The organism is Acinetobacter sp. AS23 (assembly GCF_023612055.1).
In the GTDB taxonomy this organism is placed as follows: domain Bacteria; phylum Pseudomonadota; class Gammaproteobacteria; order Pseudomonadales; family Moraxellaceae; genus Acinetobacter; species Acinetobacter oleivorans.
Map to the genome: position 1 here is coordinate 3,862,060 of NZ_CP082274.1, position 57,671 is coordinate 3,919,730.

Genomic DNA, 57,671 nt, shown 5'->3' on the forward strand with positions numbered 1-57,671 from the left:
ATACCGCCGCTGTTCCTTGAATATCATCGTTAAAACAGCAAATTTTATCGCGATATTTTTCTAAAAGTGGCATCGCATTTTTTTGTGCGAAATCTTCAAACTGAATTAATGCTTTTGGCCAACGACGCTTCACAGCATCAATCACCATATCTACAAATGCGTAATATTCATCGCCGCTAATACGCGGCTGACGCCAACCCATATAGATCGGATCATTTAAAAGTTGTGGATTGTTCGTCCCTACATCAATTGTGATTGGTAATGTATAAGCTGGACTAATCCCACCACAAGCTGTGTAAAGCGAAAGTTTTCCAATAGGAATCCCCATTCCGCCAATACCTTGGTCACCAAGACCTAAGATACGTTCACCATCAGTAATCACGATGACTTTTACATTATTTTTATTTACGTTCTGCAAAATATCATCAATCACATCACGATCTGGATATGAAATAAAAACACCACGATGACGACGATAGATATCAGAGAAACGCTGACATGCCTCACCTACTGTTGGGGTGTAAATAATCGGCATCATTTCTTCAAGATGATTTTCGATTAGATGATAGAACAAAGTTTCATTGGTATCTTGGATATTACGCAGATAGATATGTCGATTGATATCATCAGTGAAAGCGCAATATTGTTGATAAGAGCGCTGGCTCTGCTCTTCAATAGTTTCAATAATATGGGGGAGTAAACCGTGTAAGTTAAAGTTACTTCTTTCTTCTTCAGTGAAAGCAGAACCTTTATTTAAAAGTGGTAACTCTAAAAGTGTAAAACCTGCATATGGGATATAAAGGGGGTGTTTACTTGGGTGTCCTGATATCATTGCCTATCTCATTTTCCAGCTTAGAGTAGAGAAAAACACGTTTTTGTATGGTCTCTAAAACTCTTTGTGCGTATAAGCTTAAGCCTAATTCGTTCAAAATAGATATTTTAAACCGTGATGGTAAAATTAAAGACTATTTAGTTAAAACATGTATAAAATTAAACAATAAATATCAATATCTTAATAATTTTATGCTTTTAAAAAAACTTTTATTATTTTAATTTTAGCGGCCTAAACCATATATTTTAATACTACCATATATTTCCCCAAGAAATAATGGTGGTTTTTTAGTGTCATTTACTGATTAAAAAACCACAGAAGGCTTGTATTTATTTGTTTTTAAAATAATGAGACAGTCCACCCTGCAATATTCATTTAAAAAATAATACTCGGTAAGTGGCACAAAAAGAATTACTCGAATATTAAATCCACTCCCCTAACTCCTAGGAAATTTGCTATATTTGACGTTTTTCTGCGACATCTATTTTCGATTGATATGAATACGGCAATACAAGCAGCTCTCGACCATGCAGTGCAAACTCTTCAACAAGAAGGGGTGCTTCCTTCCGACTGGAAAAACACAAGCAACTTAACACGCACCAAAGACCGAAGCCATGGCGACTTTGCTTCTAATATTGCCATGATCGGCTCAAAAGCTGCTGGTATGAAACCACGTGATTTAGCTGAGAAAGTTCTAGCTGCATTACCAGAAGTTGCAGATATCAGCAAAGCTGAAATCGCAGGACCTGGTTTTATTAACTTCTTTTTAAATGCAGACCAGCGCTTTGCTATTCTTGACCAGATTCAAGCACAAAAAGAAATCTTTGGTCGCAGCCAAGCGAATGCGGCGAAAAAGATCCAAGTTGAATTTGTTTCTGCAAACCCAACGTCTAGTCTACATGTAGGACATGGCCGTGGTGCTGCATATGGTATGACTGTTGCCACGTTACTTGAAGCAACAGGTGCTAAAGTTGACCGTGAATACTATGTAAATGATGCTGGCCGTCAAATGGATATTTTGGCGACTTCTACTTATTTACGTTATTTAGAATTACTTGGTCAAAACCTTGTATTTCCAAAAAATGCTTATCAAGGCGATTACGTTAAAGAAATCGCACAGACTATTATTGATAAAGATGGCGATGCCTACCTTCGCGAAGTGGCTGATGTCTACAAAGATGTGCCAGAAGACGTACAATATGCGGAAGAACTAGATAGCGACGGCAATAAAGTCGTTTTATCTGGCGACAAGGAAAAACATATTGATGGCCTTATTGCCAACTCACAACAATTGTTAGGTGAAGGCTACCGTGTATTCCACCAAGCTGCTCTTCATGCCATTTTAGATGACATTAAAGATGACCTTGCTGACTTCGGTGTAACTTTCAATCAATGGTTTAGCGAAGCGTCTCTTAGTGCAAAAATTGATGAAGCGTTAGAAACACTTGATCAACGTGGCTTCCTTTATGAAAAAGATGGCAACATCTGGTTTAAATCAACTGAATTTGGTGATGAAAAAGACCGTGTTGTTAAACGTCGTAATGGCCAAACTACATACTTTGCATCAGACATTGCATATCACTTGAATAAATTACAACGCGGTTATACGGACCTAATCGACATTTGGGGTTCTGACCACCACGGTTATATTTCTCGCGTAAAAGCGGCAATTGATGCGATGGGTTACGACTCTAAAAAATTAACTGTACTTTTGGTTCAGTTCGTAAGCCTATGGCGTGGTGGCGAGATGGTTCAAATGTCATCTCGTTCTGGTCAGTTCGTGACTTTACGTGACTTGCGTAAAGAAGTGGGCAATGACGCGGCTCGTTTCTACTACGTAATGCGTAAGAGTGAACAACACATCGATTTCGACCTTGACCTTGCTGTGTCACAAAGTAAAGACAATGCTGTGTACTATATTCAATATGCACATGCACGTATTTGCCGTATGTTAGAAAAAGCAGCAAGCACAAACTTACAATTCGATGTAAACATTGCTCGCCCGCATGCGACACGCTTGTCTCTTGATGCTGAAACTGAAATTCTTTCTAAATTAGCAGCTTATCCAGATGCTGTGTTGCGAGCTGCAAATGCGTATGAACCACATCAGTTGGGTAACTATTTGAAAGAGTTAGCTGCCTTGTTCCACGGTTGGTACAATGAACATAAAGTATTAAGCGATGATGCAGAGCTTACACAAGCACGTTTATTACTTTCAATCAATGTACAACAAGTGTTGCGCAATGGTTTAGAATTGCTTGGTGTATCTGCACCAGAATCTATGTAAAAATTATATTGCATGGCACTAAAATAAAGGTCATGCAATATATAGTAAGCAGTGGTTTGTAGAGTTAAAATAGCTGATACGAACCACTGTTTCAGCATCGTAATACGAGACTCAAACTCGAATTAAAACAATCAAAATACAGAGGAATAATCCACGTGTTTGGCAAAACGCAACGCGGTGTATCTGAAAGACCTAACAAGCCTAAAAAGCCCCTAATTCCTAAATGGTTAGGGACACTTGTCGCTATTTTGGCGGTCTTATGTATCGCTGTAGTGCTTATGCTTTGGAAACCTTGGCAACCTGTTCCCGCAAAAAATCAGATTACCTCTGAGCACTATCAAGAAGAAGATACCAATAAAGACTATCGTTTCTATGATCTATTACCTCAACAACAAGTAACACCTATTCCGGAGCAAGCAATTCCTGAAAGCAAAAATCAAGGTACAGCCATGATTGTTGAGGCACCAAGTGCAGCTCAACCAGCAGCTTCAGAAAGTGCAGGAATTGATGCTAATCCATCAGCCACTGCTCCTCAGCAGCCTACCTATATTTTACAGGTTCGCAGCTATAACGACCCCGATCAGGCTGACGCTCGTCGTGCAGAAATCATTTTGAATGGCTTATCTGCAGATGTAGTCAAAAGTAGTGAAAATGGACAAATATGGTACCGTGTTATTTCAGGTCCTTATGACTCCCAAGATGCTGCTTTGGCCGCTCAACAAACCTTACAACACAGCGGCATTGATTCTATCGTGATCAAACGCAAGTAAACGGCAAATAAAAAAGGAACAAATAATTGTTCCTTTTCTTTTAAATATCAGCACAATTCCTTTCATTAGTACCCATTCCCTTTTGTTTCGCTTTCTGAAATGCGGGTCTTTGCTGAATACGATGTAAAAAAGCCTGAATATTAGGGTATTTCCCTTGCAAACGTGATTGCAAAGCTTCCAGTGGGAAACTCATTTGAATATCAACAAATGAAAAATCGCCTGCGAAATATTCATGCTCTGCCAAATAGTTTTCTAAAAAACTAATATGATCTTTCATACGTGGGCGAACAAAATTTGCCTTCACGCCTTCCGTGATTCTTTTTGCTACTGGTTGAATTAACCATGGCACATGCTTGTTTACACTATTCATGACTAAAGTCATGACTAATAGTGGCATAAGTGAACCTTCAGCATAGTGCATCCAATAAATATACTGCTGTAAATCTTGGGGCTGTGTAGGTTTAAATTGCTGCTTCTGATCATAACGCTGCTGTAAATATTCCAAGATCACAGCAGATTCTGCGATGACTTGCTCATCATCAGTCAAAATCGGAGCTTTACCTAAAGGATGAATACATTTCAATGTTTCTGGAGCGGAATAGTTAGGTAAGCGTTGATAATAATGAATATCATAATCTAAGCCTAATTCTTCTAAAGCCCATAAAATTCGAAACGATCGCGAACATTCCAGGTGGTGTACACTAATCATGTTATTGCCTGCTTTTATTTTTCTTTTTACATAAAAAACAGCATGTGAACATGCTGTTTTATTCCATTTGTGGAATGGATATAAAATCATCCACCTCCACAAAATAGCATTTTTACACTGTAACAAGCACAGTATGAATGTCTAAACTACGTAACAAAGTTTTAGTCACTGGTGTTTTACTACATACCGTTAAGATTTTTTGCTGAAGCTCTTCATCTGGTAAGTCTTTAAAAACAATACGACGTTCAATATGTTCTTCATGCTCTCTATTGGTATGAAAATCAATTTCAACCGAGAGCTCACCCAAATCATACCCCTTATGCTTCGCATACATTCTTAAAGTAATGAGCGTACACGCGGCTAAACTTCCGGTGAGCAAATCATAAGGTGCTGGGCCTTGATCCTGCCCTTCAAGTTTTTCAGGCTCATCACAAAAATATTGATGACGTCCACTGGTGATTTCGCCCTTCCATTGTTCAGCAAGGGGCTTTGCTTTACTACTTGCGATTACTGCTGTCATTTTGATGCTCTCATTTGATCTGGAAGAACAGGGGCTTCTAAACGTGCACCAACATAATCTGGAATTTCACCAAAACGCGCATCATGGTTAATCCATTGCTCGCGCGCTTCTTTTAAATCATCCATTGTACGTGCAACAAAATTCCACCAGAGTAAAATTGGCGTTTCAAACGGTTCACCACCAATCAACAAAATCCGATTGCCTTTTTTTACTTCAATCTCAATTTCACTCAGTCCAGTATCCAAAACAACCATGTTGTCAGCAGTTAACTCATGACTATTTACATGTGCAACACCTTCTAATGCCATAAAGCCATATTCATAATTAGGATTTAATGGAATACGGGTTTTAGTATCTTCGGTAGCAATTAAGTCGACACCCACTAACGGCGTATGAACCACTACTGGAGAAGTCGTTGCCAAATATTCGCCTACAAGAACAGTAAATTCTAGACCGTCTTTTTCAACAACAGGTAGCTCTGGGTAATGTTCAAATTTCGGATCCATATTGCGCTTTTGATCTGGCAAAGCAATCCAAAGCTGCGCAGCGTGCATTTGAGTTTCTGTATCAGGCGCAACTTCTGTATGCGAAATGCCGTGACCTGCTGTCATTAAGTTCACTTGCTTAGGTCGAATAAGTTGTTTTGAACCCAAGCTATCGGTATGCATCATGGTCCCTTCAATCATCCAAGTGAAAGTTTGCAAACCAATATGAGGATGAGGACCAACATCTAAACCATCACCCGCAGGAAAAGTTACTGGGCCTGCATGATCTAAGAAACACCATGCTCCAATCATTCGTTTTTGTCGGCTAGGTAAAGCCCGCTTAATGACTGTCCCCTGTCCAATTTCAGCAGAGCGAATTGGAAATTCCTGAATAAACTGATTGGCAAATTTCTCGCAATCCTTTGAATCAGAAATATCGTAATCATTATTATTGCTCATGATATTACTCTCTTTTACCTATGCTTTTGCAATGAGTTGTTCTAATAATCTTAACAATACACTCATTATTCAATATAGTCTTTTAGTAATACACAGGGTGTTATGAATGAGACAATCAATTTTTTTAATTATAGAAAATAATAAAGCTGCATTGAGCAGCTTAAGATGATTGAGTTTTAACGAGCTGTTTTAAGTTTTTCATAAATTGCCCAAATTGAGGAAAAAACTCTTGAAATAGCGGATGGTCTCGATTTTCCAACATGACTTCGCTAAAAAGTTTTAGTCCAACTCCAAAGGATTTTGTAGTTTCATCATCAAAAAAATCTGCTTTTTTTAAGCGTTCGACAATTTCAAAGATATCATCATGATTTCCCGCATAGAACTCAAGACGTTCAGTATAGGTAGAGGCTTCTCCTTTCGCATTTTTTAGATGTTGTACAGTGACATGATATTGATGTTGTTTCATTTATAAATTCTCTATTTAAAATTAATGACTTTGAATAATTTCAACCTGTTTAAGGTCGACTTATAGGCGCCCAATTGCAACCGCAGCTTGATCAATTTTTTCGGCAATTTGATAAATATGCTCTTGCTGTAAACCTGCCGAGTTCAACTTCAAACGTAAGGCAGTCTTTAAGTTTTCCATTGCACGATGAATTTCGATTAATTCATCATTACTGTGAATTTCACGTCTAAGGCGTAATTTTTCTAATAGCTCATTCAATTTATCTTGTTGTTCAGTTAAGTAAGCTTCTCCGACTTCTGTGATTTGATATTGCTTACGCTCTACGTCTAGCAAATTAATTAAATTCATTTCTTCAAGACTGGTTAATGTTGGATAAATGGTTCCTGCACTTGGCGTATAACCATCACCCACCAAATCACTTATTTCTTTAATAATTTCATAGCCATGCTTTGGGCTTTGCTGAATGAGATGAAGTACTAAAAGTTTCATGCGTCCAACTTCAAAAAGTCTTCCACGGCGCCCCGAACGGTGATGCCCATTGTGTTCAGCATGATGATGTTCTGATTGTTGTTTCATCTTTTAAAACCTAAAAATGATCAATTTATAATTATTAAGATATATCTTAATATATCTTTTTTCAAGCATAAGTAATAAAAATAGATTTATCATTTTGATAATTATTAAAATTAATTTTAGGCTTAAAAGTTAAGTAATAAAAAAGAGTGCTCAAGCACTCTTAAAAACTATTTTCGTCAAACCAGTTTTGGTTTATTTATCTTATTTAAAATTCATTTGCCAAAAGCTAAATTTGGCATCCAGCTTTAAACCAGTTCATTAAGGAATCACTAATTTTACTCATGTCATTAGGATCCATACTGCCTTGATCTACGGCAAAAACACCTGTCCCTAGAAATGGTATAAGAATTGATATTCCACCACTATCATCACCTATAGCTAAATAATCTCCAGCATACTTTTGCACTTCAAAAGTTTGATTTCTTTCAAAAACCTCATCAGGAGAATAAATAACTACGCCACTTTCAAATAAAAAACCATTTGAAAATTTTAATAATTCAAAATATATATCTGGTAGTTGTCTATGGAAATTTCTTTCAATTTTGGCTCTTATTTCATTTAATTGTGGCATAACCTTCAGACCTTAAAATTAGGTAAAACCAATCCAGCATATAAAATTATAAAATATTATATTCAACCCTCTATATACAGTTCCTTGAGCTAATAAATTTACTCTTATTAAAATCGTTAAGTAATAAAAAAGGACGCTAATGCGTCCTTTTCTTTACCAACTAACAGGGGAAAATTATTCCCACTCAATCGTTGCCGGTGGTTTAGATGACACATCATATACAACACGTGATACATCTTTAATTTCATTCATAATACGCGTTGAGATTTTATCAACCAATTCGTATGGTAAATGTGCAAAACGAGCTGTCATAAAGTCAACCGTTTCAACTGCACGAAGTGCGATTACCCATGCATAACGACGACCATCACCTACTACACCAACTGACTTAACAGGTTGGAATACGGCAAATGCTTGAGCTGTTTTGTCATACCAACCGCTGTCGCGAAGCTCTTGCATAAAGATATCATCAGCAAGACGAAGAATATCCGCATATTCTTTTTTCACTTCACCCAAAATACGAACACCTAAACCAGGGCCCGGGAATGGATGACGGTAAATCATGCTGTGTGGTAAACCAAGTGTCGTACCTAATTTACGAACTTCATCTTTAAACAAGTCACGTAAAGGTTCAACCAACTCAAACTCTAAATCGTCTGGTAAGCCACCCACGTTGTGGTGAGATTTAATAACGTGTGCTTTACCTTGTTTACTTGCAGCAGATTCGATTACGTCTGGGTAAATCGTACCTTGTGCTAAGAATTTCACGCCATCAAGTTTACGTGCTTCTTCCGCAAAAACTTCAATAAACTCACGACCAATGATTTTACGTTTTTTCTCTGGATCAACTTCACCAGCCAATGCAGTTAAGAAACGTTGTTCAGCATCTGCACGAATAACACGGATACCCATGTTTTCAGCAAACATTTGCATTACTTGGTCACCTTCGTTTAAACGAAGTAAACCGTTATCAACGAATACGCATGTTAACTGGTCGCCAATTGCTTTGTGTAAAAGCGCAGCAACTACAGATGAATCAACACCACCAGAAAGACCTAAAAGAACTTTTTCATCACCGATCTGTTCACGTAACTGTTGTACACGTAAGTCGATGATGTGCTCAGGTGTCCAAAGACCACCACATCCACAAATTTTATGAACAAAATTTGCAAGTAATTCTTCACCTTTTGCCGTGTGCGTTACTTCTGGGTGGAATTGCACACCATAGAAACGGCGTGTTTCGTCACTTACAGCAGCAACAGGACAACTTGGTGTGCTTGCAGTAATGCTAAAACCTTCTGGAATCTGGCTCACTTTGTCGCCATGGCTCATCCAAACATGAAGTTGGTCTTCACGATCTTGTAAGTTGCCAATCAGTTGGTCACGTTTAACGATATCAACTTCGGCATAACCAAACTCATGTACAGTACCCGGCTCAACTTTACCGCCTAACTGTTCAGACATGGTTTGCAAGCCATAGCAGATACCCAATACTGGAACACCCAACTCAAACACTACTTGTGGTGCACGTGGGCTGCCTTCTTCATGCACACTCTCAGGTCCACCTGACAAAATAATGCCATTTGGCTTAAAAGCGCGAATGTCTTCTTCAGACATATCAAAAGCATACATTTCAGAGTAAACGCCGGCTTCACGTACACGACGTGCAATGAGCTGGCTATATTGAGAGCCGAAATCCAGAATCAGGATACGATCTTCAGTAATTTGAGTATTGGTAGTCATGACAAACCACTAAATGGCAAAAGAATTAAGCGCGCCATTTTAACATTTTTCACGCTTCGGCGCACCGCAAATCATCATATATCTTATTTTTTTCATTTCTGAATCATTTCTATCGTTGAATTCTTTGACATAAATTAATATTTACTTATATTTATCAAACATCTGGATTAGTCTTAAAAACTTCATACGTATTGATAAATTCATCACATTCTATGCAACATCACCATGAATTTGATGTTAAGATGACCCGATAAAACAGGCATTACCATGGAAAGGTAAATACCATAAGCGATATTTGTCTGTGCTTAAACAATTATCCATTTTTATGGCTTGTTGCCCCCTATCAAAATCAATAGAAATCTAAGGAACAACAATGCTTCAAACTATGATTGCAGATTTCCAGCAACATTTTTGGTTGTATATCTCTATTCCTTTTATGAGTGGTTTAATTGGCTACATCACCAAGGTGATCGCCATTCAGATGATGTTTTCGCCACTTGAGTTTAAAGGCATTAAACCATTTCTAGGTTGGCAAGGCATCGTGCCACGCAAAGCCGAGAAAATGGCAACAATTGCTGTTGAACTCATGACAGCCAAACTCATTAAACCTGAAGAAATTTTTGCACGCCTAGATCCTAAACGTATTGCCAAAGAAATAGAAAAACCACTGCTTGCCGCAGCTGAAGATATTACCCGTGATGTTGCGCAAGAGTATCAGCCGGGATTATGGGAAGGCATGCCAGAGTTTGCGCGTCAAAGACTCATTCGTCGTGTGCAATCAAAAGCACCCGAGATTGTTGAACACATCATGAGTGAAGTGCAACGTGATGTGAACCGATATTTTGATATTAAACATCTTGTTATTAGCAACTTGCTTAAAGACAAACGGCTACTCAACAATATTTTTAAACGAGTGGGCAAACAAGAATTTAAATTTTTCAGTAATGTCGGATTTGTATTTGGCTTCGGTATTGGTGTGATTCAGATGCTTTGCTGGATTATCACGCAAGGTAAATACCCTTGGATGCTGCCAATGTTTGGTGGCTTTGTGGGTTTTTTCAGTGACTGGATTGCATTACAAATGATGTTTAGACCCCTTTATCCTAAGAAAATATTGGGTTATACGTGGCAAGGTTTATTTATTAAACGTCAAAATGAAGTTGCCGCTGACTACGCAGCGTTAATTTCCAAACAGCTTTTAACTTCTCGCCATATGATGGAAGAGTTATTTTCTGGTACACATTCTGCGCGTGTTATTGATCTGGTTAACCGCCATGTTAAACAAGAAATTGATATGCAAGCAGGTGTGATTCGTCCACTTGTTGTTTACGCAATTGGTGGAGAAAAATATCAGGATATGAAATCGCAAGTTGCTGAACGTATTATGCAACGGCTTCCAGAGACGATGAAATACGTAGAATCTTATGCAGAAGATGCTATGAATATTCGCAGTACTTTAATTGAACGTATGCAAAAACTAACACCATCTGAATTTGAAGGTATGTTACGTCCTGCGTTTAAAGAAGATGAGTGGGCACTCATTGCAGTAGGTGCAGTACTTGGTTTTGTGGTTGGGGAATTACAAATCCAGTTCATGCTCTAATTTTACGTTCCTAGAAATAAAAAAACCGGATGAGTTGATCATCCGGTTTTTATTTTGTCTTGAATATTATTTCTCGATTGCATGATCCAAACTAATACGTCCAGCGCCATGAAGCATCAGGAAGAATAAACCACCTGCCATTGCAAGGTTTTTCATGAAATGGATGCCATTGTTATATTGCGCCGCTGCATCAGCACCACCTTGGTGGAATAAAAATGCAGTAAGAATACTAAAGATTCCAAGTCCAAAAGCCGCAAAGCGTGCTTGGAAACCAAATAACAAGGCTAAACCACCACCAAACTCAACCAAGATCACTAAAGGAAGAATTCCTGCTGGAACCCCCATTGCTTCCATATATCCAGCAGTTGCTGCATAACCAGTAATTTTCCCCCAACCTGCAACAAGGAAGATATAGGCGATAAGAAGACGCGCAATAAGGCTAATGAAACTGTCTGCACCTGATTGCGTTACGATATTTTTGACCACTACATTTGGATTAAACATATTGCCACCTTTATTTAAATGCTTATTTATTGATGAGCTCATTCTAGGTTTGGGACATTGATAATTAAATACTCAAAATCCATATATATCGTTGCATAAACGAGATGATCAATTTGTATTTTTTTGATGCTTTATACTGACTTTCTATAGGCTCACTGCTAGGATTTGAGCACGGTTTACCACTTGCTCTTATCATGGAACTTATTGATTTTATTCTACACGTTGATCAACATCTCGCCGAATTTATTATAAATTACGGAACGTGGATTTATGGCATTCTATTTTTAATTATTTTTGTTGAAACCGGTTTAGTGGTTATGCCGTTCTTACCGGGAGATAGTTTGCTATTTGCAGCTGGTGCTTTAGCAGCATCTACAGGTGCGATGGATCCATGGGTACTGGGTACTCTACTCTTCATTGCTGCCGTTTTAGGTGACACAGTAAACTACCATATTGGACGTTTTATCGGTCCACGTGTGTTTGAAATGAATTCCCGATTCATTAATAAACAGCACTTAGTTAAAACTCAAGAATTCTTTGCTCGCCATGGTGGCAAGACGATTATTTTTGCTCGCTTCGTTCCATTTGCCCGCACCTTTGCACCTTTTGTTGCTGGGGCTGGTAGCATGAACTATAAGTTTTTCCTAACTTATAACCTGATCGGAGCATTGTGTTGGGTCGCTTCTTTTGTAACTTTAGGCTATTTATTTGGAAATATGCCAATCGTTAAAGATAACTTTACCCATCTTATTTTCGGCATCATTATTATTAGTGTTTTACCAGGCATCATCGGATTTATACGTGAAAAACTCAAAAACCGAAAAGCCAATGTTCGAGACTAATTAGAAGAAACGGAATACCACCGGAAGCATACATAAAATAAGCAACATGGCCGATCCTTTATATAAATGATCGGCTTTTATTTTTTTGATTGGACCCGCTAACAACGCTCGCCCGAAAAGCATCCAGAAACTTGCTGCCGGAATCAGGATTAATGTAAAAACACCAAATACGATAAGAAAATTTTCAGGCGAATTCCATGCTTCAACAGGAAAGATACCCGCTGCAAACAACAAAGCTTTAGGATTCTTTAAGGTTGATAAGAATAATTGACGTGGCCGAATATTGCGATGACTTTGACTAAACTGTTGTAAATGGGTGTTCTTCCATAAGTGAAAAGCAAGCCAGAATACATAAAGTACACTCGTAATATGCAAAATGAGCAGTAGTGCTGGCCAAATTGGAGCAGCTAAATGAATAAAGACCGCCCAAAAGCTAATACCGTAGGCATAGCCTAACCATTCCATTGGGATAAGCCAGAATGCTTTAGATAAACCTTGAGAATGAGCAGCGGTTGCAAGTAAAGCATTTGTCGGCCCCGGAATGAGCAAAACAGCCAACATTGCCAATACAAAAAACCAACTCTCAATCATAAAATTTCCACAACATCCAAGATGGGGCCACCTTAAACGAAATAGGCAAAATATAGCAAGTTTGTGAGGGCTTTTGATTATAGAAAATACAGAATTTATTAAGCTTTAAAATTTAAAATGCATTGATTTATATTAACTTTATTATGAAACATTTTGCTAAACTTTATTCATCACAATATGCCTTAATTAGCATATTGTGATGCAAAATTGTCTATTAATTCATCTTTTTTCGAACAATAATTGGGCAATTTTTAAACTGAGCAGCCTGAACAATTGCTTCTTGCTGACCTAAAACACGTGAAAGTTCGGTATTTTTCGTTGAAGAAGATTGTCCCATATTTACAGAAATAGATGGACCGAATCCCCAACCGCCTCGTCCCCAGCCACCGCCGAGTCCAAGTCCAACACCCATACCGGTACTTTTCGGAGTTTGTACGCCATTATCGATATATTGTTGGATACGGTTATATTCACTTTGTAGCTGCTGACAGCCCAAAGATTGATATTGAGTCGGAGACACGTAAGTCGGTTTTACCGTCGTAGCACAAGCGCCGAGTAATAAAGTGGCTGCCACCAAAGGCGCAATATATAAGCCTTTCATCATTTTTCTCTTATCGTTTTGGCTCAATTTCACCAAACAATGTCTCATAAGCTTGAGTCAATTTATGTTCTGGTGCCAAATGAGCCAAAGGTAAATTTTTCTGATGCGATTCTTTCATTAAAACCGAAGGCGGTAACATGCTATTAAGTACAGGCAACCCCTCATCTTTCAACTGCTGAACCACTTCCCGAGGTAATTTTGCTTGAGCTTGAAATTGGTTGACGACAATTCCTTCAATTTCCAAGCGATCATTATGATCATCTTGCGTTTCGAGAACATTTTCAATCAATGTTTGTAACGCGCGCTTTGAAAAGACATCACAATCGAAGGGAATTAAGACTTTATCTGCTGCTATGAGTGCCGATAAAGTAAAAAAGTTAAATGCAGGTGGTGTATCTATATAGATACGATCATATCGTCCAATTAAGTTTTGAATTGAATCACGTAATTTATAAATTTTATGTTTACTTTCAAGTGCATGCTCAAGAGCACCAAGTGTGGGGCTAGCAGGAAGCACATCTAATTTTGCAAAGGGAGTTGAGTGTACAAAGCTATCAATATCTTTATTTCGTGGGGCTTTTAAAATCGAACCTAATGCATTACCGATTAAACCCTTTTGCTGATTGTTTCCCAACACATCATCAAAGAAATTTTCAATATTTGGTTCTAAAATTGATTTTTCAGCAGAATAGGTTGCGTCATCTCCTAAAAGGTACTGACTAGAGTTGGCTTGAGGATCAAGATCAATGACCAATGTCCTTAAGCCATGTTTGGCACTAATTGCAGCCAAATTTACCGTAATACTTGATTTCCCTACACCGCCTTTTTGGTTAAAAACCACACGAGTTAACATGTTTCCCTCTGCATATTTTTTTACTGTACGCAGTTTAACCTAGAGCTTAAGCAAAAAGGCAAAGAATGTAGAACAATTAAGCAAAAACAGGTTTCACAATCACTAAAATAATAATAGCAATAAATGCGATCGCACTAATGATTAAACCCGCCCTACGTTGTGCCAATAAAAGAGTGTCATCTTTTTTAAAGGCTTTCATCAGAGAAGATAACAAGACTAAAAATAGAATAATTTTAGCGTAAAACCACGGCTGTACCTGAAAGTCTTTCATGACCAATAAAATTGCACCCGTAATAAAAACTACGGTAAATGATAGATGCTGTAAGGCAACTAATATTTTGCGTCCCGCGGGATTTGGTTGCTCCCCTTGCACACCTACAAACAGAGTTGAAGCGCGTAAGACAAAAACCATAAGTGCAGCAGCCACCGCAGTCATATGAATAATTTTAGTGAGTAAATGTGCATCCATGAAATTAGCCCTTAGCTTTTAGGTGCATGTGCACATTCTGGGCTAGCAGGCGCCTGACCTTGCCACTCACTTGGTAAATAGGCATGAATTGCTAAAGCGTGAATTTGACCTGGATTCATTAAGTCTGAAGCTAAGGCATAAACTTTTTGATGACGTTGAACTAAACGTAATCCGTTAAATTCTTCACTCACTACAATCACTTTAAAATGTGACTCTTTACCTGGGAAATAACCACCATGTCCAGCCGACTCATTAATAACTTCTAAATGGCTAGGTGCAAGGGTTTGTAACCGTTCAATCAATTGTTGTTCAAGGCTCATAGCTTTTCCTTTACGATTATTCGTATATTTGAACCTAGTATACCCTGTCTACACACAAACAAAAGTTGCTCTTGTATGCTTTGACTCTAAACAAAATGTCTATTTATTCGGCAACTTAACGATAAAAATACATCTAATTGCTCATTTCTGTTTTTATTTTATGCAATCAGCATATTTATTTGCATAAAGTTGTTGACCCATGTTTCGCTTAATGTATTATAAGCGGCACGCGGGAATAGCTCAGTTGGTAGAGCATAACCTTGCCAAGGTTGGGGTCGCGAGTTCGAGTCTCGTTTCCCGCTCCAAATTGGTTTTTTTTGAGAAAGTTTTCGTAAAAACTGCTTATATATGCGGGAATAGCTCAGTTGGTAGAGCATAACCTTGCCAAGGTTGGGGTCGCGAGTTCGAGTCTCGTTTCCCGCTCCAAATTTAAAAGGCCCTAGTCGAAAGACTGGGGCTTTTTTCTTTTTATTGATTCATAATTTTTTACGGTCTATCTATTCACAGCGTAATTCATTGAGAATGGCTCAGCTCAAAGCCAAATATTTTATTACTAGATTCACATTTTTAAATCGTCAGTTATAAAGGTTCAATCTAGCTATATGTACAAGGCGTTGGAGTTATTCGATGCGTAGATATAAAGGGTAATAATTGAAAACAGTCCAAGTTAAAGCGCTCTAGGCTACAACTTTGTTGTAAACAGATAGAAAAGATGAAGTTAGAATCATATATATAGCTTTCAAAATAATACTCTTCTGTCTTTTGAGCATCATTGGTTGAGTCGAGAAATTGTATATGCTCAGGCAACACATGAAAGTTGAGCTTCTTTAAATGACGGCTCATTCCTTCGCCAGTACATTTGATATAAGCCTCTTTTAAGGTCCATATTTGAAAAAACCGCTGGTATACACTGGATGAATTAGTGAGTTCATTCTCTTTAATCCATTCAATTTCAATCGGTGCTAATACACTATCAACACGCATCCACTCGAACTCACGATCCACTTGTTCAATATCAACTCCTATTTCCCCTTCTTCAGTTACAGCAAGAATAATAACGTCCGCTGAGTGAGTAAGATTAAAATACACAGCCTTGCTACCTTCTGCAAAAGGCTTGCCGTTGGGATGTAATTGAATATTAACTTGATGAGGTGAGATGCCTAGCTTATCCGCCAAGACAGTCTTCACTAATACTCGAGAGATCAAGAAAAGGCGAGCCGCCTTAGGATGATATTGATCATATCTCAGCTTCTCTGCCGAACTGAGAAAGCCGAGATAATGACTCAATACCATATGGTCTTGTGGTACCCGTGAAACTGGGCAGACATAAACCTGCACTTGGGCACTATCAGACATTAGGAAGCGGTAGTGCTGTTGTATTTCATTAGAACAGGTGCGAGATAGTTAGAAACCACATCTACATGTGTAACGTGTGGATTATGGCCTGCGCCAGCGATAATATGTATAGGGATATCTGCGCTTATTGTGGTAACAATTGGATCTTTATCCCCCACAATGATTTCAACTTTAGAACGAAGTTCATTTAACAAAGCTGTCTGAGTTGCTCGCTGCTGCGGCAAACTAATACGGTGCATATACTCACTAATATGCTTGGCTACCGACACTCGACGTAATGAATCCATCGCATAACCAACAGACGGATTTTGTTGTCCATCTGGATGTAGGTCTTTAGCAATCATATCTTTTGGCACAAAACGGAAAATCAGATTAGATATAGCTTGTATCTGAAACATTTTAGCGGCCTGCGCCTGAACAGAATAAGGTGATATGAGGATAAGACGTGCAACTTTATCTGGATATTTCTTTGCAAGATTCAACGCAAAAAGACATCCTAACGAATGTGCAATAACAACACTATTTGGCGCTAAAAGCTTTGCAGCGGCATCAATAAATTGATGATTGTTGTCTTCCATCATCTCATAACTGCCTGAACGCCCAAGTCCCGGCAGGTCCATCATAGCGACCTGATCGTATGTGATTTTATTAATGATTGGAGACCAGCATGCACTATCAAATGGAATCCCATGTAAAAATAATGCAGATGAGGTGTCAGAACTAATCGGCTGTTTAGTATAAATTTCTGTCCAATATCGATTCTGATAGCTGAAATGACTAGGTGTTGATACTTGCATACGACCAAAGCGTGTAAGCACCAAACGATCAATCCAACGAGAGAAATAAGGAGTGACATTGATCAGGTCTGCGATACCCATTTTCGCTGCCATCGCCTCTGCCCCAGCAACATGATAGTGCTCGGTAGAAATGAAAGAGAGTTGTTCTTTAGAACCATCAAGCAATACCTCAGGTAATTTCTCTAATAGACCTTTGGGTACTTGTAAATGTGGTGTGCTGACTCCCAAATGCTCGGCAGCTAGATGAACGAGACGATGAAATTTCGGCGTCGCAGGATCAAGCAACATATACTCCTGAGCAATAGTCTCAGGATAAGACATCGTTCGGATCAAAAAGCTCACGATATACTGCATATTGCATAGTGGCAGGAATGTGTCACGACCACCTGGCAATGCCAGCAGACGTCCCTGATAGAGCTTATCAATCATGTCAGCAATACCAATATATTGCATATCGCCATAGTTATAAAAACCATCAATGACTGTCGCTGGATTTATTGCAGTCCATGGCACATTTAAACGCTTACAAGCCTCAATAAAAGCTTGATAACCCAAGATTTTTGAAGCTTCATAGCCACCGTGTTTGCAATACAACTCATCAGCCGACTCTTGTGGCGGAGCCGCCACACGATATCCACCAATCCAGATAAATCGCTCAAGCTGCTTCAATGTTGCAGCCCATTCAATTAAGGCAAGTCCTGACTTAATATTGGTACGCTCAGCTTCAGCTTTGCTAATGCCCCAATTAAAGGATGCGGCAAGATGATAAATCACATGGATCTTTGCCTGAGCATCCGCTAGCAGAGAGTCCAGCTTAAAATCGCGGCTTAAATCATATTCGACAAACGAAATAGACGGATCGACCAGCCCTTCTGTTGCAATGAAACCTAACAGCTTATCTTTCTTGGTTGCAGCATTACGCAGCGCAGCAATCACCTGATGACCTTCACGCAGAAGATCAACGATCAGTCTGCTACCAATAAAACCTGCTGCACCTGTTACTAATATGGTCTTCCGTGAAAAATTATCTTTTTTTGCGTTATTTAAATTATCCATAAATCACCTTATTAGGGACTGGGCACTCCCAGCATTGTTTTGGAGCGAATTATCTTAAAAATTATATCGAACCTGGGCATACACCAGACTGTTATCTCTAAATTGTCCTAACACCGTATCATTTCTACCCCAGAAGCGATCCCCACCTACATTCAATTGCCAGTGATCATCAAGGCTGTAATTAATACGTACTCTCAACAATTCATTAGGCTCTGGTGCAAAGTAGAATCCTGTTACTTCTAATTTCAGATTATCATTCAGTAAGTTAAGTGCATAGCGCAGCATAGCTCCATACTGATCCTGCTCATATTGGTCACTGATTGTTTGCTGATAACGGTAAACTTCTCTTAATACTGGATTTGTTAAGCTGTCGGCAGATCTAAAGTCCTCCGTATGTTTGTATACGCCAACCAAACTTAGCGTGGAATTCTTCAATGCTAATTCTGGACCCATGACCACGGTCAGATTATTTTTTTTGTGCGTAAGATCTTCACTACCATTCGAGTCAGTGTGGGTATATGCCGCTTCACCACGCCATACGATATCGTTATGGTTATAACTGAAATCAAACCCATAGACGGACATAGGATTATTTTTCAGCTGCAATGTTGCCTCCCCTGTTGGAGATGCAGAAAGAATTGACAGATCGGGCATGTGGTCCAAACCTGAGAAATACGATGCACCAACATCGAGACCATCTACAGAATAATCCCAGCGCATTGCAAATGCAGGACGGCTCTTCTTATCTATTTCATACTGGACACCAGAAATCTGACGCAATGGAATCACATCTGAACGACTACGCGGATACCACAACGCTGTCCATTTATTGGTTCCTGATTCAGGAATATATGTCAATTTAATTGCATCATTTCCAAGACGTTGATCTGTCTCATCGGGCACTAGGCGCGTATAGTCACGAGGCGATAGATTATCTGTCGGATTAATCCCATCAGCTCTCCCCCAGACTACAATCTGGCGACCAACATCGACATAGACTGTCTGATCCCAGTTATAAGAGGCATACAACTCACGTAAGTTGCGATTTACCTTACTCACCTGATCTGGGTTTACAGTATGGTCCGTTTCGTCTCCAATATTTATGTCGTAATGGATCTTAAACTCTGGATTAAACTTGAGCGTACCATTGGACCAGAAGCTTGCTTGTCCAATGTTTTTTAACGAACTTAAATCACGATCTGATGACCACACATCGAGTCTGGCTGAGTTCTGGCTTACAAAACTAATTTCGCTGTCATCTGCATGAGCATGCTGCAGTAGCATAAAGCTACTGCAGCATGCAAATACCCAATAGGCACCTTGCGTCATTTTTCAAGACTCTGCGGTGAGAAAAGCTTATCGGATAAGGTTTTCTCTGCGACAAAATCATTAACGATCACTTGTGTCATATGCTGAGTTTGCAGATTTTTCGCCATAGATTTCATGGCCTGCCATCTTGGTTTCACTTTGCCGTAAGGACGGATATCGGTGAACTCAATATGCTTTAACGGTTTACCTGCAGTATCCCAAATATCGATAGTTGCTGTAACAAAGTTGTCTTTGAGGATGCACATGCGACGTTTGCTATAACCAAAGTCACTCTTCACAGTATTATTGATTGGCGTTGCTTCAATCGTATAGCAATCTTTGCCATTAAATTTGCCATCTGCCAGTTTAGTGTACTTCCAGTCACTTAGCTTATAGCCAAGTACATCACCATAACTAAAGTCCGTACCAATAAAAGCATCACCCTTATTCGCTGATGCCAAACGACGTACTTTTTTCAATGCAGGTAAATAGACAAACATGCTATCACTGCCTTTTGCATTCTCAATCAACAGCGTCGTGGTTCCCTGTACATCTGCTGGTGAGATGAATTCAGTCAAACGCATATTGTTTTGAGTATTTCCAGCAAGCTTAGTCATATTTTTAGTCAAACGTACGCGTTGCTCGCCGCTTTTAGATGTCAGCACAAATTTAGCACTAGCACTTGAAGACAAGAACTTAGAGGCATCATCACTACGGCTAACAATGTCTTGAACCTCATCTGCATGAGATGTTTTAGGCATCGACATTGTGAGCGCCGTACCCAACAAGAGACTTGTCACAACAGTTTGTGCAACGGTAATGTTCTTCTTATTTGAGGGAAAGATAAAACGAGGTTTCAACATTAGAATCATTGTAGGTACCATAATTAAGGTTGCAAATACACTGAAAAGCATCGCAATCACAATAAACATCGCTAGCCATTGATGCACATGGAAGCCTTGCGATAGGGACAATACGCCATACCCACCAGCAACAGCAGTCGCAACAAAAAGCGAAGCCTTACCAGCAGTACTTAAAGTTTTACGAATAGCATCTTTGATATCACTGCCCTCTTCACTCAAGATTTCTCGCAAGCGATAGAGGAAGTAAATGGCGTAATCTGCACCAATACCAACCGCCATGGCTGAGATCAGAGAGTTCGGAATATTGAGCGGAATATCGAGCCAGCCCATCACACCAAAGATCGCAAGAATCGAGAATAGAAGTGGTGTCAGGACAATGAGTCCAGCAGAGAACGAACGGAAAACTAGCGCAGAGATAAAGAATACGGCAAATGAAATCTGTAGAATATTCATCAGCTTGCCGTGAACCATCGTTTCAGTTAAAGCAATGGTCTGAGTCACATCACCACCGAAACTCACAACAGCTTTATCACCCAATTGACCCGCCATATACGTTTTTAACGACTCAAGAATTTCTTTAATGCGATGATTACTGCCTGTTTTCAGAAGAACAGTGATCTTGGCATAACGCTGAGTGGTATCAATGTATGAATCAAAATCAGTCGGCTCACCAGACATTGAATACAACAGCAGATACTGAGCAACGACATCTTTGGTTGCAGGAACCTGAAATGCTTGAGGCTGATCAGCATTCATTGCCTGATTCATTCGTTTGATATAGTCAACGATAGAGATGGTTTTACCGACCTCTGGAATTGAGTTTGCGAACTTTTCTGTATTATCAATCGCTTTTAGGATTTCAGGGTTTTCAATACCATCACGAACCTTCGTATCAACCATAATATAAAGGCTGTTTGTACCACCAAGAGACTGATTCAAGAATCTGTCGTCTTGCTGCATTGGTAAGTCGCGAGCGAAGAAATTACGGCTATCGTTGTCTACCACAATACGGCTCGTGCCAATAGCAAGAAAGACGCCCATTGCCGCAATCGCAGTCATTAACATCATTCGTGGACGAACTGATAAAATGACATCACCAATACGGTTTGGAATCCAATCCCAGATCGGTAAGCCTTTGCGTTTGACCTTCACAACCGAAGGCGGTGGCAACATTGAGCGAAGTGCCGGAATAAAAGTCATCTCAATCACCAGCGTACTGATGATCCCGATTCCTGTAAAAATACCGAATGAACGAATCGTTGGAATATTGAAAGTCAACAATGAGAAGAAACCAGCCGCTGCAATACCACCAGCCAATACCATAACCGGACCCACACGAACCAAAGACTGCACTACAGCTTCGCTATTGGCAGCTTTAGGTTCCATCCCTTGAGCAATCAGATGATCAAAATCTTCATAGTAGCGCTTGAGCAACTGCACGGCGTGCCCTGCCGCAATAGCTAAAATCAGAATCGGCGTAGGCGAGTTAAAGATATCCATTGGCTGTTTGAACAAGCCCATCATGCCCATACCCCATGCCACAGCCAACAAAGCTGTAACGAGTGGCAGAATCAAACCTTGCTTGCTGCGGAATGCTTCAAAGTGCAATAAACCAATCACCAATACGGCAATCGGGAACAAGATATTGATACGTTTAGAGTAATCTTCAGCTTTATCCAGATACACAGGATTACCACCGACACTGATGGTCATATCTTTAGATTGTTCACTCTCTACGATTTTGTTGATTGGGCCCATCATCTTTTGGAAGCCCTCTGGACTTTCCTCAAGCTCAAGCAAAATCGCAGCAGTTCTTTGATCTTTCGATACCACTGAATTCATATAGGTTGGATTCAGTGCCAGTAGTTTTTTCAGGTGATCGATATCCTCCTGAGTCACTGAACTGCTTGGTAATAGTTTCTTGGCATCGAAGCCTTCTGCATTCGCCTCGATTCCTTTCGCCTGACGTGCAGCCAGACTCATCATAGTTGAGCGAACTACACCAGGTGCATTATCCACTTCTTCGGTAATGCGTTTGACTTTCTCCAACACCTGCGGCTGATAAATATCACCCTGCTTCGGTGTAATACCGATCACGACCATATATTTGGAGCCGAATTTCTTTTCAATCAGCTTGGTCGAGGTAATATAAGGATGCCCCTTAGGCGCAAGTGCATCTGGGTCAATAATAATTTTTACACCAGATGCCAGATACGCTAGAGCAAGTGTTAAGAGCATCACCACAGTCAAAACAATACGGCGATGGCTAAGAATCCAACGCGCGTATTTCTCCATTACTTGTTGAGTCTTACGAGGTGGTTTACTGGTCTCGATAGTTGGTTTATTTTCATTGCCAACCGACTCATAGGCTTCACCCCTTTGAGCCAATGCTTGAAGATTATCAACATCTTTTTTGAACTGAGCGAGTACCATCTTTTTTAGCAGCGCTGGCGGCAATACACCAAAAAAGCTACCCGGTTCTGCCTCAAACACCCATTCAATCCACGTACCTTCCGGATGTGGTTTGAAACGGTAAGTACCTGTGTAGTGAAAGGGTCCTTCCACTACTTTAAACGCATACAATTCATTCGGTACTAGATGTGTAATTTCACCTTTAAAGGACATTTCACGACCAATAAAGCTAAAACCAATCTCGTACTTACTGCCCACACGCGGAGTACTGTCTAGCAGTTCAGAATGCTTACACGACAATTGCCAACCTGCATCATTGGCCGGGTTTGCAAGGTAGTTAAAAACCTTGTCAATCTCGGCCGGTATGAGGAAAGCATGTTCTATGGTCACCATAGTGGTTCTACCTTCTTGTATTTCTTATGCAGGAATTGGATACATCTGATCAATGGTCTGGGCCACAGCCACGACATTCTCAGCGTACATAATTGATGAATGGTCACCAGGCAAATCCACTTGTGTAAATGTTTCTTTGACCAGTTGATCCCAACCTAGACTTTCTCCGAAGTCTTCCTGCTCATCTTTGGCCTTGACCAATAGAATTGGAAAATCTTCAGGATCTGGGAAATAGGTCTGGAGTGCGATGCCATTCGCCAAATAGGTATCAAAGTAAAGTCGGAAATCTGATGGATCAGCATCTAACGGTAGAACATTGATGGCCTTAGCTTCTTTAAGTACATGATCAAACATTTGATCTGGACTCAATTCACGCAAGTATTGCGCTGGGATCGTTAACTTTTTGCCATAAGGTGCAGCTAAATCACGGGCGAACCAAGACAAAAGCATGGCATCGTCGGCATCTTCAGGCACATTTTCTGGAATTGGAGCACGAGTATCGATCATGACAATACCTGTGACCTGTTGCCCCATTTGACGCAACTGACGACTGATCTCATACGCAATCGCCCCACCGAAACACCAGCCACCGAGGAAATAAGGGCCTTGAGGCTGCATCTTTTGCATTTCAGCAATATAGAGCGTCGCCATTTCTTCAATCGCCACTTCCGCAGCATCGGCTTCAATCAGTCCAGGAGACTGAATAGCACGTAAGGTACGATTCGGGTTGAGGTGACGCGAAAGCTCCATATAACAGAAGGTACTGCCACCAATTGGATGGAACAGCCACAGCGGTTGTTCATAAGTTCCACGGCGTAGTTCAATTACGATAGATGGCTTAATTTCTTTATTTTCGCGAATGATTTCACTCAGACTCGCCACAGTGGAATATTGTGCCAACAAAGCAACTGACAGTTCGGTACCGAAAGCCTTTTTGAGATGGTTGACAAGCTTCACAGCTAATAAAGAATGCCCACCTAATTCAAAGAAATCATCGTGTATACCAACTCGCTTGACCGACAAGATCTGTTCAAAGGTAGTACACAATTCGATTTCGATCGGATCACGCGGTGCAACATAATCATTGCTCTGCTCAAAGATCGGCTCAGGAAATGCCTTACGATCCAACTTATTGTTGGCCGTCATTGGAAATTCATCCAATCGGATAAACGCACTTGGCACCATATAAGCTGGAAGATGGATTTGCAGGGTCTTTTTTAAACCAGCAATATCAAGCTCTTGTCCAGTTACATACGCCACCAGTTTCTGGTCGCTGTCAGCTGTGGTCTTAACCAGCACTACCGCATCTGTGATACCGTCGATCTGTTTGAGAACATTCTCGATTTCACCTAGTTCGATACGGAATCCACGAATCTTGACTTGGAAATCTAGACGTCCATGATGAGTCAAGCGTCCATCTGTACGCAGGCAGACTTTATCCCCTGTTCGGTAGAGTCGACCGGCATTTGGTAGAGATGGCAATGTTCTAAATTGTGCATCTGTCAATTCAGGTCGATGCCAATAATCAACCGCTAGGCCATCACCACCAATCCAAAGCTCACCCATAACGCCTGGTGGAACCAAACGCTGCTGCTCATCAAGAACATAAAGCTGGGTATTCGCCAGTGGTTCACCTAAATCAATATACTTTGCATCGGTGATACGAGCTGCACTAGACCACACTGTAGTTTCAGTCGGACCATAGACATTCCATAGACAACCAACTTTATCCAGCAGTTTTTCTGCAAGAATAGTATCTAGCGCTTCGCCTCCACAGAGTGCAGTCAACCCTGCATTGCCGCCCCACTCGCTATCTAAGAGCATTTTCCAAGAAGCCGGTGTAGCCTGTAACACATTGATAGACTTAGCATTTAGATAGTCTACGAGTTGATTACCATCTTGTGATACTTCACGTGGGCATACATGCACCACACCGCCGTACATAAGCGGAATGAGTAATTCAAGAATTGAAATATCAAATGCATACGTGGTGATTGCTAACAACTGAGTGTCAGCAGTCACTTGCAATCTATCATTCATAGATAGCAAGAAATTGATGATTGAAGGATGCCCAATACGAACACCTTTAGGCTTACCTGTCGAGCCTGATGTGTACATCACATAAGCGACATCACCAAAGGCAAGCGCCTCGCGCACTTTCTCAAGTGCCACAACACCAGCTTGATTGATATCTAAGCGAGGTACAGAACTGTTAAGAGCATCCATTAACTCGGTTTGAGTCAAGATGACTTTAGGTTCGGCATCTTCAATGATGTTTTGTAGACGTTCAGTTGGGAAGTTAGGATCCAGTGGCACATAAGCTGCCCCTGCCGCCCAGATCCCAAGGATTGCTGCTGGCAGTAACGCTGTGCGGTCTAACATGAGACCTACACGATCGCCACGTGTAATGCCGTGTTCACGCAAATATTCAGCAATACCAGCAATATGTTGACCTAACTCACGGTAGCTAACCGCATGATCGTTCGAGGTCAAAGCATGATTTTCACCACGATCATCGATCTGCTTTAAAATCATTGCGAATAGATCATGCTGAGCATAATCAGTCGCCTTTCCACGGAGGGCCTCGAACTGAATGCCATCTTTATAATCAGGTGCGATATTTAACTCAACGATCTTACGTTCAGGATGAGCCACCATCTCAGATAGTACAGCTTGCAGCAGCTGTACTATATTTTCGGCAGACTGCGCAGAAAATAGCTCAGTGTTATATTTCAATACACCAACAAGTTCACCCTGATATTCACCGCCCATTTCTAGCGTAATATCCAACTGTCCTTCTTGCTGACGAACTGGAAAACTTCCTAAAGTTAAATCTTGACCAACCAAAGTAGCTGGGGTCTGGATTGGCAGAAGTAGTTCTTTAAACTCATCCATACCGCCTAGACGTTCCCAGAACATTCCTACCTGAGCCAATGGGTTAATACTGCCATCACGCTTTGGTGAAACAGCTTCAACTACTCTGGAAAAGGCAACTTTTTGATGCTTGAGGCTCTGTCTTAATTGTTCCTGAACCTGCTGTGTAAATTGACGTAAAGTCTGGTCAGCATCAATGTCCATGTGAATAGCAATCGTATTGACAAACTGCCCCAGCGCATTGCGCAACGAGCGCTCAAGTCGACCAGCTACAGGTGTAGCAATAACGAGTTCATTTTCATTTGATAGCTTGTGTAGCAGGATATAGAAGCCAGATAGTACGAGTCCAAACAGCGTGATCTCATAATCTTTCGCTAAGTTCACAAGACCAGACGACACTGACTCAGGCACACGGAACACCAGTGAGCTACCTTTGTGTTGCTGCACAGCCGGACGAGGATAATCAAGCGGAATGCTATGTACGTGTGGTGCATGTTGTAACGCATTTTTCCAGAACAGTAGACTCTCATCAGCATCGTCAATCGCAGTACTCTGCTGCTTATCAGCATACTGTGCGAACTCGATTCCGTTCACTACGTCTGACTCTGTAACTAGTCCAAAACGTTTGCCGACATCACGCAGTAAGAGACCAATCGACCAGAAATCCATGAGGGCATGATGAATCACGACTGCAATCACATAGTGATTTTCACCACGTTCATAACAATGAATACGCCACAGCGGTGGCTGAGTCAGATCAAACGGCTGTTTAGTATCCTGCTCGACCAATTGTGTCAAATCAGATGCATCGACATGGCGAGCATCAGAGAAGACGATATTAGGATAGATTCGATCCCAGATCAGTTGCTCAATACCCTGATCATTAGCAGGCATACTTACACGTAGCAGCGGATAATCATGCATTACCGCTTCTAGAATCTCCATCGGCTTATTGCCTAATGGTTGGTTGACCTTCACATCAAAGGCCACCACCATATTGTAGGCACTGCAGGTCGACTCAAGGCGCTGGATATACCAGATGCCGAGCTGTTCTGCAGAAATCGCATGACGTGACAGAACTTCTGGTTCTAGTCGTACAAGGTTATTCACGAAGCAACTCCCTGTTGCAACTCAGAAACAAGATATTCAGCCAACGCATTAATTGTCGGGTAATCCCATAGTAGTGTCGGTTCAAGCTCTAGTTTTGTCAGATCTTCTAAATCCCCAGACACAGACAAAGCAACGATCGAATCAAGACCGTAACTGGTAAATTTTTGATCTGGATTAATCGTCTCAGGCTCTACGCGCATTTCTTTGGCTACTAGCGTACGAATGATTGCGCTCCAGTAAGCTTTATCTTTATTCATGGGGTAATCTCCTCTTTAACCGGTTTGGCATCACGTGGTGCCAGTGCAAAATCGATGACAGATAACATATGGTTGGTTGAAATTCGGTCTAGCAGATCTGCCAATGTGCTTTCACGTAGTGATGTCATTGGAGGGGATGCCTGCCCTTCAGCAGCATTTAGGAAAATGATCAGCCATGCACCATCCTGCAAAGCAGGTCTTAAGCCATGACGGTTAAATATCCAAAAACCCAGCACAGCAATGCGAGCAAATAACTCAGCATAGTCACGGGCCAAGCTGAAACGTAATGTTTCAAACTCTTTGGCCGCTTCTGAATTTGAGAAATAATCCTGAATTTTTTGATCTAGCGTGCGCTGCTCGATAAGAAGTTGATCAGCACGTTCACGTAACGGGGACAGAATCTCAGCAGTCATTCCCTCTGTAACGTCCGCATCGTTGAGCATCTCGATGATCGTTCCCAGTGACTCCATCACCAAGTCACCATCGCGGTTGAAAATCTCAAGCTCACGAAAATCAATAGCATCCGTCTTCACCTGTAAGTCATATAACTGGTGATAGCGTGCTTTAGCTTCGGCTTGGTCGAGATGGTTTACTTTTTTGCTACGGCCTTTATTGGCAGACTTGAGCTGAAAACTCAGGCTGTCTAGACAGACGGTGCTACTGCCGTCAAACACACTAACAATCAGATGGTCTCTGAAAGCTTTCTGGTACATTCCATCCGCATATGCATTTCTTAAGAAAAAACGCGACCCAAGCACTGAGGAGGTGATCTTAGCGAGTGACTCTACATACTCAGGCACCAGTACCTTAATGATCGGTGACCATGTACTGAACTGATTGATACAAACATGTAACCCACGCGCACCAACGAGTGACAACACCTCAGCCGCCAATAGATAGGCATAGGCTGTAGCCAGTTGCTCACGCACTAGCGGAATGCTTATTACTTTTTTGTTATATAACTCACGCTCAATAGCAAACTCAGTCGCGATGCGCAGCATCGTATCGCCCGCACCCAAAGAGAAGCTGCTGCAATATGCACGCGTCACCTGTAGCGTCTTGAGCCCAAGCTCTAAGCCCTGACCTTCTTCACCGATCAGAGCATCTTTGTGAATTTCAGCATTGTTAAAGCCAATACCACTGATATCTAACCCACGCATACCCACTGTTGGTAGACGGTTCAGGCTATAAGTTCCCTTAGAAACCATATGACGCTTATCAAGCCAGAATGCACTCAGGCTACGTGGTCCACGGTCATCCGACGTTTTAGCAATCAGACTTAAAGAGTCACCTAGAGTAGCGCGATTGATTGACCATTTTTCGCCATTCAAAACGTACTTGCTTTCAGTAGCTTGTGCAGTTACTTCACTAGATAAAAGGTCAGCTCCATGCGCTTTCTCACTATAAGCTAGCGCTGGTGCAGCACCACTCAAAATTCGACTAGCAATGTTTTGGCATTGGTTTGCATTACCACCGATCCATACAATCACAGACCAAGCATTCGTGCTATAGGTCGAATTGATGGTTAGATCACGTCGTGCCAGCACTCGATGCAGATATAGCAACTCTTCACCAATTTCCATACGACCTCCAAGCTCTGAAGGTACATAAAAACGGTTCATGCCCACGGCATTCAGAAAATCAACAGCACGCTGAGGGTATTGTTCCTTCTCATCGCGCTCAATGGCAGCGGACCAAGAAAAATCATTATTGGTATCATGTACGGAGCCTAAAATTTGCTCCAGACGAGCAGCAGATTGAAACTGCCGCAAATTAGATGTAAGTGACATGAGTTTTTGCTCAAATGATTAAAGGGTAAGGATTAAAACAAAGCACTTTTCAATCGATTAAAAATGAGCGCGCGCACTTCTCGTTCCTTGATCATTGAGTTGAGTAGATTGGAGCTATAACGAATCAGTTGCCCCCGCTGCTCACGATCACGGATGATTTCTAAGCCATTTTTGACATAGTTTCGAGCCATCACCGTTCTACGGTTTGGATGGGTTAAACAGATCAGTTGACCGCGCTCGATCTGCTCTTTAATTTTTCTTCTTCTAATTTTTCCGCTAGTGGTCTTGTTGATCCGACCTTGATGCAGCAAATAAACACCTTCTACAGGCAAACCGATATCAGCCGCGACTTGTTCTTTAACCTGAGTTCTGATGGTTTCAAAATTAAGTGTCTTGTCTATCGACTTCTTTTTGATCTCAAGCACAACCGTGACACCATCAGAATTACCGAAATTCACTGCTGCCACACAGCCTTTACGGACAGCAGGATGTGCTGTTTCAACAGAACACTCGATATCTTGTGGGTAATAGTTTTTGCCACGGATGATGATCACATCCTTAAGACGACCAGTCACATACAAGTCTCCGTTTTTAACAAAGCCCATATCACCAGTTCTCAAGTAGTGCACTTGACTAGGCTTATCTGCCTTATCGAGGATGGTTGCAGCAAAGGTTTCCTGATTGACCTCAGGCTTCTGCCAGTAACCCGCAGTGACACTCTCACCTGCTAGCCAGATTTCACCGACTTCATTAGCTCCTACCTCTTTGCGGGTATGTGGATTAACAATACGGCAATCAATGTGTGCGGAAATCTTGCCACAGCTTACTATTTGCACGGCTGTCTGATCTTGACTGGTCTGCACCAAATTGGCATTCAACTTTTCACGATCAATTGAAATAGCATTAAGCGGACCAGTCACACCACTGACTAAGAGCGTAACTTCTGCCAAGCCATAGCACGGCAAGAAAGTATCCATTCTCAATTTCGACTGAGTATTGAACTTCTCCATGAAGCTTTGCATAACATGAGCTTTGATCGGCTCTGCACCGTTAAACAGCACACGCACACGGCTCAGATCAAGCGATGCAGCCTCATCATCCGAGATGCGGTGTAGGCACAATTCATAGGCAAAGTTTGGCCCACCACTAATCGTGACCCCTTTTTCGCTAATGAATTGCAGCCATTTAAGAGGTTTACGGATAAAATCCAGCGGTGACATCACATAGCAAGTCAGACCTACATACACAGTCTGTAAAACTGAGCCGATCAATCCCATGTCATGATAAACAGGTAGCCATGTAAGACCGATATCATCGGCTTGTGTACCAAACGCTTCAGCAATCATGACTTCATTTGCCATGATGTTTTTATGGGTAACGATTACCCCTTTAGGCCAACCAGTTGACCCTGAAGTATATTGAAGGAAGCAGATATCGTCTTCAGCAATATGTGGAAAATCCTTTTCCACTAAATCACGCTGCAATTGGGCATCAACAGCATGCAATATTAAACTTTCGTTTTGGGCTTTTAATGTGATAAGACCCGATAGCTCAAGAATCTTTTTGGTTGTGAGTACTATCTTTGGCTCACAGTCATTCATAATATTCAAAATATTAGAAAAACCATTGCGGTTAAAAGGCAAGCTGACAGGTACTGCGATAATTTTAGCTTTTAAACAGGCAAAGAACGATACGATAAAGTCCAATCCAGGCTCAAACAGCAACACGGCACGATCACCGCTATCGACAAGATTCATTAAGATTTGGGCCTGACATTGAACTTGCTCGTTCAGCTCTGCATACGTCAGAGATTGAATCCCACCGGATTGGCGCCCTAAATACTCGAAAGCAACCCTAGCTCCATTTGAATTTGCGTGGGATTCCAAAGTTGCAATGATATTATCCGTACCCATTACAGCCATAACTTACTCCGATTAATTATAATTCACCCTTTAAACTCGCTAATTCAGAAATGACACTTCTAGCTGGGGCTTTTAATAAAAAATGAATATACTTTTTGTTTAAAATATAAATTCACATTATATTTTATGTGCTAGTGTTTTTTATTACACCTGTAAGGTTTTACAGGTTGGCCTGTTTTTATTAAGAATTAAGAAATTGGATATCTTTCATAAATTATTTTTATTCAGTTCAATATTATGAAGGCGGGCAATTAAATTAAACCTCTAACCCAATTTTTCCCTTCTTTGATTAATATTTAATAGTGTTTCGCAAGGTTTCTTAGTATGCCAACCATATGGTCTGTTCGTATTCTTATTTTGTGAGTCTCTTGATTGGAGATCTTGTATTCACAATCTAATGTACTGTTTATTTGCTTTTCTTAAGGGCAATAAATGATTCAGGTAAGACCCCCTCATAGCCTTTATTTATAAGGATAAAGCTCCTAAAGAAATCTGCTTTAATTTGTACTTGAATAGCTTAAAACTATGTATAGCATCTTGACTGATATATAAACCTATAAATTAATAAATTTTATCTTCTAAGAGCCGATAAAATGCGAATACCAAATTTTAAAACAATAATATTAATAAAATATTTTTTAATTATAAATTTCATTTATTTTGTTTTATCATTAAGTGAAAATATTATTAAATCACCCCATAAATCAATTTCAAAAAACTTTTATAAATAAGATTATCTATATAAATTCGACTTTAATTAAAATTTTCTTAAATTAAAAATTCTCAATTAAATCCACTTTAAATAAATATCTAATAATAATTTATTTCATCAAAATTAATTATTATATTTCTATATATCTAACTTTATAAAATTCCTAACATCACGGCTCTAATCGCTGCTGAAATTTTATTATTCACATTTAACTTTTGCATTGAATTACAGAGATGAAAATTTACTGTTCTTTCAGTTACTCCGAGAATCTGAGCAATCTCTGCTGACGTTTTTCCTTCCGCAGTCCAACGTAGAACCTCTTTTTCCCGATTCGTTAAATAAAGATTAAACTGAGCAAATTCTGTTTCATTCACAATTTTAGCAATACTGGAATGTACTGTCTGAGATAACCAAAACATATTGGTATATTGAGCTTTCTGCTCTTTTTCTGATAATTGGTCAGTAGATCTTGCTAGTGTTAGCATTCCCCTTGTACCAATAAAGTCACGGCTTGACTGTGCCCAACCGACGTTTAAACCATAAGAACGCGCCTCCTCCCAAAAATCTTTTTGAGATTGTGTGTTTGCAGATTGGCTCGACCAGACAAGAGGTTGAAGTGATAGCATACAATGCTGTACGGTTGGATCTACCCTCACATATTGCTGTTTAACATAACGCTTCTGCCATGCTTCGGGATAATTATTCAACATAATTGTTTTTGGTTCAGCAATAGATAATGGCGACTGCATACCATAAGCACAATAATCAAATCCAAGCTTTGAAGCTGTAGATTTGACTACCTCAAATAGCTGATATTCATTTTTTACCATCAGAGATGCTGATAGTAGATCTTCTTGCCAATTTTCCATTTACTCTCATTAAACCTCATGCATAAATCATTTTTATTTAGTTGCATATAGTGAATTCATAATCCAAATAACAACATTTTTGAGCCTGAGAGGGTGGTAAATTTTCCGGATAAACTGGTTTCAGAAAGCTTTTTAAGGTTGTTATATTGCACATGCGAATTATGCTTGAAAGCCTCAAATTTACAGGATGCATTTTATTCCAAAAATGAGTATTTTTTATTTTCAAAAGGAGACCATTATTTCTTCTTTTTTGTATATTTCTATTAATTTAACTAAAGAATAACGTCTATTATTGATACTAGCAGTATAAATTTTTATTTATTATTTAATGAAACGCATAATAATGATAATGATTTCTAAAATAATATTTTAATAATAGGATAAATATTATCTACAATACATATGAAAAACTTAAACTGTTGATAATCTTGAAACAAGCAACTCTCATATTGAAGCTATAGATGGGTCAATTTCCGCGTAAGTAAAACTTCCTGTCTGAAGTACTTTCTAAAGAACAGCTTAACGTTGTGTATCACCAGATTACGGCTAACCTGTAAAACTTAACAGTATTTCGTTGGCAATAATTTATGTTATTTATCTATAGAACTGTAATTCAAGTCACTTGAATAGGTAGCATGGTCACAATCCCCCCTGATTTTTCAATCTCAACAGATGGTTTTATTCGGATGAATGAAATCCAGCTTATGAATTACCCCCTCCAACACCTGATATCTATTGTTGAAACTACACAAATTGAAGACTCTCGAATTCTATATTGTGGGTTTACTGAATGGGCAACATCACGGAGCCCAGCTTTAAGTACCGGATGGGACTGGGAATTTATTGAGAATAATGGAATTGCTAGCTTAAAACGAATTGGGCTACCTCGAAGCAATATCATGATTGTTGATTTATCAGGTACAGATATTGGATTTGATGTTACTGAAACATTAATCGAAAAAAAAATAGATTCTTTGTTTTGGGAACAGTTCATTTATGCTCAAATCAATACAACACAAACAAAGACTAAATTAAGTCCAAATTTCTCTTAGAAACCTGTAAATTCTTACAGTTACCACCTTTTCAGCTGTCGAGTAAAGTCGCCTGAAAAATAAGTGGAAGCACTTGTAATGAATGTTATTGCTGGATTCCAAAACAATTTTTCAGAAGTCCTATATACCAAATTTAAAAGTTACCGCTACAAGGTATTTGTTGAACATTTGGGTTGGGAGTTGAACTGTCCAAATAATGAAGAACTAGATCAATTTGATAAAATCGATACAGCTTACGTCGTCGCTCAAGATAGAGAATCCAATATTATTGGCTGTGCCAGACTACTACCCACGACTCAGCCCTATTTACTGGGTGAAATATTTCCTCAATTAATGAATGGAATGCCTATTCCTTGCTCACCAGAAATTTGGGAATTATCAAGATTTTCAGCCGTAGATTTCTCAAATCCGCCGACCTCTGCTAATCAAGCAGTGTCATCCCCAGTCTCTATTGCAATTCTGCAAGAAGCGATCAACTTTGCAAGAAAACAAGGTGCAAAACAACTCATTACGACCTCACCTCTTGGGGTAGAGCGGTTATTACGTGCCGCGGGTTTTCGCGCCCATCGTGCAGGACCGCCAATGGTTATCGATGGATATGCTATGTTTGCATGCTTAATTGAAGTTTAGTTGGTTAAATCAAAGTCTAAAAAATGGTGACATTGCAAAGATTAAGGTCTTAAGCCGGAATCTCGTTTCACTCATTAAATTTCAAAAGCCCTAGTCAAAAGATTAGGGCTTTTCTTTATTTGAAGATTCAAACTTAATATTAAGACTGCTCAGTAATTTTGGTTTTCAAATTTAATTCTGATTTCTTATGGTAAGCCTCATCAGTTTTAGTCTGCCAATCACGTGGCATAAATGAAGTCGATATGATTGCAACGATAGCCATAGATCCAATATAAATCATAATTAAGTAAGGATTACCTTGCCCGATACTTAAAAGTTTCGTCGCAATTAGCGGTGCTAAACCACCACCAAGTACCCCAGCTAGCTGTACCGAAATTGAGATTCCGCTATAACGAATTTCTGCCGGAAATTGACGTGCAAAAAGCTGAGCTTGTGGTGCATACATAATCGGAAAAACCACACCAATCGCTAAAACAATTGCCGTCCAGACCAATACTGGATCTTTAGTGTTGAGCATGGTAAAAAATGGATAGCAATAAAGTGCCAATACGCATAACCCAAACATAAACATATTGCGTTGACCTACTTTATCTGACAAATGTCCACATAACGGCGTCATAAATAGAATGACCACAGCACCGCAAATGGTGGCAAATAAAATGTCCTGACGTGGGATTCCAAGTTGTGCAGTGGTATAGGCCAACGTAAAGGTTGAAGCAATATAGAACCATGCATTTTCGGCAGCGCGAGCCAAAATAATCGTGATGAGTTGCTTTGGATGGTTTTTAAAAACTTGTAAGGCAGGAACTTTGACTTCTTCGGACTGCTGTTTTACTTTTTCAAAATCTGGTGATTCAGGTACTTTCACTCGAATGTACCAACCTACTGCTAGTAAAATAATGCTGGCAAGAAACGGTAAACGCCACCCCCAGCTAAACAGTGCTTCTTCAGGTAATAACGACACCAGACCCAACGCGATTGAGGCTAGCATTAAGCCACCACCTGTACTGGCTTGAGGCAAGCTTCCCCAAAATCCTTTACCGCCTTCGGGTGCATGTTCAACGGCCATAAGCACAGCACCGCCCCATTCACCGCCCATTGCCATCCCTTGAATGAATCGTAAGACAACCAAACAAATTGCAGCCCAGTAACCAATTGATTCGTAAGTCGGTAATAAGCCAATCAGTACGGTTGGGATTCCCATGAGCATTAGAGTCAACAGCAACATCGATTTACGACCAATCTTGTCACCAAAATGACCAAAGACTAGGCCCCCTAGTGGTCGCCCAATAAACCCAACGGCATAAGTGGCAAATGCAGCAAGCACACCTGTAAGGGCATCCAGATTTGGGAAAAATAATTTATTAAAAATCAGCGCCGCTGCCGCACCGTAAATAAAAAAGTCATACCACTCAATGGTGGTGCCGACCATGCTAGAGATGCCTGCTAATCGATGTGACGACTTTTTAGTAGTTGAACCGTTTCCATGTATTGATTGCATCGTAATATCCTTTTTAGATTTTCTTGTTTTATCTTTTTTATGCTTATGACCAGCCCTGACCATAAGCATTTTCAGGTCTCGCTTTATCTCCTTAAGCTTTTTATGTTTTTGTAATGCGGTTTAGCTCAATTTTTCTAAAATTGGCTCAAATTTCGAATTACGTTCTTGCCACTGTGGTTGTTTATCTTTATCGACAATGAGTGCACGAACACCTTCAATAAAGTCGCCATGCTCAAACCAGATATCCTGTAAATCACGTTCAAGCTGCATGCACTGAGGTAAGGAGAGACCTCGACCTAAATGTTGCAGTTTTAAACTGGTTTGTTTGGCTATAAATGAGCGCTGCTGCAAAATGCTGAGCATCTTACTTGCCCAAGTTTTTAAGCTTTCATCTTGTTCATTTTCAAGACTTTGTTCAATTTCATCTAAATGCTGATATCCAAAGTGTTTACGAATACCTTCAGCCAATTGTTTTAATTCGCTTTCGGCAGGGCGAGTAATAAATCGGGTAATGATGCGTTCAATTCCCTCTTTGCTTAAACTTGGCGCTTCAACAAGAGCATCTTGCAAAGCTTGTAACTGCTCGCTTGGCACATGATAGTCAATTAAATCGAGGTAAAGCGCATCGCTACTGCTGATCTGCTCACCCGTAATGGCCATATAAACACCGATATCATCAAGGCGAGACAGGAAGTGTGTTGCACCAACGTCTGGGAAGAAACCAATCGCTGTTTCAGGCATGGCAAATCTAGATTTTTCGCTGCTCACCACAATGTGACAAGCCTGAGCCAAGCCAAAACCACCACCTAATACATAGCCATCAAGCATAACAATGACTGGCTTTGCATATTCACGCAGTACATTCAACATTTTATATTCGGCACTAAAGTAGCCTTTGTAGTCGGCCGTGCCATTTTTATAACTGTCATAGAGATAGCGAATATCACCGCCTGCACAGAAGGCCTTTGGGCTATTTGATTTGATTAAAACGGCCTGAATAGCAGCATCATTTCGCCACAGTTCCAATTGGGCACCAATACTTTTGATCATATCTAGCGACAATGCATTGAGATGAGTCACACGGTCTAACGTAATCACGCCAAGCTTACCTTGTCGCTCAATCATTAAGTGATTTTCTGTATTCATTTTATTGATCTCTTATTGATTTTTAAAATTTGGCTTTCGTTTTTCAACAAATGCCTGCATTCCTTCTTTTTGGTCAAATGTTGCAAATATTGAATGGAACATACGTCTTTCAAAACGCAAACCTTCAGTAAGGTTTACTTCAAAAGCTCGGTTAATGGTTTCTTTAAGCATCATGTTTGCAGTTAAAGAGCGTGCCGCAATTTTTTCAGCTGCTTGCAAGGTTTGTTCAAGTAATTCTTCTTTACTAAACACACGTGCGACTAAACCACTTTGTTCTGCTTCTATAGCGCCCATTTGACGAGCGGTAAAACACATTTCCATTGCTTTGGCTTTACCAATGGCATGGGTTAAGCGTTGTGTGCCACCAATACCCGGAATTACCCCTAAGGTGACTTCAGGTAAGCCAAACTTGGCGTTGTCAGCACAATAAATAAAGTCACACATAAGTGCCAATTCACAGCCACCACCTAATGCATAGCCACTCACCGCTGCAATTAGAGGTTTACGGCGCTGTGCAATACGGTCTGCAAGATGAAAAAAGTCATCAAAATAAATATCTGGAAATGCTAAATCAGCCATTTCTTTAATGTCTGCACCTGCAGCAAAAGCTTTTTCAGAACCAGCCAATACGATGCAACCAATTTCGCGGTCTTTTTCGAGCTGATCTAATGCCTGATTAATTTCACTAATTAATTCGCTGTTTAAAGCATTGAGCGCTTGAGGGCGATTTAATGTAATCAGTCCAACCCCATTACGCTTTTCTAATAAAATACTTTGCCACTGCATTATTTATTCCTTGTTCTGATTTTATAGACTACGTGCAATCACTAAACGTTGGATATCGCTTGTGCCTTCGTAAATTTGACAAATACGCGCATCACGATAAATGCGTTCAATTGGGAAATCTCTGAGATAGCCATAGCCACCAAAGACTTGTAGCGCACTCGAGCACACACGCTCAGTCATTTCTGAAGCAAATAACTTGGCCATTGAAGCTTCGTTGAGACACGGTTGACCTGCTTCTTTTAAACGCGCAGCGTAGTGAACCAGTTGTCTCGCTGCTTCAATTTCAGTTGCCATGCTGGCAAGGCGAAAAGCGATGGTTTGATGCTCAAAAATTGGTTTTCCAAAAGTAATACGCTCTTTGGCATAACGGGTCGCTTCTTCGAGCGCCGCACGTGCTAGACCAACTGCTTGTGCAGCAATACCAATACGTCCACCTTCTAAATTGGCAAGAGCGATTTTCAAACCCTCACCTTCTTTGCCAAGCATGAGACTTTTATGAATGCGCACATCGGTCAGCGCGATCTGACAGGTATCTGAAGCATGCAGACCTAGTTTTTCTTCAACACGAATTACTTCATAGCCCGGTGTCTCGCGTGGGACTAAAAATGCACTAATGCCCTTTTTACCCGCGCTCGGATCAGTCACTGCAAACACAATAATGACACCAGCATTATCACCTGAGGTAATAAACTGCTTGGCACCATTTAAAATATAATCGTCGCCATCTTTCACCGCTCGGGTTTTAAGAGCTGCCGCATCTGAGCCAGTATGTGGTTCGGTTAAAGCAAAAGCACCGATCATTTCACCTTGCGCCAGAGGTTTTAAAAAACGCTCTTTTTGCTCATCAGTACCAAATTTTAAAATAGGCACACAGCCAACCGAGTTATGTACGCTCATGATGGTTGAGGTTGCGCCATCTGCTGCCGCAACTTCTTCGAGGGCTAGTACATAGGCTAAGTTACCCGTGTCTGAACCGCCCCATTGCTCTGAAACAAGCATCCCCATAAAACCGAGTTGCCCCATTTGAGCCAAGGTTTCTTTCGGGAATGTCCCGTCTCGATCCCAATCGCTAGCATGAGGCTTAATTTGTTCTTGGGCGAAACTTTTCGCCATATCACGAATGAGTAATTGTTCTTCGGTAAATTGCATTGTTATTTCCTTTATCCTGCTTTAGCTTGTTGTTTAGCAATTTCTTGATTACGCAATAAAAAGCGCTGAATTTTACCACTTGGAGTTTTAGGTAATTCACTCACAAATTCAACTAAACGTGGGTACGCATGTGCAGAAAGTCGTCTTTTAACAAATTGGCTGAGTTGTTCAGCAAGTGCATCTGAAGGTTGAGCATCCGTAGCTAAAATTACAAATGCCTTAACCACTTCGGTACGGTCTGGGTCAGGCACACCAATCACTGCGGCCTCAACTACTGCATCATGTTCAAGCAAAGCACTTTCTACATCAAAAGGCCCAATCCGATAGCCCGATGTGGTGATCACATCATCACTACGGCCAACAAAGCTCATGCTGCCATCGGCATGCAACTCGGCAGTGTCGCCCGTTAAATAGTAATGACCAACAAATGGCGATTTACGGCTTTCTTTATAACCACCAAACCACATCATTGGAGACTGGCTAATGTCGACTGCTAAAATTCCCGGTGTGTCTGGCGGAAGTTCTTCACCTTGTTCATTGACAATAGCAACACGGTAGCCTGGACTTGGAAAACCTGCTGAACCAGCATGAATTTCATGTTTTAAACCATGGTGATTACACACCACCATGCCCACTTCGGTTTGCCCATAGTGATCATAAATCGGAGCATCAAGCACTTGTTTAAACCAACGAATGACTTCTGGGTTAAGCGGCTCACCTGCACTGCTCACCACACGGAACTGCCCTCTTAACGGCGCCATTTGTGCTGGATCAGCTGCCATCATCATGCGGTAAGCAGTCGGAGCACCTGCCAAGTTGTTAATTTTATAATCTTTCACAATTTGACATAGGCTATCCGTACTGAAACCACCTTCATAGAACAAAGTAGCGTGACCCAAGAATAACGGTCCAGTAATCGCGTAGTACAGACCATACGCCCAACCCGGATCGGCAATATTCCAGAATGAATCTTCTTCGGTTAAACCAATGGCATCTTGCATATATCGACCAAAGGCAATCAATGCTTTTAGTGGCACTTCCAATGGTTTAGCAGGACCTGTAGTACCTGAAGTAAACATGAGCAAGAAAGGATCTTGGATGCTACGCATAACTAAATCACATTGATCGGACTGCTGCTTCACTTCATTCCAAAAGTTAAAATCCCCTGCTTTAAGCGGAGTACCTTGTGCGTCGGCCACCGTCACAATTGCAGGGCAATTTTCAATTTCATCAAGCTTGCTACGGTTACCTACATCGGTCACCACCAGCTTACTTTGTGCAAGCTGAATACGGTGCTCAATCGCTTTTGGGCCAAATGCAGTAAAGAGTGGTTGATAGACTGCACCTATGCGCCAAGCTGCAAAAATAGTCACAATCAGTTCAGGTGTTCTTGGTAATAGACCTGAAATACGGTCGCCTGCTTTCACACCTTGTGATTTTAAAAAGTTAGCAAACTGACTCGACCATTCTTTTAATTCACGGAAGGTATATTGCTCTTTTCGTCCATCTTTTCCTTGCCAATACAGCGCGATTTTGTCGCCATCGGCATGTCGATCACAGCATTCATAACAAGCATTTAAGGTATCAAGTGAACCTGATAACATCTGTTTTGCAGTACTTTCCAAATCGAAAGCCTGTGCAGCATTTTGATAATCCATCATATCTTTTCCCTCAGTCCGGATTTGTTGTTATTCACGACAGGGTTTAATGTGTTTAAAGCCATCCTTTGGCTTTACCGTTATGCCTCTTGTGGCAGGTATTGCTGAATAATGCTCGAAAAATCGAGATTGGCATTCCCGCGCATGCACATTTGCTGATAGAGCTGCTGTACCATGCCACCTAATACAACTGGCTGTTTGACTTGGCCCGCGGCCTCTACAGCGAGTCCTAAATCTTTCAGCATCAGCTGAGTCGCAAAGCCGTCTTGGTAACCTCGAGATGCTGGCGCATTTTCATTAATATGCGGCCATGGGTTACACACATCCGAACTCCAACAACGACCGCTTGAGGTGTTAATGACGCCTGCTAATGCTTGTGGGTCGATGCCCAGCTTTACACCGAGTGCCATACCTTCGGCCACCGCGGCCATTGAAATACCTAAAATCAGGTTGTTGCAGATTTTGGCAATTTGGCCTGCTCCAACATCACCACAATGAACAATATTTTTGCCCATGTGGCTAAGTACAGGTTTCACTTCGTTAAAGGTTTGCTCATCCGCACCCACCATAAAGGTTAAGGTTCCTGCTTGAGCACCAATAGTTCCACCTGAAACTGGCGCATCACAGATTTTAATATTTTTACTGTGCGCAACAGCGGCAATGTCTTTAATGGTTTGTGGGTCAATGGTACTGCTATCAATGCATAAGCTACCTGCTTTTAGCACTTCCAAGACACCATTTTCACCTAAGTAAACTTCTTTAACATGCTTGGCCGCAGGCAACATGCTAATGACCACATCAGCTTGTTTTGCTGCTGCCTGCGGGCTGTCGCATACTACGCCACCTGCCTCGGCGAAGTGCTGAATAGCAACTTCACTGAGGTCATAACCATAAACTTTGATTCCGGCTTTAAGTAGGTTATGGGCCATTCTGCCGCCCATATTGCCTAGACCGATAAAGGCGATATTCATCCGTGATCCCCTTAACGTAAACTAATGGTTGTATTTACACCGCCAACTTCATGGCTATCTTCAAACCAGCGACTAGTAATGGTTTTAGTTTGGGTATAGAACTGCACAGCTTGTTTGCCGTATGGTCCCAAATCACCAAGTTTTGAACCTCTTGAACCCGTAAAACTAAAGAAAGGCACTGGCACAGGAATTGGAATATTGATACCAACTTGACCAACATCTATTAAGTTTTGGAAAGTACGTGCAATCGCGCCACTTTGTGTAAATAGGCCTACACCGTTACCAAATGGGTTGGCATTGATAAGAGCAATCGCTTCCTCAAGGGTGTCTACACAAATAATGGAAAGTACAGGGCCAAAGACTTCTTCTTTATAAATACGCATGTCGGTATTTACGCCGCTAAAAATCGTTGCACCTACAAAGTTGCCCGACTCATAGCCTTGAACTTGAACATCACGGCCATCGAGTAGCAACTCTGCCCCTTGCTCAACACCGCTATTAATTAAATCAAGCACACGCGCTTTAGCACGTTTTGAAATGACTGGGCCAATGTCAGTATTTGGCTCATGGCCTGCGTTTACTTTTAAGGTTTTCGCTTTTTCAACTAACTCTTGAATCCACTGTTTACTTTCACCCACCATGACTGCAACCGACAATGCCATACAGCGTTGCCCCGCTGCACCAAATGCTGCACCGACCAAGGCATTTAAGGTTTGCTCTTTATTGGCATCTGGCATAACAGCCACATGGTTTTTTGCACCCATCATCGACTGCACACGTTTGCCATGTTGCCCTGCAAGGTTATAAACATGCGTACCGACAGCAGTTGAGCCTACAAATGAAATCGCTTTAATATCTTTGTGCGTACACAAACGGTCAACCACTTCTTTACCGCCATGCACAACGTTGAGCACACCTGCTGGAATACCTGCTTGAATCGCAAGCTCGACCAGCATCATGGTTGATAACGGATCTTGTTCTGATGGTTTTAAGACAAATGTATTGCCGCATACGATTGCCATTGGGAACATCCAAAGTGGAATCATGGCAGGGAAGTTAAACGGCGTAATACCCGCACAGACACCCAAAGGTTGCTGCAATGTGTAAGTATCTACACCACGCGCAACACCTTCAACATATTCACCCATTTGCAAAGTGCCGATCGAACAAGCATGTTCAACCACTTCTAAACCACGTTGAATATCACCTTCAGCATCGGCCAAGGTTTTGCCTTGTTCAGCCGTTAGTACTTGTGCAATTTCTTTCATGTTGGCACGGATCAAGTCTTGTAACTTAAGCATGATGCGCATACGTGCCTGAATTGGGGTCTGACGCCAAGAAGCAAAAGCATCTTGTGCAGCTTGAATAGCAGCGTCAACTTCTTTAACCGTTGCAAATGGTACACGACCAATCACTTCCTGAGTTGCAGGGTTAACAATGTCTTGCCATTCCTGTGTTTCAGATTCGATAAAATTTCCGTTAATGAGTAATTTAGCGGTTTCCAATTCGATTTTTTGGATTGTGTTCATAACCTCTCCGTAGGCCATATTTTTATTGTGTTCAATTATTAGAAAATACTTTTGGATCGTATTTTCTTTATTCCAGTTTCAATTGAGACTAGCAAAGAAAACTTTGACCACCAACGGAAATTCATGCACGATTGTTGTGCAAATATGCACAAGGATGACAACAAAAATGAAAGTGGATTGGGATCATCTACATTTTTTTCTGGTTTTAGCTCGGACTAAAACATTGACCAACGCTGCGCGGATTATTGGTGTCGAGCACAGTACAGTGGCTAGACGGATTCAGGCACTAGAACTTACTTTGGGTACAACGCTGTTTAAGCGTGAAGCGACTGGTTATGAGTTGACACTCGAAGGTATGGCACTTGTTCCTCGAGTTGAGCAAATGGAACAAGCTTTCTTACAAATTGAGAAACCACATCAACCTTTGCAAGGTCGTGTGCGAATTGGCACACCTGAAGGTTTTGGCACTGCGTTTTTAGCCCGTTTACTGGCTGAGTTCTCTATTCAATATCCATTGCTCACCATCGACCTGATTCCAGTGCCGAAAATGATTAAACTCTCACACCGTGAGGCAGACATTGTGGTGTCGATTGATCGTCCAACGTCTGGGCCCTACATTATTACGCGGTTATCAGACTACTGCTTAAAAATTTATGGCAGCCAAAACTATCTGGCACAGAACCCACCCATTCGTGGTTTAGAAGATTTAACCCAACACCGCTTTGTGAACTATATTGATGATCTGGTCTATAGCCCTGAACTGTACTGTTTAGAACGGTTGCCCTTAAAGCTTAACGCGAACTTCCGTAGCAGCAGTATTTTAGCCCAACAAATTGCGGTGAGTGCTGGTGCAGGGCTTGCGATTTTGCCCAAGTTTTTAGCAGATGATAAACCAGAACTAGACGTTGTTTTAGAGCAGCAAGTTCGCTTTACTCATACCTTCTGGATGCTGACTTTTGTTGATTTACAACATGAACCACGCATTAAGTTAGTTTGGGACTATTTGCGTAAACAAGCCGATAAGTATCAGCATTTGTTGGTTGATTAGAGAGTGTAAATAAAAAAGCCAATCACGGATGATTGGCTTTTTTGAAATTAGTAATAATTAATCAAAACTTTCTTGGCCTAGTTTTTTCATGCGTGGTTTATAAAACACATGATAGCTAACGCCTAAAACAACTAGCCATAATGGACTAACATAGAGTGCTTTCAAAGTATCTGGCTCTAGTGCCAAAATCACTAAAGTGAACAAGAAGAATGCGATGACCACATACGCCATCAACACCCCGCCCGGCATTTTAAAGGTCGATTTAGCATGTAACTCTGGACTCAACTTACGGTAACGTAAATAGCATGCCATGATCAGAAGCCATACACTAATAAAGAGAATCACACAGAGTGAACTTGCCAAAGTAAATGCTTCCATGGTGTTTGGAACAAAGTACTGAAGCACTGCCCCACCCATAATGAAAATACACGAGAAGATTAAACCATTTGAAGGTACGGCACGTTTTGATAAACGTCCCAATGCACTTGGCGCCTGACCATCTTTCGATAAACCGAACAGCATACGACTGGTTGAAAACACACCACTGTTCATTGAAGACATCACTGAAGACAGTACGACCAAGTTCATGATGATGGCTGAAACAGGAATACCCGCATTTAAGAACAACTCAACAAACGGACTTTTATCTGCACGAATGTGATCCCAAGGTGTTACTGACATCACCACAAAGAGCGCCAACACATAGAATAGAATAATACGTACAGGAATCGCGTTAATTGCCTTCGGTAGATTTTTCTCTGGATCTTTCGTTTCAGCGGCAGTTGTACCAATCAATTCGACGCCAATAAAGGCAAACACGGCAATCTGGAATCCTGCCAAAAATCCGCTTACGCCTTTTGGAAATATGCCGCCATGCGACCACACATTACTTACACTCACAACCTCACCATGCGGAGCTTGAAAATGAGTGAGGATCATGTAACCACCGACTCCGATTAGGCCAATAATGGCCAAAATCTTAATGAGTGCGAACCAGAATTCAACTTCACCAAACAACTTCACCGTAAGAAGGTTAAGCCCTAAAATGAATAGTACACAGCCTGCACTAATCATGGCTTGTTGTGTTGGTGAGAAACTGGCGCCTTCGGGCAGCCAGAAACTTAAATAGTTAATGACCGCTGAAAGGTCGGCAATACCGACCAGTACCCAGCCTAACCAATAGGTCCAACCTATATAATAACCAGCCCATGGGCCAATCAAATCATATGCCATATCGACAAATGACTTGTAATGCAAATTAGCGAGTAGTAATTCACCTAATGCACGCATTAAGAAAAAAAACATGCCTCCAATTAACATGTAAATCACGAGAATTGAAGGACCAGCGAGGGAGATGGTTTTGCCCGAGCCCATAAATAGACCGGTTCCAATTGCACCGCCAATTGCAATCATTTGTAGATGGCGATTATTTAATTTCCGTTGTAAATGATCAGGGGAGCCTGCCTCATCGGGATGATGAACCATTGTCATATTAGAAGTCCTTTTTATATTTTGCTTAACTTAAAATCAGCAACCTATAGGGAGAAAAACGAACCGTATATCGTGGGTTGCTGAGTCTATACCTCAGGACAAGATGTTCAAGTATATTTTTTCCTTAATTGATAAATCGTTTGTCCTGTTTTTTTTAAGTCACATTATTTATGTACTGCCTTCACGGCAATTTTAATTAACATATCTGGATTCTCCAGATTAGCCGGAGTGTAGCATGTGATAATGCTAGATGTCGCTTTTACGCCCCCCTATAAACTGCTCTATTGAGTTAAAAATAAACAACATTATTCCGATAAAAAATCGAAAGAAAATAAAAAAAGCCAATCATGTTTGATTGGCTTTTAATAAAACTTAATGATCGTTGACGAGTTCGCGTCCTAGTTTTTTCATGCGTGGTTTATAGAGCACATGATAGGTAACACCTAAGATAACTAACCATACTGGACTGACATATAGTGCTTTTAAAGTATCTGGTTCTAATGCCAAGATCACCAAAGTGAAAAGCATAAATGCCAAAACGATATAGCTCATCCAAACACCGCCCGGCATTTTAAAAGTTGATTTTTCATGTAACTCTGGACGTAATTTACGATAGCGTAAATAGCACACCATGATGAGACTCCACACACTAATGAATAGAATCACACAGAGTGAACTTGCCAAAGTAAATGCTTCCATTGTGTTTGGAACAAAGTACTGAAGTACAGCTCCGCCCATAATGAAAATACATGAGAAAATCAAACCATTTGAAGGTACTGCACGTTTTGATAAACGACCAAATGCACCCGGAGCCTGACCGTCTTTTGATAAGCCGAACAGCATACGACTGGTTGAAAACACACCGCTGTTCATTGAAGACATCACCGAAGATAGCACCACCAAGTTCATGATGATGGCTGAAACAGGAATACCCGCATTTAAGAACAACTCAACAAACGGACTTTTGTCTGCACGAATATGGTCCCAAGGCGTTACTGACATCACAATAAAGAGTGCTAGTACATAGAACAAAATAATACGTACAGGAATCGCATTAATTGCTTTCGGTAAATTCTTCTCTGGATCTTTGGTTTCAGCAGCCGTTGTACCAACCAGTTCAACCCCGACAAAGGCAAATACGGCAATCTGGAATCCTGCCAAGAAGCCTTCTGTACCTTTCGGGAATAAACCGCCATGTGACCAAACATTACTAATGCTTGCAACAGCGCCTTGTGGAGCTTGGAAATGGCTGAAAATCATATAGCCACCCACTCCGATCAGGCCAATAATGGCCAAAATCTTAATGAGTGCAAACCAAAATTCAATTTCACCAAATAGGCGTACAGTCAGTAGGTTAAGGCCCATCACAAACAATACACAGCCTGCACTAATCATGGCTTGTTGTGTTGGAGAGAAGCTTGCTCCATCGGGCAGCCAGAAGCTCAAATAGTTAATGACTGCTGAAAGATCCGCAATACCGACCAGCACCCAGCCTAACCAATAAGTCCAACCCAAATAGTAACCCGCCCAAGGACCAATCAGGTCATGAGCCATATCAACAAAAGATTTGTAATGCAGATTTGCAAGGAGTAACTCACCCATTGCACGCATTAAGAAAAAGAACATGCCTCCAATAATCATATAGATCAAAAGGATTGAAGGACCTGCGAGGGAGATTGTTTTACCCGAGCCCATAAATAGGCCGGTTCCAATTGCACCGCCAATAGCAATCAGTTGTAAATGACGGTTAGACAGTTTTCGTTGCAGATGATCAGGAGAATTTTCCATATCTGAATGACGAGCCGTTGTCATATTAAAATTCCTTTTTGAATTCCTTTGTTAAGATCAGCAACCTATGGCGAAAATCGAACCGTATGCCATAGGTCACTGAATCTGTTCACCAAAAATGACTGGTTAAACCGTATCTATCTTCCTTCTGTTAGATACATCATCATTTTTGGAGTAAAAACGAATTACTTTTGTGCTGCCGTCACGGCAATTTCAATTAACCAATCTGGATTGACCAAATCAGCCTGAATTGTGGCACGCGATGGAGCAACACACCCTTTTAACCAGTCAACCCAAATTGCATTTACGGTTGAAAAGTCAGAAAGATTTTTCAAATAGAGCTGTGCAGAGAGCAAGCGAGATTTGTCGGTATTGGCTAATGCCAAAAGTTCATCAATCGTTGCAAGAATTTCACGAGTTTGGCCTGCCACGTCTTGCTCGGTATTTTTAGGTACCTGACCTGACAGATAAACCACTTTGTTAAAAACAGTCACGGCGCTCATGACTTCGTTAGTGTTAATCTTTTGTATATCTGAATTAGACATTCGGATTTCCTTATACCTGATTAATAAATTGAACACGGGCGGTGACAGCACACATCAGTTCATAGCCCACCGTACCGGATGAAACTGCGACATCATCAATAGGTAAAACGACGCCTGTACTTGATTGGCCCCAAAGCACGACTTCACTGCCGACTTTGGCACTCTCAATGCCTGTTAAATCGACTGCTAACATATCCATGCTGACGCGGCCAATTGTACGAGTAAGGACCGATTCCACTAAAACCGGAGTACCTGTTGGTGAAATACGCTGATAACCATCGGCATAGCCACAAGCGACAATCCCAATCGTTATGGGCTGCTCTGCGACAAAGTTTGAGCCATAACCTACGCTTTCATTCGGTTCTAAATGCTGAACGGAAATAATTTCACTGCGTAGGCTCATGGTCGGTTGTAAGCCCCAGTCCGCAATACTATGCGTCGGGTAGTCTGGCGAGCTGCCATAGAGCATGATGCCGCTACGTGCATAATCTGATTTGAGCTGGTCTTGATAACGCAGAATTGCCGCGCTATTACTTACGGACCTTTCACCCGGTAAATCTTTAATAATTTCTTCAAATGCAGTGATTTGATAATCAATGCCTTGCTGGCCGAAACGATCGCCATCTGCATCTGAAAAATGCATCATGTGCGTAATCTTGGAAACATTTGCCAAGTTATTTAAACGTTTCCATGCCTGAACATAGTGCTGTGGTTTAAAACCAAGACGGTTCATACCACTGTTCATTTTTAGACAAACATCAAATTGGGCCGAATAAGGATGCTTTTCTACCCACTCAATTTGCGCTTCACTATGAATGGTGAAACTAAGCTGATACTGCACACAATCAAATAAATCTTGAGGAGAAAAAACCCCTTCAAGCAACAAAATTGGACCTGTCCAACCTAAAGCACGAATTCGTTTTGCTTCATCAAGATCAAGTAAGGCAAAGCCATCTGCTGCTTTAAATGCTTCATAAACACGTTCAATTCCATGTCCATAAGCATTGGCTTTTACAACGGCAAAGACCTTACTATTTGGCATAGCCTTGCGTACCACCGCCAAGTTATTTTGTAAGGCTTGACGGTGGATCACTGCGGTAATAGGACGAGGCATGATTACTTTCCTAACGTCCGTTATGCAGCATTCGCGTGTGAATAACGCTGAATTGAAAGACCATCTGTACTGATTTCAGTCTTATGATTCAATACGATGTCACTGATTAATTTTCCAGAACCACATGCCATGGTCCAACCTAAAGTACCGTGACCTGTATTCAAGAACAGGTTTTTAAAGCGAGTCGCACCAATAATTGGAGTGCTGTCTGGTGTCATTGGACGTAAACCCGTCCAGAAAGACGCCTGTGCCATATCACCGCCCGGGAACAAGTCCTGAGTCACCATTTGCAAGGTTGCACGGCGGTCTTCATTCAGACCTAAATTGAAACCGCTTAACTCAGCCATACCACCTACGCGAATACGTTGGTCAAAACGCGTAATCGCAATTTTGTAGGTTTCATCAAGCACTGTAGATTGCGGAGCAAAAGCAGGGTCAACAATTGGAATCGTCAACGAATAACCTTTCACAGGATATACAGGTAACTGTAGATCGAGTGGTTTCAAGAAATCACGTGAATAGCTACCAAACGCTAGGACATAACGATCTGCGGTTAAGACCTTACCATTGACCTGAACGCCCTTAATTTCATCGCCTTCAACAATCAATTTTTCTACGTTCTGGTTGAACTGGAAGTTAACACCCAACTCTTTAGCAATTTGAGCTAAAGCATTGGTAAATAAATAACAGTCACCTGTTTCGTCATTTGGTAAGTGTAAACCACCAACGAGTTTATCTTGCGCATTTGCCAAAGCTGGTTCTACACGACCAAGTTCGTTGCCATTTAATAATTCGTAGCTTACGCCGCACTCTTGTAGCACGCTAATGTCGCGTTGAACCGCTTCCATTTGAGCTTCTTTACGGAATAACTGCAACGTACCTTTAGCACGGTTTTCGTAATTAATGCCTGTATCTTTTCTAAGTTCACGTAAGCAATCACGGCTGTATTCAGCCACACGCATCATACGTTCTTTGTTCACAGCATAACTTTGTGGATTACAGTTTTTTAGCATTTGCGCCATCCACTGTAACTGCCACATGCTGCCATCTAAATTAATCGCAAGCGGTGCGTGATGTTGGAACATCCACTTCACAGCTTTAAAAGGGATTCCTGGTGCTGCCCAAGGGGTCGAATACCCTGGCGAAATTTGACCTGCATTACCAAAGCTTGTTTCTTCAGCAGGACCTGACTGACGGTCAAGAACAGTGACCTCAGCTCCTTGTTGAGCTAGATAATAGGCACTTGCCACTCCGATAACGCCGCTACCTAATACAATTACGCGCATTTCCATTCCCTCACGCACACCAGTTTATTTAACTAGTATATTTCTGCTTCAATAGTTTATTTCACTGTTTTTCAGGGTATAATCTAGGTAAATTTATGTTTTTCTCGCGAGAATTTTAAAAAAAGAGGAAATATCTATGCGCCCCTTAGATCGTATAGATCGCATGATTCTGGACATTTTGCAGCGCGAAGGACGAATTGCGATTAGTGAATTGGCATCGAGAGTCAACCTCTCTACCACCCCCTGTTCAGAGCGTGTAAAACGTCTCGAACGCGATGGCATTATCATCGGTTATTACGCCCGTCTAAACCCAGCTTACGTAGACCGTAACCTTCTCGTTTTTTTAGAAATTAAGTTATCTGCCAAATCAGGCGATGTATTTGACCAAGTGGCCAGAGACCTCGTTGAGATTCCTGAAGTGCTCGAATGTCACCTTATTTCAGGCGAATTTGACTACCTTGTAAAAGCCCGTTTAAAAGAAATGAGCGCATACCGCCGCTTATTGGGAGATCTATTAAAGAAACTCCCCGCTTCGGCATCGTCGCACAGTTATGTGGTCATGGAAGAAGTGAAAGAAACTTTATATTTAGATGTAAGCAAGTAAAGCGAGCATTATTGAACTCGCTTTACTCACGTTTTAAAAATTAGAAATATTTTAAAATCGAAATATGTTTATTTTGATGTTTGAACTTCGAGAACCACTTAACCGCTGGGTAGAGTGCAAAAGACAGCAAAATTGTGATTAACCACAGCATCCATACATGGCTGACCGACAAATAATTCCCGTAGTTGGCTCCCCACACGTTTAGCACAAACACATAGATCAGTTTCAGCACATATAAATGCAATAAATAAAAGAACATAGGCACCGAGCCAAATACCACTAATGGTTTTAAAAACGAGTGCTGCTGCATACGTTCAAAAGCAACGAGCACAAGCAAACCAATTCCAACATTCAGCAAAATAAACAGTAAAGATGGCGGATACTTGGTGAGGTTAAAAAAGCTCATAAGGCTCAGTTGTAATGACTCAAAATACTGCCACGGCTGGTCACCATAGACGTTAATCAAACGTAGTAAAACAAACAATCCAATACTTACTAAACCAAGGCTGAGTAAAGCGTGACCTCTTTGCTTTGCTGTATATTCTGAACTAAAGAACTGACCTAAAACGTAGCCTAATAAAATCACCCCAATCCAAGGTAAAACAGGGTAACTTGTGCGAAGCTTAATACCCGCAAACTCAAGCCAGCCACGTTCATGTAAAACAAACCATATATTCTGTAGGATGCCTTGTGAGAAATGCACAGAATCCAATAAGTTGTGCCCAAAAATAATGACCAACGCTACACCAGCAAGAACTGGCAAAGGCAAACTTACACAGCAAGCTAATACCACCATGCTAATACCGATCGCCCAAATCACCTGTAAATAAATGACTTCGGGTGGAAATGCTGCTGTCCATGCAAAATTCACAAGGGTAAGCTCTAACACAATTAAAAATAAGCCACGTTTTAATAGAAATGCACGGGTTTGTTGTAAGTCCTGTTTTTTGGACTGAAATAAAAATGCAGAAATACCCGTTAAAAGTACAAAAACCGGAGCGCAAATATGTGCCAATAATCGACTGCCAAATAATGCTGGTTCTGTTACTGTTACGTCCATTGGATCGGTAACCTGTTTATCTAAATAGAAAGTTTCTCTTACATGGTCGAGTAACATAATGATGATCACCAAACCACGCAATGCATCAATCGACTGTAAACGTTCAATATTCTTTTCTAAAGACATAGCAGTAATCAACAAAATAATGTAACGTTATACTATTACATTATAGTTCTTTTGTCTTTCATGGCTGATTATTTATGCAACACAAATTAGGATTGTTGTCTTCGTTGGGTCTATCATTTATATCGACATTCACTTGGGCAGAAGAAACGTCAACGGTACTTGAAACTATACGTATTCAGGCTGAAAGTACCCAAGAAGATGTGAGCCAAAATAGCTCGGCGACTAAATTTTCTCACGATGTTTTAGATGTCCCTTTTAACCGTGCTTATGTTTCAAAACAAATGATGGAACAACAAGACGTTCAACGGATTGATGACGCATTAAGCTTGCTGAGCGGGGTTTTTCATCAAAACAGTTTTGGTGGCGGCTTTTGGGATAACTACTCTTTCCGTGGTTTTAGTACCGATCCCAATTTAGGTGCATCTATGATCCGTAACGGCTTGAGTGTCAACCGAGGGATTAGTGCGCCAAAAGATGTCGTGAATATTGAATCTTTAGAGTTTTTAAAAGGACCGATGGCTGCGCTATATGGCCGCGGCGAAACAGGTGGTTTGCTTAACCTCAACAGTAAAAAACCACAGTGGGAAAGCGAAAGTGAAGTTAACCTACGTGCCAATACTCAAGAACAATATCGAATTAGTCTGGAGCATACCGCGCCTATTAACGATGAACTGGCCTATCGCGTAGCCGTGGCTCATGAAGATAATCAAAGCTTCCGTGATCATGTCAGTAGTGAACGCTGGTTCTTTTCACCGCAGCTCACATGGAAAATTTCAGACCAGACACAACTCGACTTTGACAGTGAATTTACAGAGCACAAAGGAACCTTTGACCGTGGTGTAAGTACAGTCAATCACCAGTTTGTGATGGACCCGAAAACCTTTACAGGTGAACCAGACGATGGCGATTTGAAAATAAAAGATTACTTTTACCAATTACGTCTGAGTCACGAATTTAACCCTGACTGGAAACTAAATAGTGCTGTCAGCTATAAAGACGCCAAAATGGTCGGCTTTGCGACCGAACCTCGACGTATGCAAGCCGATGGACGTACTTTAGAACGTCAACGTCGCTATCGTGATTATACAAGTGAAGATGTGCTGGCTCAGACAGAGTTACTTGGCAAGGTTGATACCTCTTGGGCTCGCCATGAAATTTTACTTTCAACCGAACTTGGTCAACTCGACTATAAACAAAACCAGCTTCGTCGCAATCACAGTACAAGCTCAACAAACACAATTGATATTTACCAACCTGAATACGGCAAATATTTACCGAACTTAGCTCCGTTTACTAACACCAAAGAACAGCAGCGTTACTTTGCGCTTAATTTACAAGACCAGATCTTTTTCAATGATCAGTGGAGTGTGCTATTCGGCAACCGTTTTGATCAGGTCGAACAAGACTTTAAAAATCATCTGACTCAGACTGAAAGCAACCAGACGCTTCACCAGAATAGTCCGCGTTTCGGAGTAAACTTTAAAGCTTCTGACCAATGGGCTTTTTACACCAACTATGGTCGCTCATTTGCCATGAATAGTGGTATGAACCGAAATGGTCAGACTTTTGCCCCTGAAAAAGGCGAAAGTTATGAGGTCGGCACCAAATATAAAATAAACGACCAAAGTGTGCTTAGTCTCGCTTTGTTTAAAATGAAAAAACGAAATGTACTCACAACCGACCCAATCGACAGTAACTTCCAAACCGCAGCAGGCGAAGTGAGTAGTAAAGGGATTGAGTTTGACTTAAATAGCCAGCTCACTGACCGTTGGTTCGTCAATGCCAACTATAGTTATACCGATGCTCAAATTGAAAAAGACCAAGACTTACCAAAAGGTGCTCGTCTAAGCAATGTTCCAAAACACCAAGGTGCAGTAAGCACCAATTATGAGTTTCTACAAGAAGGTCCACGAAAAGCAGGCGTAGGTGCCAACCTTACTTATGTAGGCGAACGCAGTGGACATAATCTTGATAATGGGTTTAATTTGCCAAGCTATACGCTGGTCAATTTAAATGGCTACTATGCCCCATCTGACCGCTTACGCTATCAGCTGAACGTAAACAACCTGTTTGATAAAACCTACTATGTCTCAAGCTATAGCGATTTATGGGTTCAACCGGGGGAACCACTCAACGCTTCAATTTCGGCACAGTGGAAGTTTTAATTCATACATAAATAAAAAGCCCGAATTATTTCGGGCTTTTTATTAGAACATACCATTTTCATTGACGAGTGGGTCGGGTTGTACTTGGCCAATATCCCAAAACTCAGCAATTTTTCCATTTTCAAAACGACAAATATGGACCACACCCAAGGTGGTTAACCCATTCATTTGCATTTCAAGTTTTGAATGCACAGCAACCAAATCGCCCTCTTCAATGACATGTTGAATATCAAAGACTTTGTTTGGAGTTTCAGCCGCGCTTTCACGCATTCCTTCCCTCAAAGAAGTTGCATCACCCGCATAATAAGGGTTGTGATGCTTGAAGTTCGGTGCGGTGTAATTGCTATAGGCTTCATCGACTTCGCCAGCTGCGGCAAGCTCTAAAAACCGTACTGCAATTTGTTTTTGAGATAGGTTCATGATTATCTCCTACTCTTTATTTTAGACCTTACTGCAACAGGTCATCTTCGTCGTCGCCTTCCTCGAAGACATAGGCCATACAGCCCCATCCATCATATTCGCCTTGAAATTTTTCAGCGATGCTAGCAAACCATTGTTCCAAATCAACAATATCTGAATACTCAGGTTCCATGTTGACAAAGATGGTAATCACCCACTCGTTTGGCTCAACAGAGTCATCTTGGAAAAGTGAAACTTTTTGTTCTTGATAAAGCAAATACAGCGCACATTGCTCTGCATTCTTTTGATCTTGAAAAGCAATTGAAAATTCAATTTCATGCAGCTCAGTTAAATCATCCCCATCTTCAGCCATTTGCCAAAGTACATTGCCGTTATCGTCATCTGGAAATTGTTCGTAGTCACGAGTCATAAAGTGATCCTTGTTGTTGTCGCAGTATTAATATTATTCGGACTTAGAATACCCGACTTTTATTGCAGTTTGGGTATATATTCCGTTCCCAATTGCATCAAATTGAATTTTTAATTGTATGTAAATTTTAAAAAGGCACTTGGGATTGAATGACCACATCTGTGCCTTTCAATGGATGCTGAAAAGCCAGATACGCAGCATGTAAAGCCATACGGCTTAAATGAAAACATTTCGGTTCAGGATGGTATAACTTGTCACCCATAATCGGGTGTCCAATATGCATCATGTGCACACGTAACTGGTGCGAACGCCCTGTGACTGGTTCAAGTAACACTCGCGTTTGATCTACTTTTTCGTCATAAACGAGCGGTTGAAACAAGGTTTTGGCATGTTTGCCTAATTCAAAATGTACAATTTGTCTTGGGCGATTTTCCCAGTCAGTAATGAGAGGAACTTCAACACTACCCTCTTGTTCGACTTGGCCTTGCACCAACGCAATATAATGTTTTTTGACTGTTCTGGCCTGAAACATTTTACTTACCGCAACCTCTGCATCACGGTGCTTGGCAAACATAAGTAGGCCCGACGTCGCCATATCTAAACGATGCGTGACTTTAGCCAAAGGGAACTTTTCTAACACCCGTAAATAAGCACTGTCATGATGCTCAGGTAGGCGACCCATCACAGACAACAATCCCGCAGGTTTATCAACCACAATTAAATCGTCATCTTCAAATAAAATTGAAAGCGGATCTTGTGGCGGAGCGTAAACAAAATTGTCGTTTAAAGGCATGGTCGTAGAAACAGCAATGGAGCATGGCGGCAAATCATAAAGAAATTTCAGACCTACCGCAAAGTAATCTATAAGCTTCCATCATGTTCCACGTGAAACTCGGAAAATCTTTATCGTTTTTTATTCATTTCCGCTAAAAGATCGAGCTGAATTTCTTGAATATGTGCAAGCCTTTCCCATTGATGCGATAAAAGATGGTCCATTTTTTCATGCAAATGACGAATCTCAAGTTCTGCTTTTAGATTAATTTGATAGTCATGTTGAGAACGTAAGCGGTCTTTGGCTTCTTGGCGGTTTTGACTCATCATAATAATAGGCGCCTGAATTGCAGCTAAGCATGACAGAACTAAATTAAGCAAAATAAAAGGATACGGGTCGACTGGACGTACTACCATCACGACGGTATTAAAAAGGATCCAAGCCACTAAAAACAGCCCAAAACAAGTTAAAAAGACCCAACTTCCACCAAATGAAGCTATTTTATCTGCTAACTTTTCACCCAAAGTCCAATTCTGATCGAACTCTGTCTCTGTATTACGAGTAATGAGTTCATGCCGTTGCATACTGCCAATTACTTCATTCTCCAAAGTGGTTAGCTCCCCCTTTTCTGAACGTAATAGGGACTGCACATATTTAATACGGTAGTCCGCCAAATCAGCACGACAAATAAAAGTTGAAAAAGACCACTCTGGGTAATCTTTCAAGATTTCTTCACCAATGACATCTCGAATGACTTCACCAGAGACCAGATCTTTCAAGGGAAAACTCTTTCCGCATACGGCGCATTGGCGATACTGATTTTTATTGTCCATATTATTCAGCCCATTATTATGATAATAAGATTAGTATATAAACGATTTCGGCCTAACACATCGTAAATAAAAATAGTACTCTAACCTAATATCTGTAAAGTCGCTGGCACTATTTTTCGATGCGCAGGAATTACAGGCACCATGTACAATCGCCCAAGTAGATTTTTAATATGTACCACTGTAGTCACTGTAAGCACTTGGGTATCTTCATTTTTATAAATAGATAAAGTCACATTCAAATGTTTATCATCATCTCCGATCACTAACTCATTTTCGGTACGCTGTAACAAGGTAAAAATTCCAATTCGGTCGCCTGCGACATATTCATTTTCTTTTTTATTCGAATCAATCTTCTTAAAACTTCCTAAATCTTTAAGGCCAATCTTGGAGGTAATTTTATTGCGTAGATTCATACTCCACTCTATCCACTGCGGAGTATGCTGGAACAATTTAATGAGCTGCCCAAATACATTCAGGTCAGGCTGACCCAGCACAATACTCCACGAGTCGTGGAAATAAGCATTGTTCAATTGAGATGAGATTTGGCTGTCATGCGGCAAGGCAGAAAGATAAGGCTTATTCATGAATTATATTCTTGTAAAGTATCATTTTTATTATAGAGAATTTTTTAGGGTGTCAAGGGAAACCGTATATGGTTTACTTCAACA

General features: G+C 40.9%; 50 protein-coding genes and 2 tRNA genes (1 of these 52 running past the window's edge). 11 read left to right on the forward strand and 41 right to left on the reverse strand.

The genetic code is table 11. The features are described from left to right. Positions 1 to 832: the beginning of an NAD-dependent malic enzyme gene (locus K6I41_RS18345; RefSeq protein WP_013199187.1), read on the reverse strand. The gene continues 866 nt to the left of window position 1, outside the view; 832 of the gene's 1,698 nt are visible here — the first part of the coding sequence; its start codon is at positions 830 to 832; the stop codon falls past the left edge of the window. A 496-nt stretch (positions 833 to 1,328) separates the two neighbouring features. Between K6I41_RS18345 and argS the strand changes: the two genes are divergently transcribed. Both argS and K6I41_RS18355 read left to right on the forward strand, forming a co-directional pair. Beyond that, positions 1,329 to 3,119: an arginine--tRNA ligase gene (argS, locus tag K6I41_RS18350; protein WP_250374913.1), complete on the forward strand. Its 1,791-nt coding sequence runs from the start codon at positions 1,329 to 1,331 to the stop codon at positions 3,117 to 3,119. A 155-nt stretch (positions 3,120 to 3,274) separates the two neighbouring features. After that, a complete protein-coding gene (locus K6I41_RS18355; protein ID WP_013199189.1) occupies positions 3,275 to 3,889 on the forward strand; it encodes an SPOR domain-containing protein in 615 nt (204 codons plus the stop codon). A gap of 40 nt (positions 3,890 to 3,929) precedes the next feature. Here the strand turns inward: K6I41_RS18355 and K6I41_RS18360 are convergent, their stop codons facing one another. The 7 genes from K6I41_RS18360 to guaA form a co-directional block, all read right to left on the reverse strand. Continuing rightward, positions 3,930 to 4,598, reverse strand: coding sequence for a glutathione S-transferase family protein (locus tag K6I41_RS18360; protein ID WP_250374914.1), 669 nt, complete (start codon positions 4,596 to 4,598; stop codon positions 3,930 to 3,932). 112 nt (positions 4,599 to 4,710) lie between these two features. Then, positions 4,711 to 5,118, reverse strand: a complete 408-nt coding sequence (locus K6I41_RS18365) for an OsmC family protein (protein WP_250374915.1) — start codon at positions 5,116 to 5,118, stop codon at positions 4,711 to 4,713. Continuing rightward, complete coding sequence (locus K6I41_RS18370) at positions 5,115 to 6,062, reverse strand: pirin family protein (RefSeq protein ID WP_250374916.1); 948 nt, start codon at positions 6,060 to 6,062, stop codon at positions 5,115 to 5,117. Before K6I41_RS18370 ends, K6I41_RS18365 begins: the two co-directional genes overlap by 4 nt. A 160-nt stretch (positions 6,063 to 6,222) precedes the next feature. Beyond that, positions 6,223 to 6,528: a DUF3861 domain-containing protein gene (locus K6I41_RS18375; protein WP_016144037.1), complete on the reverse strand. Its 306-nt coding sequence runs from the start codon at positions 6,526 to 6,528 to the stop codon at positions 6,223 to 6,225. Between the two features lie 60 nt (positions 6,529 to 6,588). Further along, the gene (locus tag K6I41_RS18380) at positions 6,589 to 7,104 is read right to left on the reverse strand and encodes a PadR family transcriptional regulator (RefSeq protein ID WP_250374917.1); all 516 of its coding nucleotides are present in this window, start codon (positions 7,102 to 7,104) and stop codon (positions 6,589 to 6,591) included. Between the two features lie 226 nt (positions 7,105 to 7,330). Then, entirely contained in the window at positions 7,331 to 7,675 is a 345-nt protein-coding gene (locus tag K6I41_RS18385) for an SMI1/KNR4 family protein (RefSeq protein ID WP_191900742.1), read from the reverse strand. 174 nt (positions 7,676 to 7,849) lie between these two features. Next, positions 7,850 to 9,418: a glutamine-hydrolyzing GMP synthase gene (gene guaA / locus K6I41_RS18390; protein ID WP_250374918.1), complete on the reverse strand. Its 1,569-nt coding sequence runs from the start codon at positions 9,416 to 9,418 to the stop codon at positions 7,850 to 7,852. Positions 9,419 to 9,803: 385 nt separating this feature from the next. Here guaA and K6I41_RS18395 point away from each other — a divergent pair, with 385 nt between their 5' ends. Next, a complete protein-coding gene (locus K6I41_RS18395) occupies positions 9,804 to 11,021 on the forward strand; it encodes a DUF445 domain-containing protein (RefSeq protein WP_171056882.1) in 1,218 nt (405 codons plus the stop codon). A gap of 66 nt (positions 11,022 to 11,087) precedes the next feature. On the opposite strand, the gene K6I41_RS18400 is transcribed toward K6I41_RS18395, so the two are convergent. Further along, entirely contained in the window at positions 11,088 to 11,525 is a 438-nt protein-coding gene (locus K6I41_RS18400; protein ID WP_004795325.1) for a DoxX family protein, read from the reverse strand. 194 nt (positions 11,526 to 11,719) lie between these two features. Between K6I41_RS18400 and K6I41_RS18405 the strand changes: the two genes are divergently transcribed. Then, positions 11,720 to 12,367: a DedA family protein gene (locus tag K6I41_RS18405; protein WP_004795326.1), complete on the forward strand. Its 648-nt coding sequence runs from the start codon at positions 11,720 to 11,722 to the stop codon at positions 12,365 to 12,367. Here K6I41_RS18405 and K6I41_RS18410 read toward each other — a convergent pair whose 3' ends face one another. The 5 genes from K6I41_RS18410 to K6I41_RS18430 form a co-directional block, all read right to left on the reverse strand. After that, positions 12,368 to 12,958 carry a LysE family translocator gene (locus tag K6I41_RS18410; RefSeq protein ID WP_250374919.1) on the reverse strand — a complete coding sequence of 197 codons (591 nt, stop codon included), beginning with the start codon at positions 12,956 to 12,958 and terminating at the stop codon, positions 12,368 to 12,370. Between the two features lie 214 nt (positions 12,959 to 13,172). Continuing rightward, positions 13,173 to 13,559: a hypothetical protein gene (locus K6I41_RS18415; RefSeq protein WP_035358629.1), complete on the reverse strand. Its 387-nt coding sequence runs from the start codon at positions 13,557 to 13,559 to the stop codon at positions 13,173 to 13,175. Positions 13,560 to 13,569: 10 nt separating this feature from the next. Then, on the reverse strand, positions 13,570 to 14,412 hold the full coding sequence (locus tag K6I41_RS18420) for a ParA family protein (RefSeq protein WP_005037493.1): 843 nt from the start codon (positions 14,410 to 14,412) through the stop codon (positions 13,570 to 13,572). A gap of 76 nt (positions 14,413 to 14,488) precedes the next feature. Continuing rightward, positions 14,489 to 14,881: a SirB2 family protein gene (locus tag K6I41_RS18425; RefSeq protein ID WP_004795332.1), complete on the reverse strand. Its 393-nt coding sequence runs from the start codon at positions 14,879 to 14,881 to the stop codon at positions 14,489 to 14,491. An 11-nt stretch (positions 14,882 to 14,892) separates the two neighbouring features. Beyond that, positions 14,893 to 15,201 (reverse strand): BolA family protein, encoded by a 309-nt coding sequence (locus K6I41_RS18430; protein WP_000051228.1) that lies wholly within the window; start codon positions 15,199 to 15,201, stop codon positions 14,893 to 14,895. A 229-nt stretch (positions 15,202 to 15,430) separates the two neighbouring features. Here K6I41_RS18430 and K6I41_RS18435 point away from each other — a divergent pair. Together K6I41_RS18435 and K6I41_RS18440 are read left to right on the forward strand one after the other, a co-directional pair. Beyond that, a tRNA-Gly gene (locus K6I41_RS18435) sits at positions 15,431 to 15,506 on the forward strand. A 45-nt stretch (positions 15,507 to 15,551) separates the two neighbouring features. After that, positions 15,552 to 15,627, forward strand: a tRNA-Gly gene (locus K6I41_RS18440). Positions 15,628 to 15,795: 168 nt separating this feature from the next. On the opposite strand, the gene K6I41_RS18445 is transcribed toward K6I41_RS18440, so the two are convergent. The 9 genes from K6I41_RS18445 to abaR all read right to left on the reverse strand — a co-directional run bounded on the left by K6I41_RS18445 (position 15,796) and on the right by abaR (position 32,920). Beyond that, positions 15,796 to 16,557 carry a 4'-phosphopantetheinyl transferase family protein gene (locus K6I41_RS18445; protein ID WP_250374920.1) on the reverse strand — a complete coding sequence of 254 codons (762 nt, stop codon included), beginning with the start codon at positions 16,555 to 16,557 and terminating at the stop codon, positions 15,796 to 15,798. Next, positions 16,557 to 18,410 carry an alpha/beta fold hydrolase gene (locus tag K6I41_RS18450; RefSeq protein WP_250374921.1) on the reverse strand — a complete coding sequence of 618 codons (1,854 nt, stop codon included), beginning with the start codon at positions 18,408 to 18,410 and terminating at the stop codon, positions 16,557 to 16,559. The genes K6I41_RS18445 and K6I41_RS18450 overlap by 1 nt, the downstream gene beginning before the upstream one ends. Positions 18,411 to 18,464: 54 nt before the next feature. After that, the gene (locus K6I41_RS18455; RefSeq protein ID WP_250374922.1) at positions 18,465 to 19,739 is read right to left on the reverse strand and encodes a DUF1302 family protein; all 1,275 of its coding nucleotides are present in this window, start codon (positions 19,737 to 19,739) and stop codon (positions 18,465 to 18,467) included. Further along, entirely contained in the window at positions 19,736 to 23,386 is a 3,651-nt protein-coding gene (locus K6I41_RS18460; RefSeq protein WP_250374923.1) for an outer membrane lipoprotein-sorting protein, read from the reverse strand. The genes K6I41_RS18455 and K6I41_RS18460 overlap by 4 nt, the downstream gene beginning before the upstream one ends. 24 nt (positions 23,387 to 23,410) lie before the next feature. Further along, positions 23,411 to 27,370 carry a non-ribosomal peptide synthetase gene (locus K6I41_RS18465; protein ID WP_250374924.1) on the reverse strand — a complete coding sequence of 1,320 codons (3,960 nt, stop codon included), beginning with the start codon at positions 27,368 to 27,370 and terminating at the stop codon, positions 23,411 to 23,413. Then, positions 27,367 to 27,627 carry an acyl carrier protein gene (locus K6I41_RS18470; protein WP_004795344.1) on the reverse strand — a complete coding sequence of 87 codons (261 nt, stop codon included), beginning with the start codon at positions 27,625 to 27,627 and terminating at the stop codon, positions 27,367 to 27,369. Before K6I41_RS18470 ends, K6I41_RS18465 begins: the two co-directional genes overlap by 4 nt. Next, a complete protein-coding gene (locus K6I41_RS18475; protein ID WP_198308400.1) occupies positions 27,624 to 29,399 on the reverse strand; it encodes an acyl-CoA dehydrogenase family protein in 1,776 nt (591 codons plus the stop codon). Before K6I41_RS18475 ends, K6I41_RS18470 begins: the two co-directional genes overlap by 4 nt. A gap of 50 nt (positions 29,400 to 29,449) precedes the next feature. After that, positions 29,450 to 31,339, reverse strand: a complete 1,890-nt coding sequence (locus K6I41_RS18480; protein ID WP_250374925.1) for a fatty acyl-AMP ligase — start codon at positions 31,337 to 31,339, stop codon at positions 29,450 to 29,452. A gap of 864 nt (positions 31,340 to 32,203) precedes the next feature. Continuing rightward, positions 32,204 to 32,920 (reverse strand): LuxR family transcriptional regulator AbaR, encoded by a 717-nt coding sequence (gene abaR / locus K6I41_RS18485; protein WP_107882155.1) that lies wholly within the window; start codon positions 32,918 to 32,920, stop codon positions 32,204 to 32,206. A gap of 635 nt (positions 32,921 to 33,555) precedes the next feature. Here abaR and K6I41_RS18490 point away from each other — a divergent pair. Together K6I41_RS18490 and abaI are read left to right on the forward strand one after the other, a co-directional pair. Then, a complete protein-coding gene (locus K6I41_RS18490) occupies positions 33,556 to 33,972 on the forward strand; it encodes a DUF4902 domain-containing protein (RefSeq protein ID WP_151989265.1) in 417 nt (138 codons plus the stop codon). A gap of 63 nt (positions 33,973 to 34,035) precedes the next feature. Beyond that, positions 34,036 to 34,602 carry an acyl-homoserine-lactone synthase AbaI gene (gene abaI / locus K6I41_RS18495; RefSeq protein ID WP_080632436.1) on the forward strand — a complete coding sequence of 189 codons (567 nt, stop codon included), beginning with the start codon at positions 34,036 to 34,038 and terminating at the stop codon, positions 34,600 to 34,602. 139 nt (positions 34,603 to 34,741) lie between these two features. On the opposite strand, the gene K6I41_RS18500 is transcribed toward abaI, so the two are convergent. The 7 genes from K6I41_RS18500 to K6I41_RS18530 form a co-directional block, all read right to left on the reverse strand. Next, positions 34,742 to 36,103 (reverse strand): MFS transporter, encoded by a 1,362-nt coding sequence (locus K6I41_RS18500; protein ID WP_250374926.1) that lies wholly within the window; start codon positions 36,101 to 36,103, stop codon positions 34,742 to 34,744. A gap of 120 nt (positions 36,104 to 36,223) precedes the next feature. Continuing rightward, positions 36,224 to 37,249 carry an enoyl-CoA hydratase/isomerase family protein gene (locus K6I41_RS18505; RefSeq protein ID WP_049838226.1) on the reverse strand — a complete coding sequence of 342 codons (1,026 nt, stop codon included), beginning with the start codon at positions 37,247 to 37,249 and terminating at the stop codon, positions 36,224 to 36,226. A gap of 12 nt (positions 37,250 to 37,261) precedes the next feature. Further along, entirely contained in the window at positions 37,262 to 38,035 is a 774-nt protein-coding gene (locus K6I41_RS18510) for an enoyl-CoA hydratase (RefSeq protein WP_004795361.1), read from the reverse strand. A gap of 21 nt (positions 38,036 to 38,056) precedes the next feature. Then, positions 38,057 to 39,184 carry an acyl-CoA dehydrogenase family protein gene (locus K6I41_RS18515; RefSeq protein ID WP_224970371.1) on the reverse strand — a complete coding sequence of 376 codons (1,128 nt, stop codon included), beginning with the start codon at positions 39,182 to 39,184 and terminating at the stop codon, positions 38,057 to 38,059. A gap of 11 nt (positions 39,185 to 39,195) precedes the next feature. Further along, positions 39,196 to 40,845 (reverse strand): AMP-binding protein, encoded by a 1,650-nt coding sequence (locus tag K6I41_RS18520; RefSeq protein ID WP_250374927.1) that lies wholly within the window; start codon positions 40,843 to 40,845, stop codon positions 39,196 to 39,198. 77 nt (positions 40,846 to 40,922) lie between these two features. Then, complete coding sequence (gene mmsB, locus K6I41_RS18525) at positions 40,923 to 41,813, reverse strand: 3-hydroxyisobutyrate dehydrogenase (RefSeq protein ID WP_250374928.1); 891 nt, start codon at positions 41,811 to 41,813, stop codon at positions 40,923 to 40,925. An 11-nt stretch (positions 41,814 to 41,824) separates the two neighbouring features. Beyond that, entirely contained in the window at positions 41,825 to 43,342 is a 1,518-nt protein-coding gene (locus tag K6I41_RS18530) for a CoA-acylating methylmalonate-semialdehyde dehydrogenase (RefSeq protein WP_151767853.1), read from the reverse strand. 166 nt (positions 43,343 to 43,508) lie between these two features. Here K6I41_RS18530 and K6I41_RS18535 point away from each other — a divergent pair, with 166 nt between their 5' ends. Continuing rightward, positions 43,509 to 44,390 (forward strand): LysR family transcriptional regulator, encoded by an 882-nt coding sequence (locus K6I41_RS18535; protein ID WP_199991036.1) that lies wholly within the window; start codon positions 43,509 to 43,511, stop codon positions 44,388 to 44,390. A gap of 57 nt (positions 44,391 to 44,447) precedes the next feature. On the opposite strand, the gene K6I41_RS18540 is transcribed toward K6I41_RS18535, so the two are convergent. The 5 genes from K6I41_RS18540 to K6I41_RS18560 form a co-directional block, all read right to left on the reverse strand. Beyond that, positions 44,448 to 45,875 (reverse strand): amino acid permease, encoded by a 1,428-nt coding sequence (locus K6I41_RS18540; RefSeq protein ID WP_081399393.1) that lies wholly within the window; start codon positions 45,873 to 45,875, stop codon positions 44,448 to 44,450. Between the two features lie 378 nt (positions 45,876 to 46,253). Next, positions 46,254 to 47,693, reverse strand: a complete 1,440-nt coding sequence (locus tag K6I41_RS18545) for an amino acid permease (protein ID WP_250374929.1) — start codon at positions 47,691 to 47,693, stop codon at positions 46,254 to 46,256. Positions 47,694 to 47,854: 161 nt separating this feature from the next. Then, positions 47,855 to 48,214: a RidA family protein gene (locus K6I41_RS18550; protein ID WP_000071347.1), complete on the reverse strand. Its 360-nt coding sequence runs from the start codon at positions 48,212 to 48,214 to the stop codon at positions 47,855 to 47,857. 10 nt (positions 48,215 to 48,224) lie between these two features. Next, positions 48,225 to 49,328: an alanine racemase gene (alr, locus tag K6I41_RS18555; RefSeq protein ID WP_250374930.1), complete on the reverse strand. Its 1,104-nt coding sequence runs from the start codon at positions 49,326 to 49,328 to the stop codon at positions 48,225 to 48,227. A 20-nt stretch (positions 49,329 to 49,348) separates the two neighbouring features. Next, positions 49,349 to 50,614: a D-amino acid dehydrogenase gene (locus K6I41_RS18560; RefSeq protein ID WP_250374931.1), complete on the reverse strand. Its 1,266-nt coding sequence runs from the start codon at positions 50,612 to 50,614 to the stop codon at positions 49,349 to 49,351. 136 nt (positions 50,615 to 50,750) lie between these two features. Here K6I41_RS18560 and K6I41_RS18565 point away from each other — a divergent pair, with 136 nt between their 5' ends. Next, positions 50,751 to 51,218, forward strand: coding sequence for an Lrp/AsnC ligand binding domain-containing protein (locus K6I41_RS18565; RefSeq protein ID WP_250374932.1), 468 nt, complete (start codon positions 50,751 to 50,753; stop codon positions 51,216 to 51,218). Positions 51,219 to 51,258: 40 nt separating this feature from the next. Here K6I41_RS18565 and K6I41_RS18570 read toward each other — a convergent pair whose 3' ends face one another. Beyond that, positions 51,259 to 52,404, reverse strand: coding sequence for an acetyltransferase domain-containing protein (locus K6I41_RS18570; RefSeq protein WP_250374933.1), 1,146 nt, complete (start codon positions 52,402 to 52,404; stop codon positions 51,259 to 51,261). A 74-nt stretch (positions 52,405 to 52,478) separates the two neighbouring features. Between K6I41_RS18570 and K6I41_RS18575 the strand changes: the two genes are divergently transcribed. Further along, entirely contained in the window at positions 52,479 to 54,569 is a 2,091-nt protein-coding gene (locus tag K6I41_RS18575; protein WP_250374934.1) for a TonB-dependent receptor, read from the forward strand. Between the two features lie 42 nt (positions 54,570 to 54,611). On the opposite strand, the gene K6I41_RS18580 is transcribed toward K6I41_RS18575, so the two are convergent. The 5 genes from K6I41_RS18580 to K6I41_RS18600 all read right to left on the reverse strand — a co-directional run bounded on the left by K6I41_RS18580 (position 54,612) and on the right by K6I41_RS18600 (position 57,587). Continuing rightward, complete coding sequence (locus K6I41_RS18580; RefSeq protein ID WP_250374935.1) at positions 54,612 to 54,989, reverse strand: nuclear transport factor 2 family protein; 378 nt, start codon at positions 54,987 to 54,989, stop codon at positions 54,612 to 54,614. Positions 54,990 to 55,017: 28 nt separating this feature from the next. Further along, positions 55,018 to 55,398: a ribonuclease E inhibitor RraB gene (locus K6I41_RS18585; protein WP_004795383.1), complete on the reverse strand. Its 381-nt coding sequence runs from the start codon at positions 55,396 to 55,398 to the stop codon at positions 55,018 to 55,020. A 127-nt stretch (positions 55,399 to 55,525) separates the two neighbouring features. Next, entirely contained in the window at positions 55,526 to 56,191 is a 666-nt protein-coding gene (locus tag K6I41_RS18590) for an RluA family pseudouridine synthase (protein ID WP_250374936.1), read from the reverse strand. Positions 56,192 to 56,301: 110 nt separating this feature from the next. Then, on the reverse strand, positions 56,302 to 57,003 hold the full coding sequence (locus K6I41_RS18595; protein ID WP_250374937.1) for a DUF1003 domain-containing protein: 702 nt from the start codon (positions 57,001 to 57,003) through the stop codon (positions 56,302 to 56,304). 80 nt (positions 57,004 to 57,083) lie between these two features. Next, on the reverse strand, positions 57,084 to 57,587 hold the full coding sequence (locus tag K6I41_RS18600) for a DUF2867 domain-containing protein (RefSeq protein WP_250374938.1): 504 nt from the start codon (positions 57,585 to 57,587) through the stop codon (positions 57,084 to 57,086). Between the last annotated feature and the right edge of the window lie 84 nt (positions 57,588 to 57,671).

Bases quoted from the DNA above. Each gene is read 5' to 3' on its own strand.
- K6I41_RS18470 (WP_004795344.1), bottom strand. From the start codon at position 27,627: ATGAATAAAGATAAAGCTTACTGGAGCGCAATCATTCGTACGCTAGTA.
- K6I41_RS18360 (WP_250374914.1), bottom strand. From the start codon at position 4,598: ATGATTAGTGTACACCACCTGGAATGTTCGCGATCGTTTCGAATTTTA.
- K6I41_RS18455 (WP_250374922.1), bottom strand. From the start codon at position 19,739: ATGACGCAAGGTGCCTATTGGGTATTTGCATGCTGCAGTAGCTTTATG.
- K6I41_RS18375 (WP_016144037.1), bottom strand. From the start codon at position 6,528: ATGAAACAACATCAATATCATGTCACTGTACAACATCTAAAAAATGCG.
- K6I41_RS18445 (WP_250374920.1), bottom strand. From the start codon at position 16,557: ATGTCTGATAGTGCCCAAGTGCAGGTTTATGTCTGCCCAGTTTCACGG.
- K6I41_RS18560 (WP_250374931.1), bottom strand. From the start codon at position 50,614: ATGCGCGTAATTGTATTAGGTAGCGGCGTTATCGGAGTGGCAAGTGCC.
- K6I41_RS18515 (WP_224970371.1), bottom strand. From the start codon at position 39,184: ATGCAATTTACCGAAGAACAATTACTCATTCGTGATATGGCGAAAAGT.
- abaR (WP_107882155.1), bottom strand. From the start codon at position 32,920: ATGGAAAATTGGCAAGAAGATCTACTATCAGCATCTCTGATGGTAAAA.
- K6I41_RS18425 (WP_004795332.1), bottom strand. From the start codon at position 14,881: ATGGATGCACATTTACTCACTAAAATTATTCATATGACTGCGGTGGCT.
- K6I41_RS18395 (WP_171056882.1), top strand. From the start codon at position 9,804: ATGATTGCAGATTTCCAGCAACATTTTTGGTTGTATATCTCTATTCCT.
- K6I41_RS18400 (WP_004795325.1), bottom strand. From the start codon at position 11,525: ATGTTTAATCCAAATGTAGTGGTCAAAAATATCGTAACGCAATCAGGT.
- K6I41_RS18590 (WP_250374936.1), bottom strand. From the start codon at position 56,191: ATGCCTTTAAACGACAATTTTGTTTACGCTCCGCCACAAGATCCGCTT.
- K6I41_RS18520 (WP_250374927.1), bottom strand. From the start codon at position 40,845: ATGATGGATTATCAAAATGCTGCACAGGCTTTCGATTTGGAAAGTACT.
- K6I41_RS18450 (WP_250374921.1), bottom strand. From the start codon at position 18,410: ATGGATAATTTAAATAACGCAAAAAAAGATAATTTTTCACGGAAGACC.
- K6I41_RS18580 (WP_250374935.1), bottom strand. From the start codon at position 54,989: ATGAACCTATCTCAAAAACAAATTGCAGTACGGTTTTTAGAGCTTGCC.
- K6I41_RS18545 (WP_250374929.1), bottom strand. From the start codon at position 47,693: ATGACAACGGCTCGTCATTCAGATATGGAAAATTCTCCTGATCATCTG.
- K6I41_RS18535 (WP_199991036.1), top strand. From the start codon at position 43,509: ATGAAAGTGGATTGGGATCATCTACATTTTTTTCTGGTTTTAGCTCGG.
- K6I41_RS18505 (WP_049838226.1), bottom strand. From the start codon at position 37,249: ATGAATACAGAAAATCACTTAATGATTGAGCGACAAGGTAAGCTTGGC.
- K6I41_RS18540 (WP_081399393.1), bottom strand. From the start codon at position 45,875: ATGGTTCATCATCCCGATGAGGCAGGCTCCCCTGATCATTTACAACGG.
- K6I41_RS18410 (WP_250374919.1), bottom strand. From the start codon at position 12,958: ATGATTGAGAGTTGGTTTTTTGTATTGGCAATGTTGGCTGTTTTGCTC.
- alr (WP_250374930.1), bottom strand. From the start codon at position 49,328: ATGCCTCGTCCTATTACCGCAGTGATCCACCGTCAAGCCTTACAAAAT.
- K6I41_RS18575 (WP_250374934.1), top strand. From the start codon at position 52,479: ATGCAACACAAATTAGGATTGTTGTCTTCGTTGGGTCTATCATTTATA.
- K6I41_RS18500 (WP_250374926.1), bottom strand. From the start codon at position 36,103: ATGCAATCAATACATGGAAACGGTTCAACTACTAAAAAGTCGTCACAT.
- mmsB (WP_250374928.1), bottom strand. From the start codon at position 41,813: ATGAATATCGCCTTTATCGGTCTAGGCAATATGGGCGGCAGAATGGCC.
- K6I41_RS18370 (WP_250374916.1), bottom strand. From the start codon at position 6,062: ATGAGCAATAATAATGATTACGATATTTCTGATTCAAAGGATTGCGAG.
- K6I41_RS18585 (WP_004795383.1), bottom strand. From the start codon at position 55,398: ATGACTCGTGACTACGAACAATTTCCAGATGACGATAACGGCAATGTA.
- K6I41_RS18480 (WP_250374925.1), bottom strand. From the start codon at position 31,339: ATGGCTGTAATGGGTACGGATAATATCATTGCAACTTTGGAATCCCAC.
- K6I41_RS18510 (WP_004795361.1), bottom strand. From the start codon at position 38,035: ATGCAGTGGCAAAGTATTTTATTAGAAAAGCGTAATGGGGTTGGACTG.
- K6I41_RS18460 (WP_250374923.1), bottom strand. From the start codon at position 23,386: ATGGTGACCATAGAACATGCTTTCCTCATACCGGCCGAGATTGACAAG.
- K6I41_RS18595 (WP_250374937.1), bottom strand. From the start codon at position 57,003: ATGGACAATAAAAATCAGTATCGCCAATGCGCCGTATGCGGAAAGAGT.
- K6I41_RS18565 (WP_250374932.1), top strand. From the start codon at position 50,751: ATGCGCCCCTTAGATCGTATAGATCGCATGATTCTGGACATTTTGCAG.
- K6I41_RS18570 (WP_250374933.1), bottom strand. From the start codon at position 52,404: ATGTCTTTAGAAAAGAATATTGAACGTTTACAGTCGATTGATGCATTG.
- K6I41_RS18405 (WP_004795326.1), top strand. From the start codon at position 11,720: ATGGAACTTATTGATTTTATTCTACACGTTGATCAACATCTCGCCGAA.
- K6I41_RS18530 (WP_151767853.1), bottom strand. From the start codon at position 43,342: ATGAACACAATCCAAAAAATCGAATTGGAAACCGCTAAATTACTCATT.
- K6I41_RS18385 (WP_191900742.1), bottom strand. From the start codon at position 7,675: ATGCCACAATTAAATGAAATAAGAGCCAAAATTGAAAGAAATTTCCAT.
- K6I41_RS18490 (WP_151989265.1), top strand. From the start codon at position 33,556: ATGGTCACAATCCCCCCTGATTTTTCAATCTCAACAGATGGTTTTATT.
- K6I41_RS18550 (WP_000071347.1), bottom strand. From the start codon at position 48,214: ATGTCTAATTCAGATATACAAAAGATTAACACTAACGAAGTCATGAGC.
- K6I41_RS18365 (WP_250374915.1), bottom strand. From the start codon at position 5,118: ATGACAGCAGTAATCGCAAGTAGTAAAGCAAAGCCCCTTGCTGAACAA.
- K6I41_RS18420 (WP_005037493.1), bottom strand. From the start codon at position 14,412: ATGTTAACTCGTGTGGTTTTTAACCAAAAAGGCGGTGTAGGGAAATCA.
- argS (WP_250374913.1), top strand. From the start codon at position 1,329: ATGAATACGGCAATACAAGCAGCTCTCGACCATGCAGTGCAAACTCTT.
- guaA (WP_250374918.1), bottom strand. From the start codon at position 9,418: ATGACTACCAATACTCAAATTACTGAAGATCGTATCCTGATTCTGGAT.
- K6I41_RS18415 (WP_035358629.1), bottom strand. From the start codon at position 13,559: ATGAAAGGCTTATATATTGCGCCTTTGGTGGCAGCCACTTTATTACTC.
- K6I41_RS18600 (WP_250374938.1), bottom strand. From the start codon at position 57,587: ATGAATAAGCCTTATCTTTCTGCCTTGCCGCATGACAGCCAAATCTCA.
- K6I41_RS18430 (WP_000051228.1), bottom strand. From the start codon at position 15,201: ATGAGCCTTGAACAACAATTGATTGAACGGTTACAAACCCTTGCACCT.
- K6I41_RS18380 (WP_250374917.1), bottom strand. From the start codon at position 7,104: ATGAAACAACAATCAGAACATCATCATGCTGAACACAATGGGCATCAC.